This window comes from Streptomyces sp. NPDC001709, assembly GCF_053596375.1.
The window spans coordinates 57672-114686 of the sequence record NZ_JBSFGB010000012.1 but is presented as its reverse complement, the minus strand read 5'-3'; the positions used below and the strand labels follow the sequence as shown (position 1 = coordinate 114686).

Sequence of the window (57015 nt, the reverse complement as noted above, 5' to 3'; positions counted from 1 at the left end):
CCGCCCTGACGAGCGCTTCGTCATTGTGACGGGCGAGATTGCCGTTCCTGGTCGCCAAGTCCTGCACCTGCCCGATGTCCCGGTGGCCGATCTCATGGGTCCCGCCCAGCAGGTCACCGGTGCCGGTGGCTCTCAGGTGGTGGCGGCGTTGGCGTCATGGGTTCACCAGCAGGCGCGGTCGACTGCACTCGGGACGCTGGAAGGGGAGGACTCGATCGCCTGGATGCGGGCTGGCTGGGCATGGGGCCTCGTGTTCGGCGCACCGATGCCCGAAAAAGTGGCTGATGAGCTCAAGAGCTTTGGGCTTCCCGGCGATACGGTGCAAGTGGCTGCACGGACGGTCGCCACAGCTGTCGCGCAGCTGCAACTCGAGCCCTCGGCGGCGGATAGCCGCAGCAGCTGGCTTCTCCTGACGGCCGCAGCAGCGACGTGGGAAGAAGCGGTAGGCCCCTCCCGCGCCTACCTGGACAGGCTACTGCCGGCGGACCTGACGTCTTCGAAGGTCAGCGACTCAGACCAGCGCGACCCCTTCCTGACCACCGCACGGCGCATCGGATTCATCGCGCAGAATGCAGGGGCGCCGGCCCTTGGCGCCGCATATCGAGCAGCTGCCCGATTCGGGGAACGAGCCAATGCCCTGACGGAACTGCCCGCGATGCCATCCCGGACGTTGGCGCGGGCCATCGAAGTGCAGAGGCGAACGCCCCGCGCAGCCGACCGTGCTTTCCAGGCTGCCGAGGCTCTCTCCCAGGCCGCGGCACTGCTGACGGTGTACATCGATGGGGGGTACTCCGAGGAGGCCGTAGCTGATCTGCGGCAGTCTGTCCGTGAAGCCCGGGGGTATCTCTCGGCCCTGTGCCGACAGCAGGCAGCTGGCCTTGTTGACGGCCGTGATCCACTGGTGTCTGTGTCTACGAGGGCGTCCCCGGTCCCCGGGAAGGACGGGGACGACTCTACAGGAGCGTCGTCGGCTGCCGGGCCACGCGCGGGGTAGCAACAGCGCAGCAAGAAGGGCACCGGAGTCGGACGATGAGGTCGGGAAGCCGGTGAGCGCTGCCCGAGGCGGCGTCTTCGGCCACTTCGATGTGCAGTGACTCCTGGCACTCGGCGCACCGAACCCAGTTCGGGTCCTTCTGCAGCGCCTTCGCCACTCGTGCACCCAGCTCAGCTCCACTCCCCCCGCCCATGCTCCGACAGTACGTGCTGCCTATGACGGTGGCATTCTTCTTTTACCGGCCGCCGAGGCGGCCGACCTGCCAGTGCCCCCGGTCCGTGACGTCCACGAACATTGCGTGGGCGGTTAGCACGTCCAGGACAGCTGCCATCCGCCCAGCGTGTCCAGTACCGGGGACGGCCTCGCCCAGGCGCTCCACGATCGCCGTGCGAGTCAGGGGCTCCCGGGACCTGACCAGTGTCCGGGCGACCCGGTGCAGGAGCGTGTCGCCGGGTGTACCCAGCTCTGCCTGCCGCCATAGGTCCTCACCGCGGGTGTGCCGTTCGGTGAGTGCGGCCATTCGCGTCGAAACGTGCTCCAGCACCACAGGCAGCACCGGCTCGCACTGCAAGGGGACTCGCGGACGCTTCCGCTGCCGCCAGTACAGTGCCCCCGCCGCGGTGCCCAGCACTGCCACGGCCGCCAACTTCTTCGGTTCGCTGAGCTGCTCTACCGCCGCTCTAGCGAGGTGGCCAGTAAGGTTCGCCAAGACACTGGCCTGTCGCTCCAGGTCGGCCATCCGGCCTTCCGTCACTCCCACGTCACCCAAGGCTGCGCGCAAGGCGATCCAGTCGCTGACGGCGAGGCCGCTATCGACCAGGTCCGCGTCGGTCCCGACGATGACCACCGGGGCGATCACCCCGGCCAGCAGCAGCATCGGTACATCAGAGGCGTCCCGCCCGGCGAGAATCTCAGCCTGCGGGGTCATCGGCAGGCCGGTGGTGTCCACGACGTACAGGACGGGCGCGTACCGCGACTGCCACAGCTGCAGTGCCCGCCCCAGATCAAACCGGCCGCCCTCCTGGTGACGGTCGGCCAGGACTCTCGGCACCTCTTCCCACACGTGAACCGGGATCAGGCACCGCACCGTCCCCGCCCGCGCCCCGGCGACGAACGACGACGGGGCGGGCCGCCGGGTGGCCGCGATGATGTCCGTGGTCAGCACAGAGGTGTCCAGCAGTGCGCGGCGCAACGGCCCGCGCTGGTACAGGGTCCGCCGTCGGGCCGGCGCCAGCTCACTCATCCGCGCATCGTAGTGCGGGCGTTGACAGACCGGTGCGGAATTGCCGCACGTGTGCGGGCTGTACCAAAGGGCCTTGAAGCCTGCCGCTCCCAACCTTTCGGTGAGAAAAGTCAGCCTTCGCTGCGAAGGGACAGCGCGTCGTCACCTTCCCCTGCGTCAGCGACTTGAATGCCAGCCCAGACTCTGTAAGGATTTCTGTAAGGGAAAACGTAAGGTATTCTTACAGCTCTGGAGGTGCGCGTGGATGCGCAGCGCATGGGAGTGGATGCGGCGCGAGCCTCGTTCAAGGCCGTGGTGGACCGTGCGATCGAGGGAACTCCCACGGTCATCGGTGACGCCGCCGTCCTGTCTCCCCTCAATGGGCTCGGGCCCGACCTCGAGCACGCTCTGCCGGCACTCCCCCGAACACCCATCACCCAGGCACGGGCAGTGTTCGGCGATCTCGTCCGTCAAGCAAGCGCCGGTAGACCTCAGGTGCTCACACGGCACGGCACCCCCGTGGCCATCCTGATCGCACACGCGGCCGTCAACACGATCTCCCCCTCGGAGCTGGTCTCGATCAGCGATGCCTTGAATGCGAGCGGCCCTCTGCCGGTTTCGTTCGGCCTGCCCTCCTTGGACTCAGCCACCGAAGGCCTCCTGGGGGCCCATCTGATTGTGGTCGCTGCGGCTCCTCACATTGGCGGCACGCTGCTCCCCATGGCCGCGGCCCGAACCACCGCCAAGGCCCAGGGGCTCGCTGTTCTGTATGCCGCGTCGGGACTGACCCGAGCGGAGATCACCCCTCGCCTCATCGCGGGCGAGGCTGGCGTCCCTTACCAGCGTTTGCGGGCTGGGCAGCTGTCCTCCCCGCAACAGGCGCTCGTTCAGAACGCGAGGGAGACGCTCGCAGCGGCACGGCTGTCGATCTTGGACCGACCCGGCCTGTCCGCCGAGGACATCCGCCATGCGGCTGCCTCACTGGAGGGCATCAGTCTGGTGATCGTCGACCGGCTGCAGCACGCGGCGAAGGACGGCGTCCCCCTGTCCGGAGCCCGCTTGGAGAGAGAGGCGCACATCCTGGCACGTCTCGCAACTGACCTGCAGGTGCCGGTGATCGCGGCACTGGACACCGATGACAGTGCCGTCATCCGCACCCTTGATCCCGCGCTGACACTGATCGTCAGCCGCGGCGACCAGACGGCCCGAGTTGACGTGGTCGAGCGTGACCTTGGGCAGCTCGATACAGTCACTCTGACCCCGGATCTCGGCAACGCGCGCTTCCTCGACCCTGCCGCCGAGACGGGCGATGCCCCCAGTGACCCGCCCGCTGCACCCTCTGCGCCCCCAGCACCCGCGACTGCGGAGCCGGAGGTACAACGGCCAGCGCCGACGCCAAGCCCCCGTGTCTCCCGCACGCCCGCACCCGCCACCCAGTCCGCGGCATCCGGATACGCAGACGACTCAGCGCTCGTCGAACTTCTGACAAAGGCCCGGGAGCACTGCAAGCCGGAAGATGTCGACCTTCTCAAGGCCTTCGCCCGGCGAACCGAGGAGCGGTTCGCCGCGGCCGGCGGAGACCTGGAGGCGCTGCCCAAGGTATTGGCAGACCACGCCATTGAAGACGTCGTCGACCTGTTCAACCTCTCCCGTGTCAGCGCGCGCTATGAGCACACGGCGAAGCCGCCAACTCCGCCCTTCTTGAAGGCCAAAGGCCCGAAGGAGCCAGACGAGACCTGGGAGGGCCGTCACAAGTGGGTCAACGCGCAGGTCCTCGAAGGGGTTCGGTGCGGTGCGCTCGCTGGCCTGCCCGTCACGGTTCTGGACATGAACGCGGCCTATCTCAACGCGTTCAACACTTGGCTCCCCACTGGCAAGTTGGAGCATGACCGGGACGGCGGATTCCAGAAGCGCAGGGCTGGCATCTACCAACTGGTTGAGCAGCCGGAGTGGCATCACCCGGACCTCCCGAACCCCCTCGGGCATCGGGAAGAGCCGGGGCCACTGCTCCTGAACACCGCCACCGTGAAGCTGCTCATCAGCTGCCATGAGAAGAAGCTCTGCGACGCGCCGCGGATCTCCGAGTCGTGGACCTCTGGGGCAACGGAGTACTTGCTGGCCAAACTGCGCCGATCCCTCGACGCTTTGCGCCTCGCCGCCTACGAACTGGATCAGCCGCTCATCACTGGCTACCTCAAGGACATGTACGCCAAGTTCGCCTCGACCATGGGCAACTCGCGCTACAACCGTGAGCTGTACCGTCCGGACTGGATGCACACTGTTCGATCGCAGGCATTCGCTGCGCTCTGGCTGCGTGGATACAAGCTGCACGAGGGCGGTCTCACGCTGGTGCAGATGATGGGCACCGACGAGATCCACGTCGCCGGAGACCGCGACTGGCGCGAGATCATCCCCTATGGCCGCAGGCTCAGTGAGATGAAGGACAAGCCCGACGAGGGCTATGTCTTCGACGCCGAAAAGGCCCTGTACCTCAGCTAGGGAGCTGACCTATGGCAGACACTGGATGGCAGCGCTTCGGCCTTTACGGGGCTGACGGAATGCCGCAGAACGTACACGGAGGCCTCGCTCTCGCCCGCTCCTTGGAGGAGCTGGTCCAGCAGTTCCTGCGGGACGGAGGTATCAAATCCCCCGTCACATCGACGCGGGGGCTCAACGGCCGTCTCAAGTACCTGGCAACCCATGAGGGCGGCGTGACGGCGCTGCGTCAGGCAGGTGTGGCCGTCACAGACGGCACCATTCGCCGCTGGTTCAGTCGAACTCAGCGGCCCGGCCTGGGCAACCGAGAGCTCGTGGACACCGCTTACTGGACTTTGCGTGCCCACAACATGCTTCGGAACCTGGGCTGGTTGAAGAGGCACTTGGACAACAAGGGGCGTGGAATCACCCTCGAGATCTACCCCGTCGACCAGACCACCGTGCGGGGAAAGTACCGACGCGACCTCAACGTCCGTACCAAGAAGGCACGCCGAGAGTGGCCGGCCTTCATCGACGCCTTCCAGCACGGCAACGAGACTGAGCTGAAAGGACGCTGGGAGGACTTCATCCGCGATATCGACTCCGACTGGGCGGCATACACGTATGTATCCCACGTCGGTCTCATCGGTGCCTGATCTGCGGATTTCCGACGACGTACTGCCGCCGTACCGAACGTACGGAAACGCTTGCCCCGCCCAGCGTCTTTGCCGTCGCGGACCAGGCGACGGCAGGTTCTCGACTTCCACCCGCATGACGGCGCCGTACTCGCTACCGTTAGGGGCACTGGTGCGGCGCGCCCCCCCCGTCGCGCCGCACCAGCCTCTTCACTGGCTCAAGGCTGCCGCGACAGGTTTTGCCGCCGACTCCTGCGACTCACAACGCACCGGTGGACCGTGCGAGTGGTGCCGGGTTGCCCCTGCAGTACCAACGGCTGGGATCACGGCGTCCGTTATTCCTTCTCGCTGGCCGTGTCTTCGGCACCCGCGCTGGCCGACGTCACAGGGCCGTAGTAGACGCTTCGCCCCTGAGTCGTGCGCTCCAGCTTGCCCTTCGCGACGAGCGCTTCGAGCGCCTCGCGGGTGGCCGCAGGGCTTGACGTGAACTCGGGGTGGCGCTGGGTGAGTTCCCTCGTGACCTCCGCGCTCGAGCGCGGCTGGCCGACCTCTGCGAAGTAGTCCAAGATCAGCTGTCGTCGGGACGTCCCCGGCTCGGCCTGCTGCGCAGTGGACTCCTCGGCAGCCGTCTTCTTGGCCCTGGTCTTCTTCGCTGTGGCCTTCTTCGCGGTGGTCTTCTTCGCGGTGCTCTTCCCGGCCGGCGCCTTCTTGGCCGTGGTCTTCTTCGCTGTGGCCTTCCGAGGCGCCTGGACTGCGCCTCGCTCGCTCGCAGCCGCGGCGGACGCATCCCCGGGCTCACCGGCCGTCGCCGCCTGGGGCCCTCGATTTTCTGCGTCCTGCGCGCCTTCTTCCTGCGGAACCTTGACGCCAACCTGGGACGACGAGCCATCCTCGTCAATCACCGCCTTCATCTTCCTCAGCAGTTCGAGCTCGCGTTCCACCAGCGCCAGGCGCTTAACCAGCTCCGCGTGCTCCTTCTCCCGAGCCGCCAGGTCCTCTTCGACCTTGGACGTGTACTGGGTGTAGAGGCTGGCGCTCTCCGCAGGATCAGACACTTGCTGTCTCCGTTCGTCCGAGTGGTGTTGATCCGGGATGCTACTCACCGCAGTCACCCGCGCACCGCATACTGCGACAATCCAACACGCACGAGGACCAGGAAGTCTGCGCGCTGACATGGCGATTGGAGCTGAGGGCCGACGTTCTAGCCCGGACTCAAGTCACCGTGCTTCTGCGAAAGTTCCAAAGTAGACGGCCGGGTCCGCCTTCTTGAGCGCCATCTGTGCGGCACGGCGGGCATCAGCGGGCACATCCCCCAGCTCGCGGACGAGCCCCGCATAGATGGGTGCGTCGAGTGCGTCGGTATCGCCGTGGTTTGCGGCGGCGGCCGGCTCCATCTTGTCGTCTTTCCTTCCCCATGGGGTCTGGAGGAGGCGAGTTTACGGGTTCACCGTGGCCTCAGCTCGGCAAGGGCGGGTTGGATGACTGTTGCCTTCCTCCAGGCCCTTCACTTTAGGGACGGGGCTTGCGCGCAAGAGATCCGGTCAAAAGTCTGGACGCAGGGCGGTATGGGTCTTGGCGACCCACGCTGTGGAGCCGGCCGGGAGACCGGATGCTGAACGGCTACGCAGGCGGAGATGGACCCAGTCCGCGGTCTCGCTGAGTTGGGTTCCGCTGTCGAGATAGTGCAGGTGCCCGACGGCGGGGCAGATCGTTCCGGGGCCGGAGCGGACGGTGACGTAGTCACGGATGATGTACCAGGTCTCAGTCGTGCGTGGAGCCGAATCACGGCTCGATGCGGCGGATGCAGAGGCCGTAGTCGCTGTGCGTACGAGGTGAAGGTGGGACACAAGCAACCTCCAGGGTGCCGTTACCGATAGCCGAACCGGTGAAACGAAGGGGCCCCAGGCTCGCGTGCTGCGCGCGTCGTCGTCACCGGTGTGCCCGCGTGACGGGCCGCGCGCTCGTCGTATCCCGCCCGGAGACGTGTCGAGGGAAGCGGCGAGCCCGCAGCGTCGGAAGCCGTCGAGTGTCGAGTCGGCGACTTGAGCGGGAGGTCGCAGAGTTCGTATCGATGCCGGGAATGCGTGACGTCGGTGGCCAAAACATCGCGTGCATACCGACGTTGGCGACGGTGGGGGATGGGGGACGCCGGGGGCTGCTGTTAGTCTCCAGGGCGCTGGAGATCACAGAGACGTGCGGGTCGACAGGGGGCGCAGATGGTATGGCGTAGGCATAGCGCGGCGGGGACTGCCATCGGAGCGGTGCTGGCCGCATGCTTGCTGTCCGCATGCAGTGATGCCGGGGAGTCGGGCTCACAGCCAGGGCAGCCAGGGCGGTCCAAACAGCCCACTCTCGCCAAGCTGTCTCTACCGTCGGGCTACGACGCAAGCCGAGGATGGGACGCGGTGCTTGCCTGGCTTCCGCAAAAGGTGGACTCGATTCCGGTCACTCCCGTCGGCTCTGATGGCGTGGGCCTCTTGCAGGCTGCCTCTGGCGGGTACTCGGTCAGGGTTCACGAGGCCTCCACCGGCGCCATCCGCTGGGTGGGCAAGCCCTGGACTCCTCCCTCCGAGGTTTCGGGAGCGGAGGGAGATGGCACCGATGCAGCAGAGATCCCGGATGTGACCGCCGTTTCGGCTGGAGGCCGCGAGTATGTCGTGGCGTGGGCGCACGGCATGCGGGGCAAGGACCAGCTCCATAACGGCCGTGAGGTTGTCGATCTGGTGGTGTACCCGGCGGACAGCAAGGGCCAGGGGGTCGCGCCGGCACGCGTGATCTCCGTTCCGATCAGCGCCCGTCCCGGGCAGGTGCATGTGAGCGGAGCGGATGGGTCTCTCCTCGTCTCGTGGGGCGGCGACGGCCTCTACGGCACCTCGGCTGCCAAAGTAGACGTCTCAACGGGGACGATCACGTCCTTCGGGAGTGCCGACGCGCTGCTCCCGCAGTGCGCCGACACCACGGGTTGCTCAGGCAGCATGGTGATGTCGGCTACCTCGAAGGGACCGGTGGTCGCTATGGGTAGCGGCGGGTTTGGGGTTCCAGGTGGCTGGTTGAGCAGTAATGTGAAGCCAGCCGGAGTCGCCGCTAAGTCGGGCTTCCTGGGAGCGTTGAACGGACGGGCGTACGGTGTGTCCGGTACCAACCTCCTTGCCTCATGGCGCACCGGCAAGTACGGGGATGCGACCCCGGTATGGGCGGTGCACGACACAGCCAGCGGACGGATTCGGGCGCACATGGCATGTGCCGCGAAAGAGTCGTCAGGCTCCTCTGGGAGTTCCTACGCGGTGGTGTCCTCCCCCAACGGCCGCTATCTCGCGGCTGGCCCGGTTGCCTTCGACTTGGAAACGAAGAAGGGCGTGTGCCTGCAGAGCGACGGGGACCGCAAGACGATCAACGTGGCTTCGATCAGCGATGCTGGCGTCGCCTATGGGGCCGTCGAGGCGGCGGATGCCTCGAATGCGTCCGGGCCCGTTGTCGCCGAGGTCATGCTGAAGACCGGGGTTTCCTCGGTACTCAAGGCCGGTACCGAGGTTCCGATCGCCCACGTGGGAGACAACGGCCTGATGGTTCGCCGAGATGCGGCAGACCAGGTGCAGGTCTGCCTGCGCCGCATGCGCTAGTCCTCTTCGGACTTGACGACCGCGTGGAGTCGTCGGAGTGGATCAAGGGGCCCCGGGCGTCGCACGCGACGCCCGGGGCCCAGCGTGTTCACGGTGACTGTCAGGTCCTCTGCTCCCCCTCGCGGAGGGCTTTGCGCAGGTGGGATCCGTCGAGGTGGCCACGACGGTCCAGCAGACCTGCACAGTGAAGCAGCAACGTCCAGTGGCGGTCGAGGAGTTCCTGGGCCCAGGCGGCCGCCCGCTCGATCTGGTCTTCGCTGGCGGCCGTCGCCTGGACAGCTGCTCTGCTGTGGCGTGCCGCGACCTGGGTGGCGAGGTCCCGTCGCGGGGTCCACAGCCCCTGCTCTCGTAGCCACCGTTCCTGTGCCATCACCCCCGCCTGGAGCAGAGCGAGGTAAGCGTGGAGGGTTCGCCAACGCACCTCGGTGAATGCGTCGAAGCGGGTGCCGTCAGGAGCCGTTCCCGGCTCGAGGGCACACGCGACGACACGTGCCTGTCCAGTGGCCACCGCCGTGAGTCCGTGGCCGATTTCGCGAATGGCGATGTAGCGGCGGAAGAGCGGATCGGGGAGGTCGACGGCTTGGGCAAGGGTGGTCATCACTGGCCTCCCTTAACGGCAGGGAGCCAGCGGATCCAGGGGCGTCGTGTGGAGCGCCGCGCCCGTTCGGCACGGCGCTTGTGGCGGGCTGTGGTCGCCACGCGGACCGCCACTCGTTCGCGCTGGGCACGGCGCAGGCGTTCGGCGTGGTCTGCCCGGATGAGCTCCTCCGGGAGGACATGCATGGACAAGGTTTCCTCGGATTCTTGGTGCTGCCGGCGTCGGGGGTCCTGTGCGCAATGCCAGTCTGTGGAAGGCGTGTTGCGGATGTGGCCGGTGGCTCTTGTGGCGGGACGGTCGGGCCGCGCTGGCCCGCATGGCGGGCAAATCTGCTGTTGCCGCTCCCGCGGTGCGGGCCCCGCCGGCACCCCTCGGAGCCGTACCGGCGTGACAAGGAGGTGCGAGAAAGGAGGGGGTGTGCCCGGGGGGCGGGCGTCTGCTGGCTTTCGGTTGACCGTCAGGCCGGATCGGTGTCGGTGTCGGCCCGTGGTGCGGGAGGTGGGTATCGGCGGCGTCTGGTGATCAGCACCCTGGGCTGAAGCGACGCCCGATGCGAGGGCCGGGCGCGAAGCCGAGCTGGAGACGTGATGCATCACCGAGTCGCTCTGGAGCGTGTCCTACGTGTCCAGGCCGCCATGGACGCTGTAACCGTCCCCGGCACCTTCACCTTCGACCTGGTCCACATCGGTTGCCAAGGCGGACCTCGTAAGGTCGGCAGCAACCATGCTTGGACAACGGACACAGGCCGTTGATGCAGAAGGGACGTACTCACCATGGCAGAGCATGACGCCGACATCGAAATCGACTTCGACGGGGCCGCGGCCACCCGGAGCGAGATCCTCCAGACCCTGCAGCGCTGGCTCGACGACGATGTCTTCCAAGCTTTGCAGCAGCCGGGAACACCCGACTGGTTGCTCGCCCAGCCGTTTCAGGTCGTGGAACGCCTCGAGGAACTGCAGGGGCAGGCAGATGGTGCCGCCCGCGACCTGTCCATTCGTTGGAACACTTCCGCCCTCGGCCATGACGGTACGGAGGAGGGCCTGGTCGACCTGTACCGGCAGGTGCTGATGCACGGTTCCACGGACGACCAACGATCCGTGCTCGCGGCTGGCCAGCTCATCGCTCTGTGGGGAGCAGTGCGCTCTGGCGTACCAGCAGCGATCGCGCATGTCTGGGAACAGCGATTCCCTGAACTCGACCCGAGGCGGCGGTGAGGCAGTGTGATCTGGGACCTCGAGCGCGCGGCACGCGATGCCGACATCGCCTTGGCGGCGCTTGACCAAACCGGTGTCCCGTTTCAGGTCGGCGGTGACGTGGCTCTGGCCCGGCATCTGGCTCTCCAGCGCCAGGCCAGAGAGATCTCGCTGACTACCCCAGTGCCGCACGACACGGACCGGTCCCGGGATGTAGTGCAAGGTGCCCTCGCACATCTGGGGTACAGGGTCCATATCGAGCAACGCCTCGGGCAGCAAGGCCTTGCTCGAGCCATCACCTATCTCCCACCCGAAGGAATACCGGATACGGCCCATGCTGCTGATGCGCTGGCGGTTCGCCTCACCATCTCAGTGATGCCGCAGTACAACGCGCCTGCTGAAATCGGCGGCCTACGGGTCAGCTCGATGACCACCCTGTCCATCCAGACGCTGCAGGCAGTCCAGTCCCGGCTGGACCCCAGGGACTTCGTTGACCTCACCGCGCAGGAGCAGCACTGGGGGCAGGAGGCCTTCGCCAGGCTGACCGAACGGGTGCTTCAGCGAGCAGTGCAGGAGCAGCCGCCGGGCATGGACCCCGTTGAGCCCTATCTGCGACTTTACGGGTCCCTCCTGCAGATCAGGAACATCCCCAATATCCGGTTCTCCGCGCTGGGAGTGCCCTTGGGGCAAGCGGAACAGGTGCGGTCGGCGATCAGGACCATGGCAGAGCGAATCTATGCCAGTAGACCGCGCCCCAAGCCACGCGATGTCGATTCGGCCCTCCAGCGGCTCAGGAACCTGTCTCCCGAGCAGAAGGCCGTATTGCCGACTCGGATGGCCGAGCCGGAAGCACGAGCGGCACTTGCAGGCCGGCGCCCTTCGGCGGTTCCTCCGCCTCCTCCGCTCCCTCCGCCTGTGCAGCCGACACGGCCTGCCGCGGCCGACAGCCAGCGTGTGCATCAACAGGGCACACCGCTGCTGCCCCCGCGCCAGACCCGATAACCACGGGCGTCCGTTGCCATCCGCCAGCATCTCCGGACCAGCACATTCCTTGTCTGGGTAGGTCGCCAGATACAGGGAGGCGAGCCAGGGCGACCCGAACATATGATCTTGGTGCCCGATCGTCCTTCTTCCACTACGAGGTGCGGGAGCATCCGGGCTGCTGGCCGCAGGACACAAGAGTGTGAGGGGAATCCCCATGACCACCGTTCCGGTTCAGGAACTGCCGCAGCGGGCTGCTGTGCGGCCGACGGGAAGGGCTGCCCTCCCCAGTCCCCGCTATGAGGGCCTATTCGTGGAACCGCTCTACACCGTGGAGGTCGACTTCCCCGACGAGGCCGACAGCGTGGCAGACCAGGCGCCCGCCAGAGTGCAGTCACGATCCCGTCGATAGCCCCCGGCGCCAGCACGGTCAGCAGCCGTAGGCGGTTGCCCGGCCTGGCTATGCGGTGCCGTCCTCCGACGCCCCGGCACGGTTCCCCGCGTCCGAGAGTGAACCCCGCAGTGCCGCGGTCCATCCCCGGCAGAGCGGCGACCGTGCCTACCGGATCCCAGCCTGCCAGGTCAGCCAGGGCCAGCGCGCTGTCCGCGGCGCCTTGGTGATGGTCCACGGCCTCTTGGACGTACTCCACGGCCCACGACTCGTCCTGCGCCGAGGCGGCCCGTACGGCGTCGCCGAGGGCCCGCTCGATCACCTCGTCGTTGCTTGCCCCGTGATCGGCTTCCAGGTGCTGAAGAAGTCCCGCCACGTGCCGGGCAGTGCTCGGGGACAGGGTTGCGGCAGTTAGCCAGGGTCCGGGACTTCAGATCATCCGTCATACCTGGGGCAACGAAGCCGACGCCGGGCGAGGAAGGGTGAATCACTCGGCGCGCAGCTTACGGGGACGGCCCACGACCGTCGCGGGCCCGGCGGATGCTGGCCTCCAGCGCCTCCATCAGGTCCTCCGGCGGCGCCACCTCGGGAGGCTCCTCCCAGCCCACGCCCGCCAGTTTGGCTTCCACAACCGCTTCCAGGGCCGCGCCGTACTCGTCGTGCAGGGTGCTGATGTCCACGCCCGTAAGGTGGTCGATCAGCGTCTCGGCAAGCTGCAGCTCCCGCCCGGCGACAGGAACCTGCCCAGGAACGTCCTCGGGTGGCCGGACCTCTTCCGGCCACCGCAGGGCATGAACGACGAGAACTCCCCGCCGCGGCCGCAGCACCGCCAGCCGTTCGCGGGTGCGCGCCGCGAACTTTGCCACACCGAGAACGCCCTTGCGGGTCATCGCCTCCACCAGCAGCACGTACGGGCGCAGGGCGGCTTCCCCATTGGCCGGCCCGGCGTAGTAGAACCGCTCGTATAGCAGTGGGTCGACGTCCCGATCGTTGACGAAGCCGACGATCTCCACCGCCTTGCGAGTGGCCAGCGGGAGATGGTCCAGGTCCTCGCCCCGCAGTACGACCACCCGGCCGTCCGGTGCTTCCCAGCCCCTGCCGATCTCGGACTCGCTGACCTCGCGGGCCTCCGCCTCACACACCCGGCGATGCCGGATCCGAGCCCCATCGGCGGCGTGCACGCGGTGCAGACGCGGCCGCACCTCCTCGATGCCCGTGTAGAGCCTCACTGGCACGCTCACCAGCCCGCAGGTGATATGCCCAGACCACAGCACGCTCATGAGCCCACCCTCTACGCCGCGCACACGGGCCGCACGGCGACTACTCCGCTGGGCGGAACTCCGACCGAACGTCTTTGCGGCCTGAGCCCAAAAGGCCGCCTCCGTCCCGGCACCCTTCAACGGAACCTTCCAGTCTGGTGTCGACTCGATTGGGTGGTGTCGTCTCATTCGGCGATGACCCGACTCTCCGCGCCTCTACGCTCAGCGAGCGCGGCCCTCGTGCGGCCGGGCCGTGGGGGCAGAGAGGTTGCAGTCTGTGGGATCCGCTACGCCGACTATGACATCGCCACACATCGAGGCTGCGGACAGCGACCCGGCATCGCTGGTGCGGGCCCCCGCTGACTGCGCCGTAGTGTTGATACCGTCCGACCCGCCCAGGACCGGGCGTATGGCGTTCTGGCGCCCGGACGGAACAGCTCCGCCACAGGCGGTGAACCGGATAACCGTTGTACGCCCGCACGGGACGTCCGTGCGACGAGGCGAAGCCGAAGCCACCATCTTTCCCATGGCCCAGGCACTGCGGGTGCTCTCCGAGGCACGCCAGATGCCCGGCGGCGCCCCCGCGGCCGCGTTCTGGAGTGCGGCCATGCTCCAAGCCCTGCACCTGCTTGCCCGTGGTCGGCTGTTGCCCGGGGTCAGCCCTGGCGGGTTCGATGCGTGGCGGATCGGTCCCTACGATCCCGAGGACGTCGCGCGACTTCGGGAGCTGGCTGCTGCGATGCCGCCCGAGGCGCGCGCGGTACCGGTCGAGGGGCGGGGTGGGCTGGACCTTCCGCAGGCCGAGCCACTCCTCCGGGCCTTTCTCGACGCGGTCCCCGATGCCCTGGCCCGCACGCCGGCGGCCCCGCTGGCGGCTGGCGGCGATGCCTGGGCGGCTGCCTGATCAAGGTGGTGGTCTCGTGGTGCAAGGTACGGAACTCCGAAGAGTGCCTGTTCACCGGGCCTCAACGTGTTGTCGCGTGCGCTGTCGCCATCCGGCAGATCGCTGTCTGCTTCCGCGGCTGGACTACCTGCGCGCTCCCTGAACGCCGCCTTGGCGCGGGGCACTGCGCGTTGCCGCTGACCGCCGCCAGCGTGGCGCCCGGCGGTGGTCCCGGGATCAGATTTGGGCTGCCGAGCTACATCGGCTGTGGAAGCGCGAAGCCGGGCACATACCACTCCGCGTCGCCCTCCGAACCTTCCCGTTCAAGGATGAGCTCGCCATGTTCACTCGGGGTGAGCCGCTGGTCGGCGAGCTCCCACACGTGGACCTCAACGCCCTCCCTGGCCTGCCGCCGGAGGGCAAGTACTCCCTTCGCCGCGGCCAGGCATGAGGCAGCAAGAAGCGTCGCCAGGCGCATGCGATCGCGCTCACCCTCCGGACCCCGGCAAGGCAGCGACAGCGCGTACGTGCCCAGGGGCAAGCCGCCCCCGGCCTTCGCTACAAGGACGAGCTCGTCTCCCTCCATCGTCTGTCTCAGCACCGCCTCGAGGATCGAAGTCGCGAAGCCTTGGGCCCACGTCCGCGCTTCTACCCCGAACTGGTCCACGGCGGCAGCGAGTACCGCGCGGCATCGGGCCAGCATCGCAATAGCGTCCCGCTCGTGTGCCATGAGGTGCAGGAGCATCTCCGGCGGCTCGCCTTGGAAGACCACCAGCTCGTCCCCCGGTGCCTCTTGACGGGCGTACGCGGCAAACGTCTCTGGCGATCGTTCCGAAAGACCGGCCGCTCGGCAGTAGCGCATGAAGTCCTCAGGGACGAAGGGGCGTAGCAAGGGGCGCATGCCCCCGGTGAGGCACGAGTTCGCCTGGAGCCACACTTCGGACCAGTACGCGGCGAAGGAAGGCTGACGGCCGCCCTGTTCTGGGATGTAGCGGAGGTCTTGCTCGTTGATCGCGACCACCAAGGTGGGGCGTGCTAGGCCCTGCCCGCGAGCTGATCCTTCAGGGCGTCGGCGGCGCTGCTTCTTGGCCCTGTCACGTCCCATGAGACAACGGTACCGGGGCCGAGCCGCTCCCTATGCCTCGGAATCGCTCGTCGCCGGGAGCAGGTGGTGCCGCATGGTGCCGTTCGCAGGCGAGCGGCTGTTCGGACCCGGTGGGGGCGCTCGGACCTGCAATCGGGTCACACCGTGCGGTTGGGGCCCTGTATCGTCGTACGGGCGTACTTCGCTGGTGCGCGCCGCGGCCGGGCCCACCTCCGGCCGAGGGTGAATCGAGCTGCCGCTCGGATGCGAACGTGACCGGTCGTAACGCGTGTCCTGGACGACTCGTACGCTCCCTGGCGACTGCTGTGGTGGGATGGCATCGCCGGGATGTGCAGGAGTCCGTCATGGCACAGCCGAAGAAGAAGACCAACCTCAGCAACCAGCAGCGGATCGCCCGTGCGTTGAACCAGGCATCCGGGTGCGGCTACCAGGAGGCATTGCGGCGGGTCGCCGAGGCCGCGCGTAAGGGTTTGCTGCCAGCGGTTTTGGACAAGGTCGGCCGTGAGCGGGCCGTTGACATCCTGCTCGCCGCCGACACGTCCCTTCTGGAATCGTCCTCAATGCCTGTGCCTCTGTCGGAGCTTTCCCCGTGGGCGGAGCGCGCCCGGGCGGCGCTGGGCGGATTTACGCCGCTGTTCGTCGCGGACCTGGTCGAGGAGGACGAGGAGGGCGAGGCGCACGCCGCGTTCATGTCGTTCTGCGAGGAGACAGAGCCCGACGATCTCGCGGCGGCCTGGCTGTATCTGGGCGCCGGGTGTATCGCGTCCTTCAATCAGGGCCGCGGCCTTCAGACCGTTGGGGAGTGGCGGACCTCGTTGGACCAGCTTGAGCAGCAGATTCAGGAGCACTGGCGGGGCATGGTGGGAGCGGTCGACTTCGCCGACGGGTTCACCACCACTGAGGAGGTCTTCCATCGCGATGTGTGGGACCTGCCCACCATGACGATTCTGGCGGGATTGCCGGAGGCGACCCTGCCTGCGACCCTGCGGGCGTGGGCCCGGGCCTGTGGCAGCGTTGCGGCGGGGGACGCGGGACGTGCGTTGGCCGCTTTCGAGCGGGCCCGTGGACACCGGTTCGCCTTCGACCTGGCGCAGATCCAGGTCTCCATGATGCTGCGATCCCTTACGTCGAACTACACGCTGCCTGAGCTGGTCGAGTTCTCGAGCCAGTTCGCCGACGCGCTGGCCCGCCATCACATCACCGCCGCTGGCCGGGATTCTGGCGCTCCGGCCACGGGGTCTTCCGCCTCTGCTGGCGGACAGGAGGACTGATCCATGTCCCAGTCCCTTCCGGCGATCTCCGCACAGGGCTTCGCTGCGCTCGGCGTGGAGCTGCCCGCGCTCGCCGCGCTCCGGGTCGCGCTGACTGGTGGGGGCGGCGGGAAGTACCACGTCCCCCACTCCGATCTGCGCCGCTACTCCTACGGCGGCTGTCGCTACGCGAAGCCCGCGACGGAAGCAGCCACGTATCCCCTGTTCGACGTGTTCGACGACATCTGCAAGAAGTGTTCCGTCTCCCTGCCTGACGCTCCGGACGCCCTGTGGCGGGCGGCCGCGTTCGTCAGCGAGCGGGCGGTGGCGCTCCAGCGCGCCCGGGCGGATCAGTCGGTGCGCACCTGGCTCGGCTACGCCCGCTATGCGGCCCAGCAGCAGCCGGGTGACGAGGAGCAGTTCGACGCTTGGCTCAAGCGGGCCCGGACGGATCGCAAGCTCAGCAGGGATACGCGGGTACTGGCGACGGCTCGCAAGGAACTGGCCTTCGTATTCGGCGATTTCCTGGCCGACTATGCCGCCGACTGCCCGCAGGTTGACGTGTACAACGGGGCCCGTGATGCGGTGCGCCGCACGGCCGGCAGCCCGGAGCGGCGCGTGCTGGACGAAGTGACCGCCGCCGTGGCGGGAAAGTCGGCCCGGCGCTGGCGGCCGTACGAGTCGCAGCCGGAAGTTGAGGTTTGGCAGCTGGTGTGCGGGGTGTGGCTGGCGGCGCGCTCCCGCGGTCTGGGCGCGGCCCGCACGGTCGAGCTAGTGCGGGACGCCGTGTCCCGGGAGCTGACCGGGGCTCGCGTCGTGGACGTCACCCGCCTTCCGGCACCGCAGAGCCCGGGCGAGAGGTACGACAGCCCGTCGTCCTGGGCAGATCACGAGCTGGCGATGTGGTGGCCGCGCGCGGTCGCCGAGGTGTGTGCGCGGATGGAGGCCGAGTTCGAGGCCGAGTCGGCGCACACGGCGCCGCGGCTGCTACTCGTCCACGACTGGCCGCTCACGAATGCCCGGGATGCTCCCATCGCCTACCTCGCCGCCTCCCCGGTGATCGGCCCGCTGGTCCCTTTCGGCTATCGGCGCCGTGACTACTTCAGCGAGGCCGGGGATGCCGCCGGACCGTCCTACTCGGCGGTCATCGCCGCGCCCGGGCACATCGTCGCCAAGTTGGAGAAGGAGCAGGCTGCCCAAGGCGGCCACTACCCGCCCCGGTTCGTGGTCGGCGGGCCCGTCACCGGCCGCCGCCGAACCGATGAGACGGCCGCCCTCAAGCTGCTGCGCACCGCCTTCCCCGTACTGCCCGGGGACGCCGACAGCGGCCCGGACACGGTGCCGGAGGTCGTCGAGGGACAGCGGCACGCCCGCGCCGCGGCGAGCGGCCGGCTCGAGCGCGGCGGCGACGGCGAGCGGGCCTCCCATATCGCGGCTTCGCTCAGCGACGGCTATGGCTGCTGGATCCCCGGCGGGAGCGAGCAGACCGAGTTCCTCAAGGAGCTTGGCACCTGGCTGAGCTGGCAGGTGCTGCGACTGGACATGTGGTGCGGGCCCGAAGGCGACGACGGTGTCTGGGCCAGCCTGTACGGGACTCTTGACGAGGTCGGTGACGGGATGCTGGCGCTCAAGCCCGGCGGGCGGCACCGCCCGGTCCGGATCCCCCTCAGCCGGGTGGTCGCGCTGGCCGGCGCGCCCCGCTGGGACCAGGACCACCCCTACCGGAAGTCCCCGCTGTGGAAGCCGTACGAGCCTGTCCCCACCAGTGACGCCTCCTCTACCAAGGCACCTCAGCGTCACATGCGCGTACTGCCTCTTCCAGGGAAGGAGGGTGACAGTTGACGGCATTGCTGTGAGGTCCGGTCGCTGAATACGCCTGGTAATGCGGTCAGCGGCCATTGGCGCCAAGCCCATGCTGATCGCGGCGAACTACTGGACCTGCCAGCCGCGGTGGGTGAGCTGCCGTCGCTATGGCTCTGCGCGGGCCAGCGCGTGGACGTCGACGTCCGTCACGGGCGTCCACTGTGCCGCTCACCACCCGTCCTCGAACCGCTGTCCGAGCTGTACGCCGTTGAGTGACTAATGGGGCCTTATTCGCGTCACTGTTTCCTGCTGGCAGAGCCGGTCTCCCGCTGCGCCGTGCTTCGCCGAATCCTCGATGCGGGAGCTGTACCTTCTCGGACTTCGGTACAGAGGGTTCCCTCGGCAGCCCTAGACTCCGGGCATGAGCGCCGACACTGCCCACGTCATCAACCCGTCGGCCGAGGAGGCTTGGCGGCTGGTCGGCCACTACCTCCATGGCCTGGCACATGAGTTCCCCGAACAGTGGCGGTTCCGCGATCACGAGGCGTCGCAGTGCCGTGAGCGGGTGTGGTCGTTGCCCACCGAGAACGGGCAGGACGCACAGGTAGCTCTGTGGTTGCGGCTGTCCGACACCGAGGTGTCCTGTGACGATGCCGGGTGCGCGGCGCGGGAGATGTACCTGACGTGCGATGGCAGCGGCAGTCAGCCGGCGTCCGGCCCGTTGCCCGCGTTCGCCCGGCGCGACGGCTTCGGCTACTTCGAGTACCGGACCCATCCGCACCACGACGGGTGGGCGTGCGACGTCGATCCGGTGGCGGTGCAATGGATGTCTACGGCGCTGGCTCTGTACGGCGGGTACATGCGCATCAACTGGTTCGACATGGGTGGTGCGGACACGATGGGGGCGGGTCACTCGCTGTGGGAGGTCTCCTCGCACCAGGTCCGCGAGATCAGCCGCTGGTCGGCCGTGGTCGGCCCCGCTGGCGTTCAGGACGAGGGGCCGACCAACCCGGCCACCGTGCCGGTTCTCCCGCTTCCGCCCGAGGTCGAGGCCAGGCTCAAGGCAACTGCGGCAGCCCGGCGTTGACGGACCTGTCAGTGTCGTCGTCGGCATGACCGCACACACCACGAATGACCCCGGTGCACAGACGGACAGGTACTCGGGGTCATTCTGCTGCGGCAGCGTGCCGGTCCGGGCCCGAGTGTCAGTGCCGTAGGCCAGGATCCCCCCATGGCCAGCCTGGACGAACTGCCCCCTTACCGACGCGCACAGCTGCTGTGGCGCTGGGCCCCTCAGGGGGTCGCGTTCGTTGAGGACCTGGTCCGCGATGCCGAGAAGCGGCCCTGTCCCCTGCCCTCTCCCCCGCTGGGGCCGCCTGGCCGGAGCCTCGCGGTACCTGGCGATGACGGCCGGTTCCATCTCGAACGGGCGGGTCGGATGCTGTGTGGGGATGCGGGGGCCGCCGGCGCTTGGAGGCACCGTCAGCACTGTGGGTGGATCGAGCGGGAGCACGGGCCGCAGGAGTGGAGGGGCGGCCGTCTGGACGAGGAAGGTGCCGGCACGGTGGTCTGGGGCTCCCTCGTCGTCGAGTGGTCGGTGCAGGCGACCGGCCCGGGCGTGGATCCGGGCACTGTCGACCGGCCGGACCGCTGCCAGGGCGGCTCTTATGAGCTGAGGCACCTGTGGCCGCCGCGTCCGGCCCGTACGGCGTCCATCCGGCGCCTGCGTGCCGCGCTGATCGACGCGCTCGGCGCCGACTGCCACCTGTGCGGCCTATATCCCGGGGCGATGGTCGACCACGACCACCAGACCGGCCGGGTGGGGGGCTTCTCTGTGCGTTCTGCAACCGGGTGCTGGAGGAATGTCCGCACCTCACCGGCTGTCCGAGGGCCGACTATCTGCTCCTACCTCCGGCAGCTGGTCTGAACCTCATCTACCCGGTCAGCCAACAGTGGCGACCCAAGGAGGCTACCCGCCAGCGGGTCATTGGGCAGCTCGGGTTCGATCCCTTCGAGGGTTTGCAATCGCCCTCGTAGGCGCCGGGACAGCGGAGTCGGGGCAACGCGACCATTCGCTTGGGTGAGCGCGCGTGTCGGAAGGCACCAGGGGCCAAGCGCACGGCAGACAGGCCATACCTTGCCTTGTCAGGGCGAATGGGAGAAGTCACCCTCTCCCGCCGTCCGCTCGGTCAGCAGCGGCCACCGGGCGATGAACGAACGGTGGTGGCTAACCGTTTGCACCGCCCCATATGCAGGAACCAGGTGACACCGGCCGGTTCGTCGGCGTGCCGTTCTGCCGACACTCCAGTCGTGCAGGCCACCATTGGGGCAGCGGCCACATCCCGACGGCTACGCGAGGTCCGTGATCGAACGGAAGCGCGCGGAGGCGCAGAATCCTGGACTGCGGCACAGGCGCCCGGACGCGAGTCCCCAAGTGGGGCCTCGCGTCCGGGTTGCCGCTGCTCTCATCTGTCAGGCAGGGCGGCGCAGCGGCAGGGAGAACAGGGCTGCCGGAATGTCGTCTACGCCCTGGGTCTCGAGAGCTTGGCCAAGGGTGTAGTCGGCCACGTCTTCACCCGCCTCGATGAGAGCGGTGAGGGCAGTGAACCAGGAGGTGCCGAGCAGCCTGGATATGCCCCGGGTCTGATCGGGAGGCTGGGGCATCGGAGATAGCTTGATCGTTTTGCGGTGGCCCTCCCACAGGCTCGGCTCCCCGTATTCGGTCAGGAAGGCGCTGTAGGCCTTCTGCTCCTGGATCTCGTTCCAAGTGGACTCCGCCGCACGGTAGGCGGCTCGGGCGGCGTCCCGGATCTCCTCTCGGCGCCGCGCCACCGCCTGGTAGCGCGCGTGAGCGGCTTCGGCTCGCCGGACGAGGTCTGCGTCCAGCCTCAGGACGTCGACCACCTGACCCCATGAAGCCTTCCAGGGATGTCGGCCTCCCAACCGATCCCAGTTGCGCTGGCCGAACGAGGCGCACCGTCCAGCGACTGCCTTCTTGCGACGGTCCCGGTGCCAAAGGAAGCCGTACCCCTCAAGCGTGACTGTTTCTGCCTTGCCGGTAGCCGGATGATCCTCGTCCGTCTCGCCCCAGGAGCTGACCGTCCATGCGACCACGGCGTGCTTGTCCTGCAGCGTCACAGCAGCGACCTCCCGGGCGGGGAACTCCGTGCGGGCGAGCCGGATGGCCTCCTCAGCGAGGACTTCACGCTCCGGACCGGCCAGGTGCTCGGCAAGGGTGGCGCCATGGTCCCAGCTCTCCCACTCGGATGTGCTGCGAAGGGCTGTCCATCGGTTTGGCCGCGCCCCGGGCAGCACCCACTCCCGGCTGCTGCGCGGCTGTCCACGCCGGTTGAAGGTGTGCTCGGTGACGAACGGACCCTTCGGATGCGGCGTGAGCACGACCAGGTGACCGGCATGAGTCTGAGCGATCAGCAGTGCATCCGGGTGTTCGGCCGCCAGCGCGTCCACGACCTCTATGGCAGCGCGGTCGTGTTCGGTGCGCTGCCGGCGCCGGAACTCGGCCAGGATGTCCCGGGCGGCTTTGGCGTCAGCCTCTGCTCCGCGGCCGGTCAGCGGACGGTGAAACCGGTTGGCAAACTTCCACCAGTCAACCAGGCCGACGACGGCCTCTTCGGCTTCCGCCAAACTGACGTCGGATTGCTGCATCAGCATGCCGATCACCATCTGCCGGAAGGGCGCTTCGGCGGCCCTCTCCTGCTCCTTGGCCGTGACTGCGATGTTGATCACGGGCACCATGTCCAGATAGTGCTCCCGGTCGACCCGGTTACGCAGGAAGGTGCGCAGAAGGTCAGGATCGGCTGCGTCGTAGGCAAGGAGGAAGGGGTCCTCGGCGCGCACGGTGCAGGAAGCTCGAACCCTCGCGGGACGGAGTCCTCTGTCGGTCCATATCTCGTCTGTGCGCTCGTAGCGGATGACCAGCCCTCCGTCCGGACGGCGCTGCTCGATCGTGTAGATCGTGCCGGGGCTGGGGGCGTCGGCCGTCGCGGGGTGGAGGCGGGAGTGGCCGCGCTGGTAGTCGTCGCGGCCGTACGCCAGTTGGCGGAAGGCTTCGCTCCTACTGGCCACGATGACCCGCATGCCCGGCCGCAGTTGTGCATTGACGCGCTTCTGCCAGTCGACGAACCGCTCGCTTCCGTCGCCGAGCGCATAGGAGTCCTCCGCGTCCGGGATGAGGACCACCCTGCCAGCGTCGATGGCGTCCTGGTCGAGCAGGTTCAGCCCCTGCTCCGGGTGCGGGTGCAGGATCGTGGTGCGGTCGACGAGCCCCTGTAGTAGCAGTCCCACCTTCATGTACTGCCGCCGGGTTGCGTCGGCCATCTCCTCAGCCTTCTTCCACTGAAGGCTGCCCGGCTCCAGCGGGCGCCCCCAGTGGTCGCGGAAGAGGTTGGCGAACTCGTCCACAGCTGGGAACAGTCGTCGTTCGAGCTTGAGTTCGTTCAAGACCGCAAAGAGACGTTCGCCGTTGCGGACCAGGAAGAACGTCGCGGCGTTCGCTTCCTTCATCGCGGCGTTGAACCAAGGATCCCCCGCATAACGGCGCTCGGTGCGGCTCGGCACCAGCGCCACGATGCCCTTGGGCTCTGGCAGGACCTGGTCCAAGTTCGTGTCGTCGGCCAGAAGCCAGGCGAAGAAGTCATCCAGGCCTTCGACGTCCAGGCCGCCACTCTCGGCGGCAACCATGCACTCTTGATCCGCGCTGAGGACCATCTGCCGCAACACCACGGGCGTGTTCGCCGCAGCCGGCTCGCCTTCCCGAAGCGTCTCGATGGCCTCCTCGATGCCGAGGTAGAGGGTAATCGCCGCGATCCCTTCCTGCATACGCGCGGCCTGGGCCCGCAGCGGTTCCAGTGCCAGGTAGGCCGCCTGCATCTGGGCTTCCATCAACTCCCGGAGTCGTCCCTTTCGCCTGTCGATGTCTTCTTGCAGGCGCTGCAGGCGGGCGAGCTGCCGGACCATGCTGGCCTTGGCCTCGCCTGCCTGCTGGCCGGCAGCCGGAGCGAGCGCGGCACCCTGCTCGGCCTCGGGCTCCGTCGCCGCGGTCAATCGCTGCGCCTCGGCCGCTAACTCGCCCAGTTCCGCGGTGAGCTGTGCGATCTCAGCCGCTGGGTCCTGGGGGAGCCCGGTCTGGCGCGCAGCTGGAAGATGATCGGTCACAGCGGTACTCCCAAGGTCAGAATGCAGCTGGCGGTGAGGTTGGGACACTCTCAACGATATGTTGTTTATAAGCTACATGCTGTGTCGCTTATAGGCAACATGACTCGTTTCAGATACGGTTTGCTCATGCCGAAAGCGCCTGATGACACCGCCGATCCTGCTCTCCTGGCGCGTCGTCAGGCGTTCGGGCGGCGCCTGAAGGACCTACGCGTGCGAGCGCGGTTGTCTCAGGCCCAACTTGCGGAGGCGGCCGGCATGAACCGCGTCTTCTATGTGGGTGTCGAGGGTGGTCGGCGCAACGTGTCGCTGGACAAAGTGTTCGCCTTGGCCGACGCGCTGGGGGTCGAGGTGGGAGAGCTCTTCCACGACCTGAACAGTTCGATCACTGATCCACAGCCAGGAACCGGGTGACGAGACGTCCTACCGGGCAATTCGGCTGTTCGTTCCGGGTGGGCTACGGTCACATATCGCGTGGCCGCTGCTCCCAGATTCGAACAGCTTCTTGAGCGGATCGGAGTCTCGAACGCCTCGATCCTGTCCTCCCGGAAGCCCTCCAGTGTCACCCCCTTGGGAGGACGCCTTGGAGGAGCAGGCCGATACTGACGGCCGCCTGCAGGGCCAAGCGGCAGTCGTCTGACTGACCGGCAAGGGCCGGGTGATGGAAGCCGGCCAGAGGCGGTGGCGGTAGGCCAGCCACTCGGTACCGGGCCGGTGGCTGAAACTCCTTTGGATGGACTGTGCGATGCAGGAGCCCGCGGCGGGATTCGACAGTGCCTCGGGCGAGGCTCAAGTGAGTGATCCGGAGCATGCGGATGTCGTTGCCCGGCACTGCATAAGCAGACTGCGTCGCCATCTCTGCCTTGTTACTGGCCCCGTGGCTGATCAGTCTCTGCTCCGACTTTGCGCCTCTCCGCACGACCTGCCTGTCGCTCCAACGCCATGCGTCGCAGCGCACGCTGTCTGGTCTGCTCTGTCGTCTCATGCTGGGGCATCGGCACGATGTCGGCCTCCGGCCCCTGTACTCGTCCTCGCGTTCGGGAGTCACGGGACTGGCGTTCGGTAATGGCAGCAAGCTCCATCGGAGCCTGTTGCAGCGGCGCCCGATGAGCGCGGGCCGCATTGACGGCTTCGAGGTAGCCAGCTGGTGGTTCACGGCGAGACTCGCTTCGGGCCAACGGCGCTGAGGGCGCCCGGTACACCGGCACCCCATCGGCATCCGAGGATGGGCGAGTTGAGGTCCATCCGACTGACCCAGGGCGCAGAATTCGGATGGCCTTCACGGTACCTGCGCGCACGGTGTCATTGGCCTTATTGATGAGACTGGTGGCTTCGAAGGTCAGGTGGGTGGCGTAGGCCGGGGATTCAGGCTGGAGGTCCAGGCGACCAGTTTCGTCGTCGAAACCCACAGCAGCAACGTACCGTGCAAGGTCGCCCGCGATGGCGGGCCACTGGTCGAGTACGGAGCCGCCAGCCACAGGTGTGTCCCATGCGCGGTCGGCGATCAAGCCCATGATGGCTTGTCCGAGGCCTATGGGGTCGCGGCCGTCTCGCTGCACCGGACGGGCGCGGTGTTTCGGCTTCCGTGCACTCTGCTCTGTTCCCCGGCGTCGGGCGTTCTCCTGTGCTGCGCGCAGGGCGACTCTGGCAAGGTCGACTCCGGACAGCTCCGCTTCGGTGGGCCTCGGTGTGTTGCTGGTCATCGGGCACCTCCGTGAAGGACGAGATGGCCGGTTCCCCGAAGGCGGAGGACGTCGTCGACGAAGCTGCTAGTGAACACTCGGCGCGTGGTGAGTTCTCCAGCGAAGTCGAGCCAGCGAAGGACGAGTCCGTGGTCCTTGGCAGCCGCCGCCCTTAGGTCCAGGACCTCCTGTTTCGAAAGCGACGCAACGTCCGGCTCCTGACCTGCGCTGATCTCTGCCAGAGCGGGCGCGGCCAGACCTGCCCGAATCTGGTCGGCAGCAGCCCTGACCTGCTTGGAGAGGACATGGCTGGACGGGGCCCTCCACGGTCCCTCCCACTCCACATGCCGCTCCCGCGCAGCCCGGCGGGAGTCGCGCCACTGCTCCACCGCGGTCTTCCGCTTGGCCTCCGTGTCGAGTGCCTCCAAGGCCGTGGCCAGCAGGGTCGCGAGCAGCCCAGAAGGACGCCGAACGTGCTCGGCTGCGCCGCGGATGTGGAGCCAGGCCAGCACCTCGTCACACGACCACCCCGCGTCGGCGACATCGCGGATCACCCAAGCGATCCTCGGCACCGAGGCACGCTGCAACCACGGCACCTCGCGAACCAGTTCCGCTGCCAACCGGTATCTACGCCCGACGGGGTTCAGCGCATGACGAGCACTCCTGCCCTCAACCGTGGCCGTCCCGCGCCTCCCGTCTTCGAGCTTGCTCTCAGGGGGGAGAGAAGTACTACCCGCAGATGAACAGCCTGAGGAACTACCCCCCATTGGGGTGCAACGACCAGCTCGCGAACTCCTCCCGGCGGGAGCCGACTTTGACCCTGTGCGTCGCCTGGGCCGGACCTTCCGTGCAGCCGCAGCAGCAAGGCGCGCGATCGTCGGCCGTCCCTTCTCCTCCACGCCAACGAACCGACGCGCAGGCCCAGCGCCGAGTGTCCGAATGCCCAGCGCTTCGTCGAAAACCGGCGGGATAGCGCGGACAAACTCCGATGCTCGCTTCCCCTCCCCCGTGACGCGGCCGCCCTTTGACACGTACGCCAACAGCCCGGCCTCGCGCAGCATGGACAGCTGGTATTCGATCGTCCGCTCGGACAGCTCCAACTTCCGCGCGAGGTACGGAACGCCCGGGCGGCAGGGAGTGAGCTCGGCGAGCACCTGAGCGACCCGCACGGTCGTCGAACCGAACTCTCGCGGGCCATGCGAGCGCCGGGGCAAGTACACCCCCGCTCCAGCCACCCAGTGGACGGCCTGAAGCCAGCTGTACCCGTCCCGCGTGACTCTGGAGCACGTGGTGGAGAGCCACTGCCCTGACTCCGGGACGAACAGACCCGTAGCCACCGAAGCGGTGGAAATGGCAGCGTCCCGAGGTTCGCCCGTGCGCGATAGCGGGGGAGAACAGAGAGAGCTCATCTGGCCCCCTGTTCGGAGGCCAAGCCGCACCAACGCGAGGGGATGGCATGGCCAGAGGCCAGGTCCGCTGACCACTCCTGCCGAGACGGACCACATACGGCAAAATAGGGCAAACATGAACTATTGCAATGCGCGGCCTGGAACACCCAGTCGCATGTTGGCGAGAAAGCAATCACATTCTCGACCAACAGGGCATGCCTGGGCTGACAAGTGGCAGCACGATGCTGCACCATGGGCTGTGCCTCAGCTTCCTGTCTGCAGGCAACACGAAGCCCCACTCCGGGCTTCGGATCCTGTGGGGATCAACTCGCCTCCCGAGTCAGCACTCCTGCTGGCCTCGTGAGGCCTTCGCTCGGGTTGCAGCCGAGCGGTGACGTGATGGTCGGAGACGGTGCGCCAACACCGTCAATGACCGGGGGCGGCTCGAAGTCCGGTGAAGCCGGCGCCGCCCGGGTGATTACCGCATCTCACTCCTCTCCCCTGGGAGAGGCATCTCTCCCGAGGACACTGTGGTCTGGGCCTCAGCAGGACGAGGCCCAGGTCGGCCGTGGAAGGCCGCCGCGCCAGTCCGGCCAGAAGGCCGGCGCGCGGAGTCCGTAGGAACCAGCAACTTTCGACGCAACCCTACTGGGGTGAAAGGCGCACGGAATGCTGAATTCAGCAGCGTGTTGGGGACGTTGAAGCACGTTCCAACAGCCCCAAAGTCGACCTCCGGCACGCGGCTGGTGGCTGCACGATGAGTGGCGGACCGAACCTGCCCCCTACCCAATTCGGACAAGTTCAGGTCAGGGAAAGCGACCTTAGGTCCCCGGTGCCTTTGCCGCGGAGATGAGAGGTGGAGGCCCTCGCACGTGTCTGTGCTAGCCCGCATCGTTGAGACCGTCCGTCGCGTTCGGAGGACTGGACTGGAGCCTTGCCAGCAGGTTGATGAGGGGGTCCCGGAGTGAGGGAGCCACCGCGATGGTCGCGGTGGATGCCAGGTTGTGCTCGCTGCCGTCCAGGTCGATGACGACTGCACCCGCCTCTCGGGCGATGACGACGCCAGCCGCCATATCCCAAGGGTGGTTGCTGAGGGCGATGCACGCGTCGAGGCGGCCGGATGCGGCCCAGCAGAGGTCGATCGCGGCAGACCCCAGCATCCGAATCCGCAGGACTTCCTGGGCGAGCAGCTGAGTCAGGGCGAAGCGCTGCTGGTTCTTCTTCTCAGCGTTGAGGCCCACTGCGTAGTCGCCAATACCGACGATCGCTTCATCAAGGCGGCCCGACGTCCGGACCTGGAGCTGCTGGCCCTGAGATTCCGCACCGAGTCCACGGGCAGCGGAGTAGCGCTCGTCGAGGAAAGGCAGGTCGATGACGCCCGCGACGGCATCTTGTCCCTGAACGAGCCCCAGCGACACACCGCAAAGCCTGATGCCGTGCGTCAGGTTCGCGGTGCCGTCGACTGGATCAAGGACCCACGTCAGCGGACAGCCTTGAGTGGCGGTGTCACCGCCCTCCTCACCGTAGAACCCGATCTCGGGTGTTTCTCTGTCGAGGAACTGCCGAACGCTCTCTTCGACGGCTAGGTCGATGTTCGTGACCATGTCTCGGTCGCCTTTGGCGTCCACGGCCTCGAGGGCCATGTTCTTGACGAGGCGGGCTGCCTCGTCAACAGCCGCCGATGCGACGCGGAGCAGGTCACTGAATTCGGTCATGCGTTCTCCCCGTTCCTTTCCCAGAGTGCATTGAAGACCTGCTCGAATGTCCTGAAGAGGCCTCCGGTCGATGGACGCTTCCTGACGAGGAAGGTCGGGGAGTCGACCCCTCGGGTCTGGGACAAGTACGGCTGCGCAACGCACAGCTGCCCATCGATCAGGAAGATGTTGAAGTGCAGTGGCTCGTCGTAAACGGCGTACCTCAGCCGAGGCGCGGCCTCGGCCGAGAGCCTGTCGGCGACTCGCTTCATGATGCTGAGGTTCAGGGCCGTGAGGGCGGACAACTGTCCGTCTGGGTAGCCCTCTTCTTGCTCCCTCTGCTTGATGAACTGACCGTACGGCTCCAGAAAGAGGCAGTGGAGCGTTGCCCCACCTTCGATGATCTCGAGGAGGCGGGTGTCAGCGTAGGTCTGGCACAGCATGTTGAGAGACAGACCGCAGGCGCGGATCTCGCGTGCATCATCAAGGAGGGCCGCTACAGAAACCTTCGCCTGGAACTCCGAGCGGCTGGGGTAGACGCCCGTGACGTCTGCGAACTGGTTGCCGACGATCTCAGTGAGGGCGTCTCTAGGCTGCCCCTCCCCTACCCCCGTGCCGGCCTGGCGAACGATCAACTCGGCCGCGACCACGACATCGCCAGGCGGTGTCGCTTTCGTTTCCCATGCCTTGATCGACTCCTCGCTGACGGGCCACCCCGTCATGGTCGAAAGCAGACCGGCGAATTCGCCACGCGACATCCCCTTGAGGCTGCGGGCGGTGGCCAGCTGGCTGCGAGCTAGCTGCCCGAGGTCAGGTCGGTAGTTCGCCCTGCTCCCCAGCTGAACGACGGTTGCTTCCTGCGCCACTTGTCCCCTCCAGGTGATCCGTACTGCGGTCAAGCTCCGAAGGCCTGATTCGCCTCAGGCGCGTCCTGATCATCCTCGGCCTTCAGCGGGGCAGCATCACGCGGGTAGGGCTGACCAACCCTGGCGTAGAGATCCATGAGTTGGGCCTGGAGCACGGCGACGATGCCCCGCAGCTTCCGGAGTTCCTCGTTGACCCTGTTGAGGATTTCGACGTCAGCGCTCTGCAGCACACGAATCTGAGCCTGAACTGCTTCAAGCCCCTGAGCCAGCTCCAGCACCGACTGATGCTCCTCCCGGAGGTCTGTGGGACGTGCCCTCACATAGACGCCCTTGCCGGGGCGACCCTCCAGGAGCCCTTCAGCCTTGAGCTCATCTACCGCACGGCGAACCACTGTCTTCGAGACGCCGTGCTCTGCGATGAGCTTGTCGGTAGAGGGAATCGGCATCCCCACCTTCAGCTTCCCGTCGGCAATGCCCTTGCGCAGGGCGTTCATGACCCTGCGGTACTCCGGCTGTCCGACCTCATCAGCCACTGAGGGGCCTCCCGTATATGCATGGTTGTACATGGCCCCCCTAGTGGAGCACAACACCGTAAGGGGGACCAGCAGAACCACCACGTCAGCAGCCATTTCTTGTCTCACCTCCTTGACAGACTATACATACATGGCCGTACCTTGTATTCATAGTGAGGCAAGCGGAGCTGACCACTCAAGTCACTCGGCTCCTTGCTGCCACGCATAACCCCGGGCCCAGCAGGGCCCTGACCTCGACGGGGACGCCGTCGACAAGCGGCCGGCTAGGTCCGGTCCCGGATGGATCAAGGCCCCTCGTGAGGCCCGCTGCGGCGGGTGGATCGGGGAAGGCCGCGTCACTTCTCAACTCCAGAGTGATCGCGCGGGACTGACGCGAGGGCAGATCGGCATCGGTAGGCGAACCAAGGCCTCAGGGCGGCGGATCGAACCGCCGGAGCGGGTGCTCTCCCCCCTACGCAGTGGCATGTCGCTCGGCTTCGGCTGAGCGTGGGGGATGGACCGTTCACCTGGGCTGTGCGCCTTATGTTCGTTTTGGCAGCAGCTTGGATGGGTGGAGAAAGCCAGCGGGGTCCCAATGCGTGTGGCGGGATGAGATAGACCGCCCCCGGACGGCGACCGGGTGACCAACGTCTGGCGGCATGCCGTGCGTACCGGCTCTACGAGACCACCGGTGCGGCCGCCCGCTTCACCAGAGCGTGACGATGGTGCGCTGGCCAGGGCGAGAGCTGGCAGGCGGTACGGCTGCGGCTGTGCCGAGTTTCCCAACTTCGTTGCAGCCCTGTGGGTTGCCTGGGCGTCGCTGGCCTACCTCGTGGATTGTGCGCGGGGCGTGGCCGGCGGCGGCAGGGAGCGCGCGGTGCGTGTTTTCCAGAAGTTCTTCGGAAGCCGTGATGGCTTCTAGCTGTGCTGCGTGTGGGGTGGGCTCGAAGAGTCCGCCAGCTTCACATGCGTTCATGTCTTGTTCGTCCGTGCGTCTGAGGAGGTCCGTCATGAGCTGGCTTCACAAGGCGGTGTGCCGCGAGGAGGACCCGGAGCTGTTCTTCCCGATCGGGAACACAGGTCCGGCGCTGTTGCAGATCGAGGAAGCGAAGGCGGCCTGCCGCCGGTGCCCGGTGATCGAGCGGTGCCTGCAGTGGGCGCTGGAGTCCGGTCAGGACTCCGGAGTCTGGGGCGGGCTGAGCGAGGACGAGCGGCGTGCGATGAAGCGGCGCGCCGCCCGGAACCGCGCCCGGAACGCGTCGGCCTGAGAAGGGAGCGGGCGATGAAGCGGGATCTGAGGTGGCGGCTGATCGGTCGTCGGCGCATGGTCGCTGTCCCGGCCGCCTCCGTGGCGGGCGTGGATGAGGCGGGACCGGTGTATGAGCCGGATCTGCTGGGTCCGGTGAGAGCCATGGCCGTGGTTCTCGAGCATGAAGGGCTCGGGGATGACGAGTTGCGTCGGCTGGTGGCCGGGCGGCTGGAGATCAGTGAGGCTGCCGCAGTGGGAGTGCTGCGCAGTGCGCGGCGCCTGCTGGAGGGGCTGCGTGAGCCGTGGTCGACCGCGTGTATGGGCGATGTGGCCCTGGCGGCTCCGACGGATGCGGCCATGCAGTTGCGGGCGATGCTCGATCACGGCCGTGAGGCGGTGGCGCGGGTGGGTGCCGGGGATGACCCGGACTATTTGCTCGGCCTGGCCTTGATGATCGGCACCGAACTGCGGGCTGTGGTGGAGAAGGTCTGCCCTCCAGTGGCTGCGCCGTCCCCCTTCGCGTTCGGCGGAGGGATGGAGATCGCGTCGCCCTTGGAGCCCGTGGGTCGATGACGGAGTGATTCCGTTTCGTGTTCCGGTCCGTTCCGTTTCGCTGTCTGGCGAGAGGGGGTGGGCCGCTTTTCGTGTGCGGTGCCGGCCGGGCGCCGCCGCTGAGTAAGGAGGCTTTTGGTGGCGCGTCCTGGAAGGTCGGGGCCGCCTGGTTCTGGTGCAGGGCCTGGTGCCCTGGGGCCGGGTGACCGGGGTGCTGTGACGCCTCGGCTGAGCGATCTGCCGGAGTGGGTGCGGTGGGCGCTGGGGTTCTTGGTGACCGGCCTGGTCTTCGTGATCGCGATCACGTTGGTCAGCAACATGTACTCGGTGGTCGCGTACGCGCGGGAGAACGGGATCACGAACTGGTCCTGGGTGCCTGCGGTGGCCGCCGAGACGCTGCTGGCGATGGCGACTGCGGCCTACCTGGTGGCGTTGTTCGGGCGGATCTCGAAGATCCCGATGTGGCTGCGGCCGACGATCTGGGGCCTGTCGGGCCTGATCGTGGTGAACAACGTGGTGCCTCCGCTGCTTGTCGGTGACTGGCCGCAGGTGGTGCTGCATGCGGTCGGGCCGATCTGTTACGTCGTGGGTGTGGAGATCTTGTCCTGGCTGATCGCGTCGTTCGCGCGGAAGCTGACGGGCGAGGAGCTGGACCAGGTCCACTTCGTGCACTGGTTCGTGAATCCGGGCGAGGCCTGGTTCATCGTGACGCGGAAGCGGATGTACCCGTGGTCGAAGGCGATGTGCGTTGAGCAGTACCGGCGTCTCCGCGGGTCGACCGTGAAGCGGGTGCGGCGTGGGCTGGTGCCGCGCGTGTGGCGTTGGTTGTGGTCGGGCTCGGTTGTGGTCGAGGTCGACCGTTCGGCGGGATCGACCGCTGCTTTGGTTGATGGTCGGTCGAGGATGTTGGTCGACCGAAGTGGTTCGGTCGAGGTCGACCGTTCGGCGGGATCGACCGATGGCGATGTGGTCGAGGCGTCGACCGGTTCTGCGGTCGAGCCGTCGACCGCTGCCCCGGCGCCCTCGACCAAGCCCGCGTCGACCGAAACCGCGTCGACCGAAGCTGGTTCGACCGGTGGGACCTCGACCGAAAGTCCGGTCGAGCCGTCGACCGCTGGCCCGGCCGGCGCAGGTGAAACGGTCAACCGGTCGAGCAGCACGGTTGAGCAGCACGATCGTGTGGTCGAGCTGCCGGTCGAGCCGGTGCGCTCCGGCTCGACCGAAGTACCCGGTGAGGGCATCTCGGCTGCACGTTCTTCGGTCGGGCCGCGGGTGAGTGTGCGGCTGCCTGCTGCTGCGGAAACTCGGGGGCATCCCGAGGTGTCCGATGGGGTCGACCGAAGTGGTTCGGTCGAGGTCGACCGTTCGGCGGGATCGACCGATGGCGATCTGGTCGGCGGCTCGACCGGTTCTGCGGTCGAGCCGTCGACCGCTCCCCCGGCGCCCTCGACCAAGCCCGCGTCGACCGAAGCCGGGTCGACCGGTGGGATCTCGACCGAAATTCCGGTCGAGCCGCCGACCCCTGGTCCGGCCGCCCCGAAGAGGACGGTCGAGCAGTCGAGCGGCACGGCCGGCGACGAGCAGCGGCGGGGTTCGGTCGACAAGAGGGACCCGGCTCATGCGGTCGACACGGATGGGTCTCGCGGGACGGTCGTCCAGTTGGGGCGGCGGCCGCGCGTTCCGGACGAGGAAATGGTCGACCGCGCGGTGAAGTTCGCCCAGGGGCTCATTGACTCCGGGCGGACTGCCGGTGAGATCGGCCTCAACACGCTGCAGAAGGAGCTCGGCGGCAACAGCGACCGCTGGCGGAACCGGATCTACCCGGCGGTGCACGCTCGGGTCCCGGGGATCAAGCCTCCGCAGCAGCGCTCTGCAGGCTAGGAGAGCCCTCTGGCCTGCGATTTTGCTCGCGTTTGGCGGTTTTCACTGCGGTCCCGGGATGTTGAGACCACCCCGGGACCGCAGTGTGGGCGCCGTAGCGCCTCTGTCAGCTTGGCAGTCCTCGGAGCCGACTCCAACCAGGCGTCCGTTTACTCCCTTTTTTTCCAATTGCGCTGGAGCGTTCATGTCTTCTCTTCTGGCCCCCTGGAAGCGTCCGTCGAGGCGGTCGACGACCGCCCGGCAGCGGCGTAACCGAAGGGGCATTTCGTACCAACATGCACGCGCCGAGAAACTCCAGAACGCCCGCCCGCAGGGCCTCGAGCGCGTCGCAGGTGTCCACTGGGACCTCGTGCGCGCAGCACTCAAGGACCTGCCTCCCCGGGCGCAGCCGACGGCCTGGAAGGAGCTCGGCAGCCTGCTGGAGCAGCTGGAGTCCCGGCTCCGTTGGCCGGAATCGGTCCCCAGCGAAGCCGCCCGGGACGCCCGTGACTCCAAGCTCGCCAAGGCAGAGAAGCGGGGGTTGGACCGCCGCGCCGCCGCGCTGTGGGACGCGGTCCGTGCGGCGGTGAAGAGCTGGCCGGAAGAGAAGCGCGACGACGTGTGGAAGAGGGTCGGCGAGCTCCTCGAGGTCCACGAGTTCCAGTTGCGACGCCGCGGGCGTCATCGTGGCGCAGCGTGAGATTCACAAGGCGAATTTCACAAGCGCAGTGAACTTCAAGGGCCCCCACGCGGAGGCGCGACGCGCGCGACGCGCGCGAGATAGCAGCCACGTTCCGTAATCGCAAGCCACCGAACCCGCAGAGAGAGGAATGCCCCGATATGCAAACTTTGGCGAACGGTGGTGCCGCGGCCGCCTGCTTCGGCCTCATCGTCGCGCTGCAGATGCTCGGCCGAGGCCAGAGGACCCGGAAGCTCGCGCTACCCATCGGGCAGTGCGTGCTGATGTTCTTCGCCTCGCTGTTCACCGCAGGCACCGGCCTCGGAATGTTCGTGAACAGCATGATCACGTGGCTGAATGACAGCCTGATCGCGAGGTTCGTCAGCTGGCTCGGAGTCCCGGTGATGGTGATTGTCGCGCTGGGCCTGCTCGCGTTCTGCGTGGCTCAGGCAGCCGACGGCAATGCCAGCACGCAGGTCCTCGGCGCGATCAGCCTGCTTCCGTACACCGCGGTGTTCATCCCAGGCAAGGCCGGAGCCTTCATCGCCGAGGCCTACTACAACGGCGGCGCCGAGTTCGCCGGGCTGATCAAGAGCTGGTTCTGACCCGGCTTCACGGGGCGCCCGCCAGGACGCCTCATGAGGCCTTCAGGGCCTCCGCAGCGCCTCGGACGCCCAACTAGGCGTCCGAGGCGCTGCAGGCGCTCTGAGAGCCACTGAGCACCTCGCAACTCCTCTTGTGTTCCCGGGCCTTGGCACAGGCAGCGCGCCACTGCCCTTCTCTCCATGACCCCCTGGAAGGACCCCATGCTTGAGCTGCTCTTTTTGTGGTACTGCGCCTATGCCATCGTCGAGGGCACGCTGTCCATCGGCAGGAACATCGCAGGCAGCCACCAGACTCGGGTGAAGGCGGCCCGCAAACGCGCGGCCAAGCGCCGCAAGGCCAAGGGCAAGAAGGGTCCGGTGGGCGTGAGCGGCAAGCTCGGCGGCTACGCGGGAGCCCTTGGGACCACGACAGCCCTGGCGGTGTACGACGGGGCTGTCGGCTTCAGCCGCGGGGCTCGTGAGGGCTATCGCACTGCCCGGAGCAGGCGGGTACGGCGGCAGGCGCGGCAGCGCATCGAGGCCCGGCGCGCCGCGCGTGCCGCCGCTGCAGCCGGAGCGGCGGGGACCGCCCCGGCTCCCGGCACTGGTGCTGCTACGCCGCCCCCGCCGGCCGTGCCCTCCGTGCCCTCCGTGCCCCCCACTCCTCCGACAACCCCGACGAGTCCGGCCGGATCTGCGGGAGGAGCATCCGCTCCTGGGGCGCCGGGTCCGGTACCGCCGCCCCCTCCTTCTTCATCGCCTCCGGGCGCGCCGACGCCCCCCGCGGCTGCTCCTCCCGCAGCGCCGCCCCCGCCTCCGGCACCCCCTGTCACGCCGCCCGCGCCGGTGACTGCGGCACCCCCGGCCGCGTCGACCGGTCCGGTTCCGGTTACCGTTCCGCCGGCCGCGTCGGCGGCACCGCCGAAGGCGCCGGAGACCGCCCGGGGCATCGCGGTCCCGCCGCGGGGCGGAGGCGCCGTGATCGCTGCGGAGGGCTCCAGCCAGAGCGGGGCGGCGGGCGGGGCGCAAGAGAATGCCCCCGCGCCTGGCGCCGAGGTGGGCCGCACCATCGTGATCAACACCCCGGAAGGACCTGTTGTCGTGCCCGAGACGCCGGTGCTGACACACACCGTGAGTGATCTGCCTTCGCTGCTGATCTGGTTCGCCCTGACGTTCCAGGACGCACAGATGGAGGCCCAGAGCTCGGAGGCGGAGGCGAGCTGGATCCGGGAGCTCGAGGCTGCGCTGACCCGATTCGAGAAGTCGCTGGACGATGACAAGGTGCCGGCGTCGATCACGAGCACCATCGCGGACCTGCGCGCCAAGATGGAGCTCCTTGACCGCGCTCACACCCTGCAGGCCGACATGGCGACGAACGCCGCCACGGTGTCGCGCAACAGCGCGTACCACGCCCGGGACACGTACCTGGGGATGTGGGAGGCGGTCGTGGTCGCCAACGGCTTGGTCGCTGAGAACACTCACTTCAACTGATCGGAGAGGAACCGGTGAACCAGCCTGTCCTCGCCGCCTCGGGCGGCAACAACTACGAGCGCGCGCAGAAGATCCTCATGGAGTTCGCGTTGCTCGTGGAGCAGTCGGCCTTGGTCTACCAGCAGACCGCCGAGCGCCATTCTGCGAAGGCCGCGAAAGCAAACGATGTCGTCGGCGCGCTCCAGGCCTTCGAGGTCCACACCTCGGTACAGAACAACGTCGGCGCCATCGCCGAGTCCTACGGCCAGCGCGCGAAGGCCGCTGCCCATCGCTCCACCCAGGCCAAGGCCATCGTCGATGAGACGGCAGCTCTCAAGCGGTACCACCAGATGCTGATGGGGCAGCTCAACACCGCCCGCCACAACGCCGGGGTGCCCATGCCCAAGCGCGCCTTCCTTGGTGGCGCGCCGTAAGGGGGCCCCTGCCCGGAACGACCCGCGGGGTGTGGCGTGCTGACCCGGCACGCCACACCCCGCCCTTGTGCGCCGTCCGGTCACCCCGGTCGGCGTCCGGCGCTGCGCCGCAGGCCGCAGTGTGCTTCCTTCCGATTCCCAGACTCTGGAGCATGTAATGCCCGCTGATCAGAGCACCCCTGTGACCATTGACGGCTTCAATGGTCTCGACGAGGGCACGCCCGCCGGTGACGCCGCCTGGACGGCGGCGCTGGGCCGGTGGCGTGCGGAGCATCCCGGCGAAGACGAGCGCGACGAGATCCTGCGGTTGGTCGCGCTGACCGACGTGCTGAACCGCTACAACCGGCTGAGGCCGCGCCTGGCCGCGGAGCAGGAGGCCCGAGCCGCACGCGACGGGGCCTTGGCGGAGGTCGAAGCATGCTGGCAGGCCCTGAGTTCCGCACGAGCATGGCTCGCCGCACACCACAACTACGTGGTCGCCGTCGATGCGGCGAAGACGGCCATCTGCCTGTGGCGGGAGCGAGCGCTGGCCGCCAAGGAAATCCCATTCATCTGGGACGCCCCCAGTCGCAAGGCCGTCTACGACCGGCTGATCGCGGACGGGCACCCCGAGATCGAGCCGCTGGGCGGGGGCAATCCCGCGGCGGAGGCCGACCAGCTGTTGGCCGAGCTGGAGCAGGCGGAGTCCCGCCGCGGGGGTCTCGTGGCCAAGACGCTGGCGATAGCCGTGCGCATCGGCGCCGTGTGACCTCAGATCTGCTCGGCGCGCCGCACCGCGTGCCCTTTCACCCCAAGTCTGCCCGGCTCCGCGCTGGGAGAAGGAGTTGAGCGTGACCAGCAAGGACCTGAAGTCGGAAACGGCCCGGCAGGCCCGCGACCTCTTGAATGCGGTGGCCGCTGAGCTCGACGCGGCCAAGCTCAGCCGCAACCCCGGCGACAACGCCGCTCAGTACGAGTCGCGGGGGCTGCCGATGCGGATGACTCTTCACTTCGCCTGTGACGACGAGACCCGCTATAAGAAGCTGAGCGCAACCACGCTGGGCGGCGCCCGGGATATCGTAAGCGCCGCCCGGAACCTCATCCGAGCCGAGTCCCTGCAACTGCACCCCGGCGACGAGGTAGCCCAGTACGAGTCCCTCGACCGTCCCCTGGTTGTGTCGGTCCATTACGACTTGGACGACCTGGACCGCACCGATCTCCTCGGCGCCGACGTACTTCAGCAGGATGCCGACGCTCTCACCGGCACCGCACTCACCGAGAGCCCGACAAGCGACGGGCCGCCGGTCGAGGAGCCGGAGCAGACCGCCCGACAGTCCCTGGGGCGGCGCGTGCTGTCCAGCGTCCTGGGCCGCGATGGGCGGTCATCATGAACGCGCAAGGAACTGACACACAGGTGCGCTCGGCCTACGTCCCCGGGATGCTGGCCGCCGCCTACGACCTGGCCACCGCCGGGTCGGTGCGACTGGCACCGGCGCACCTGTCGCGCGCGGACGTGGCGATCGTGTCCGAGCACATCGGCGCCGCGGACCTCGAGCGGCTCCCCGATGGCGGCTTCCGCTTCCAGTGCCCGGCCTGCCACGAGTGGGATTTCGGTCCGACGATGCCGCTGGAACAAGCCGTGCGGGTGTGGCTGCACGGCGGTCGGCTGCCGCCCGCGGCGCTGCTCGCCGGGGCGTGCCTGACGTGTGAGCACGCCACACAGCCTCAGGGGCGAGACCTGCCACTGGAGGAATAGGCGCAGAAGGTCTGCGCGCGCCGCCCGCCCTCCGGCACGGGACTCCGTGTTTCCTGACTCCCTTCACCGGCACGCGGCGGCCGGGCAGCGTTCGTGAAAGGACACGTACTGCATGGCAAGGTCGGATTCGATCACCACTGCCCAGGGCATCGAGGCCCTGGGGGATGCGGAAGCCGCGATGGTGCTCGAATCCGAGCGCCCGCGTCGCCGCCGTTCCCGACCGGTGCGGCTGATGATGGCCACAGGCCGGACAGTGCGCTGGAGCTACCGCAACCGGCGCAGACTCAGTCCGCCGGCTGCCGCGACTGCCCTGTACATAGCTGGTGCGGCCTTCCAGGACGCGCCCGAGGGGTGGGGCGGGGCGCTGATGGCGAACGCCGCGATCGCTGCCGGTGTCTACGGACGCTGGCGTTGGCGGCGGCGCGCCAACTACCGCACCCGGTCCGCGCAGTGGCTCGCACGGCACGGTGCCCTGCCCCAGCGGCGTGCCAACCCGATGACCCGCTGGGAACTGGGGCGGCTACTGGCCTCCACAGGTTCGGCGGCCGCGCTCCTGCAGACCGCAGCGTCAGCCGATGTGCCCGTGGGCTTCTATCTGGCATGGCTGGCCGCGACCGGGGTGCCTTGGTGGTGGCTCCGGCGGATCCGCGAGATGCCCGAAATTGAGGCCGAACTCAGCAGAGAGGAAGTCTTCAACGAGCGACTCGGCGGCACCGGTGGCCGCCTCTATGGAGCGACCCTCACCGCGGCGGAGGACCTGCCGGGCCTGGACGGCAAGGCGTGGGGCGGCACGATCGTCCTCTCCCCAGGCCGCCAGCAGTACTCGGATGCCAAGACCGCCACCCCGATGATCGCCTCCGCCTACGGGCTGCCGATTTCATCGGTCGCGGTCACCCAGCACCCCTCCGGCAGCGCCAACCTGGCCTCACTGAAGGTATACGAGCGCAACCCACTGGAGGACATGCCGCACTGGCCGGGCATCGCTTCCACTTTCGACCCTGTCAGCGGGATCGCCCACATCGGCCTGCACATCGACAACGCCCCGGCTCTGTACCGGTATCACCGGCCTGGCTGGGGCACTGTCCACGACCTGATCACGGGGTCGACCGGTTCGGGTAAGAGCGAGTTGCTGCGTCAGTTGTTCGCGATCGACCGGCACACCGGTATCTACGTCAGTTGGGGCGGCGATCCGCAGTACGGGGCGTCCTTCGAGTACTGGCAGGACCATCTGGACTGCTTCGCCTCTGGTGTGGACGAGTGCATGGGCCTGCTGGTCGCCGTGCGGGAAGAGCTCCACCGGCGCGCGGAAAAGGCCAGCGTCGAGACCTGGGAGGACGAGGACGGGGACGTCTACTACGGCATCGGAGACTTCACCCCGACCGAGGACAATCCTGGCCTGGTGGTCGCCATGGACGAGTGGCAGGAGGTGTGGCAGGAATATCCGGAGGCCCTCGACATTGCCGTCGCCGCAGCGATCCTGGGCCGCAAGCTGGGGATCAAGATGCGCTTCGCCTCGCACCTGGTGGGTCTGGAGGCGATCGGGACAGAGCAGCTGCGCCAGCCACTGGTGTCCGGCAACGTGATCGCGCTGCGGAACACGTCGCGGATGACCCAGCACATGGTCAATCTCCCCGCCGACCCCTACGACCTCCCTGGCGCCTGGCCCGGCAGTCTGCTGCCGACCAGCGGTCTGGGATATCTGTCGGGCGTCGAGGACCGCGGAGCGGTCTTCCGCTCCTGGCGTCCCCTGAACCGCAGGCAGGCCACCCGGCACGCCAAGACGGGCAACCCGCCTCAGTTTTCCCGCGAGGGGGCCGAGCGGATCGGCCCGTTCTATTTGGAGTGGCGGCAGCGCCTGGCGTCCCGGCGCAAGGGCATCATCCTCCCGGTGCCCGGCGTCACCGACCTGCCGGAGGCCCCCGCCGCTGAGCTGGACGAGATCGCCAACAAGGTCCCGGCGGTCTCCACCACGAAGACGGCCAAGGGCTCCCAGCGAGGTGTGGCGAAGGCCGCGATCCTCGCGTTCGTGCGTACCCAGCCCACCACCACTACCGCGCTGGTCGCCGAGGCCACCGGCTGTGCCAAGTCGACGATCTCCACCACGCTGCGCAGGCTCGCGGACGAGGGACTCGTCATCGACTACGGCCACGGCGAGTGGGGCTCGGTCGAGTTGCGCGAGCGGATGCTGGCCGCTGTGGGCCAGTGAGCATCGCCCATCCGCCGGTGAGGCGGCCCAGCCGACTGGCCGGGCCGCCTCACTTGTGTTCTGGCACCCGCGTGGTGCTGCCCCCGAACAGGAGTTTTGGCACATGACCCTCAACCATGTTGGTCCTCAAGTATCGGCCGATGCCGCCGACTCCACGCTCGCCCAGCTGGCGCAGGCCCGGCCAGCCCTCATGCTCGACCATCAGAACCGGTTCATCCGGGTACTCACGCCCGACGAAGCAGTCGAGATGTACGACGCCCAACTGCTGGCCGCCGCACGACGTCTGGAATCCGGGCTCGACCCCGCCCCGCCCGCCTTCCAGATTCGCTACATCAACCCATCCCCAACCCATGAGCACACGGCGCCGCAGCCCACTGCCTCACAGCCCGTGCCGGCCTGGGTCAAGGGGACCTCGATGCTGCTGATCGCAACCGGAGTCTGCGGAGCAGGTGTCGGAGCTGGGATCGGCTGGGCCGCTCCTGGCTTGAAGTACCTGGACAACGTGTTCTACGCGCTCTCCGCCGCCCTCATATCCGGCGCCGCGCTGATATCCACCGTCCGGGCCAAGATCTTCTCCAGCGGCTCAAATTCTGTGGCGCCCCCGTCTACGGCTGGAGCCCACGGACCCGGCTGCGGCGGCCCCAAGAACCACCTCGTGGTCCGTGACCGCGCCCGCATGAGGATCAAGGCCCGCAACATCACCGTGCAGTGAACAGCCTCGGCTGGCTCGGCTTGCCCGTCCGGCCTGCGGACCGCGCCCGACAGGATGGCGCCGTAGGCGGGACAGGCCAACCGATCGACACCCGGGACATACCCGCGTGTGCGCCGAAACGCTCTGCAACTTCGGCAGGCGTGCCTATGGAGCAGATCACCCCCGCTGGCCGCTGCACGGCCGCGGGGCCGGACCGCACCGACGCCAACCTGGCAGCGGCCGTCGTCGTCGCGCAGCGTGAGATCGATCTACGTTAGTCCGTACATACCGAGGAGAACTGGATGAGCAGCGAGACCGTGCCCGTGCCTCAGGTCGAGGTGGCCACCTACGAGGCGCCTCGCGTCACCAGCACGCCCGTGGTGAGCGTGATCCCGTCGGAGCCGGTCCACGGCTCCCACAAGCCGGGGGCCTACCAGCACGTCCTGCTGAACACCGCCACGGGCGAGCTGTCCTTCCACGAGAGCACCGAGCACCGGGAGCGCTGGAACCCCGCCTGGAGGGCCATCAACGACGTCCCGCGTGAGACCTGGAAGCGCTGGCACCCGGGCAGGCTGTACCTCCCCGGGTCCGGAGCGGACCTGTGGGCCGAGCCGGTTCCCGAGCTGTTGTGCTGGACCGTCGACTCGGGCTTCACCGGACACCCGTACCTCGATGTCGAGGCCGCCAACGCCCTGCTGGAGCTGGTGACGCCGTACGCCCAGGAGCTGCTCGACGGCTTCTTCGATGCCGGGGGCGAGTTGGACTGGTCGGCCGCCTCCGCTCGCGCCGGCCGGCAGCTGTGCCGCCTGACCTCCCGTCACCGGGAGGCCGCCCAGCCCGAGGTCGACGCCGACTTGGTCGACTTCGCCGAGATCGTCCAGCGCTTCCCCCAGGTCTACCGGCCCGCACTGTTGGGCCTGTCCCTCGACAAGCTGGCCAAGGAGTGTGGGATCCACACCCGGAACCTCGGGTCGGATTGTTGGCACCCGGAGATCAAGAAGGTCTTCGGCCGCCCGTACCGCGACGGCAGCGGCGTGGGCCTGCATGTGCTGGGGGTGCGTTCCTGGTACCGGACCGTGCTGATGAACGGAGACCCTCGGCCGGCGCGCGACTTTGGCGACTGGGACGCCGAGCACGGCATTCTGGCCGCCAGCGAGATCACCTCCGAAACCACCGACGCGGCCCTGAACGCCTGGATCGAGCGCGAGGAGACTCGCGCCGGGCAGCAGGGAGTACGCCTGTTCGGCACGACGGACGCCGCCCACGGCCACCGGGCCCGGTTGCGCGAGCAGGACTGGGACCGCCTCGCTGTGGTCGGCGCCGAGGTGGCCCGGCTGGAGAAGTACCTCGCCGAGCGTCGGCAGTTGGTCAGCCGCGCGATCGACTGGGGCTACAGCGACTGCGACGTCGCCGGACGGGCCCGCGTGCCGCAGCAGGCCGTGCACGAGATGTGCAAGGAAACCGCCTTGCACGCCCCCGAGCAGTCGTGACGCTGGACGCACACCACGGCGGCCGAAGCCATTCGAGCTGGCTCCCGCCGCCGCCCCGGCTCTCCCCGAAAGGACCCGATGAGCACCACCGACCCCTTCCCCCTGCTGCGCGCGACGGCCGCCGTCCAGCGCCTGGACGACAAGCTGACCGTCTACCCCGGCGACCGGCAGCGCGAGCGCACGTACCTGGTACACCGCGCTGCCCTCGCCGACCGCGCCGTGCCCGCCCTCGCCGAGGTCGAGGACCCAGCGATCAGCGAGCAGGACGCTGAGGACACCGCCCGCCGTCTGCTGGAGCACGACCGCACCCACGGCACCGGCCGCGGTCCCGTGCCTGCCACCGACGCTCGATGGGACACCGACGCCCGCGGTTACGCCCGCCAGGAGCACGCCGCCGCCGTCCTCGACGAGCACGCCCAGGAGCAGGCTCGTGCCTGACCTGCAGTTGCACATGAGCCCCGAGGTCCGCGTCCTACTCGGACCCGAGGGCCTCGCCCGCGCGGCCGAGGTCTCCCTGGCCACCGGCCAGTGCATCGCCTGCCGTCAGCCGCTGGACGGCACCGTGAACATGGTGGTGCGCACGGGAGGCACCTACACCCACGTCGTCTACCTCCACGACCGGTGCGGCCCCTCCGAGGTCATCCAGATGGGCCCCGGCTTCGCCCCGGCCGCCGACGGCTACGACATGACGATGACCGCCGCCGTCCTCAACCACGGCGGCGCCGACCTGCCGGTCCTGATCGCCGAGACCGTCGGCAAGGCGTACGTCGTCAACGACAGCCCCACCGGAGAGCTGACCAACGTGGTCGCCAGCTACCTGCTGGGCTGCGGCTTCCAACTCGTCACCCGGCTGCGCCAAGCCCCGCCGCAGGTCGCCGAGTGGGTCGGCGTGCTGCTCCTCGGGCACGGCCCGGCCGGCGAGGACGGGCTACTGGTCCTCGACCCCCAAGGTGGGCAGTTCTACACCGGGGCCGTGGACCTGCCGGACGACTGGCTCACCCAGGCCGCCCGCTACGGCTGGGCCGTACTCTACGTTGGCAACGTCGGACTGCCCGACCCCCGGACCCGCGCCGACAAGGCCACCACCAGGGCACTGCGCACCGCCGCCCAGGCCGGACATCTGGTCGGCGCCCGCATCGCCATAGGTACGCCAGTCCCTGCCCAGGCGTAGCCCTCCCTCGCCCCATCGCCAGCGCGCCGAGACCAGGTCCCGGCGCGTTGTGCTGCTGGACACCGGGGTTTGGGACTCTGGAGATCCCTCCACGCGCGCGTAGAAGCCCCGCGCTGCCCGGTCGCCTCGCGGAAAGCTCCTTCTCACTGAAGGCTGGCCCCGCCCCGCCGTCCCGCCAGGCGGGCCTCTCTCGCATGTGCTGCCCGCCCCGTGGGACGCACCCGCTGACCTCTCTGCAAGCAGGGTGGCCACCACTCGAGAGGCCTCTAGCCTCGCCAGCACCGCGCTCCCGACCCCCCATGGAAACGGGGCCCCGTTCCACCCGAACCATGCAATAAGCCGACTTGGAGTGAATCTCGCATGTCCCGCAACACCCGCATACCGCACACGATCGCCCTGTTGACCACGACCGTGGCGCTGAGCGCACTGGTCGGCTGCGGAAGCTGGGGCTCGAAGACGGTCGTGGTCGACCACGGCACCGTGACCGAGAAGAGCGGTGCCGCACCCCAGTGGGTGGCCGCCACCCCCGACAGGTACGGCACGGTCTGCCGCCACATGCCGGTCCAGAAGGTGGCAATGAGTACCCAGTTGGGCGCCAGCGTGCCGCTGAAGCCGGTCCCCAAACCGGCCGCGCCGAAGAAGCCGGCCGCCCCTCAGGACACGGGCCCCGGCGGGGTCGCGTCCAAGCAGCCCAAGCGCCCCAGCCTGACCAAGCCGACCCCTCCGTCCAAGGCGCCCAACACCGGCACGCCCGGCAAACCACAAGGCTCCACCAAGGAAGTCTGCGGCCGCGGAGTGATCCGCAAGGGCACCGCAGGGCACTGGAGGGAGAGCCAGCGGGTCCTCAGGCTCAAGGACAAGAAGGGCCACACGACCCGGTGGCGGGTGTCCGAGACCCTGTGGCAGCAGGCCGAACTGAAAAAGTATTTCGACCTGCGCAAGGCCGGGGCCGGGTATCACCGGATCTGACCAGGCAGCCGACACCAGGGGCTGGACCGAGACGGCGGGTGATGCGCACCACCCTCGGTCCGGCCCCTGTGCGTTGCCCCATGGCCTGGCGGCAGCCGCTACCCCCGCAGCCTCAACGCGACCGGCTCCAGGAGCACAACCTCCGAGGCACCAGGCCTCCGCATCAAAGGCTCGTGGTCCTCGCCGGCCGCTTCACCGCGCCGTCGGGCGCATGACGCGCCCACCGGGGCGCGCTCCCAAGCTCGACTGGTGTCGAGCCACATGAGCGGCACCAGTCGCGCGATCGTCTCCCGTCCCTACAGACTGAACAGGACAGCTTCTGTGACCGTCACCGACTTCGGCCCCGAACTGGCCTCCGACAGCGCTGACGCCAAGTGCGCCCGCTGCGGTTGCACCGACAACTCGCCCTGTCCCGGCGGCTGCGTCTGGGTCGCCAACAGCTTCATGGACGACCTGTGCAGCGCCTGCGCCGCCAAGCCGGAGACCGCGGAACTGCGCCGCTTGGTCCTGGAGCTGGGAAGCTCCGCCTTGCACCGCAAGACCGAGGTGATCGCCGCCCGCAGCAGTGAGCCCAAGGCCGCCGAGGACCTGCTCGCCTACTCCTCCACGACATTCCTCAGCTGCGCTGTGCTGCGTCTGCTGGAACTGGCCCTGCGCCTCGACCCCGGTGGCGCCGAAACCGTCGCTGCCGAGCTCCACGAGCTACGTGACGACGCCCCCGACGAGCTCGACTCCTTCCTGAAGGGCCACGCCGACGCCATGGGCATCAAGCCGAGCGCTCACTAGACCGCCCCGCGCCAGACCAGCCTGCCCCTCCTCACAAGAAGGCTTGCTCCCATGAACACGACCGATCGCGCCCGCAGCAGCTTCAATGAGCTGCGCGCTCTGGGCGCCTCCACCGCCGGTGGCATCCTCGATGGAATCCCCGTCGTCAGTGCCGTACTCGGCGGGGCCGCCGCTTTCCGCGTCATCCACGACCGCTCAGGCCGCTCCGCCCTCGCGCTCGCGGCCGGTCTGGGCGTGGCCATCACCAGCTATGGGGTGGTCGAGAACCTTGTCGACGCCCGCAGGAACGAGCTCTACCGGGCCAGTCACACCAGGCCCGACCCGACTGCGGCACTTCCCAGCACCGACGCACAGATGCTGGGCCGCCTGCAGTCGGCCGCCGTGCATGCGGCCCGCCGGGACGCAGCTACCCACGCCACGAGCCTCGACTCCGGCAAGAAGTTGCTCACCAACGAGCAGCTGTGGCGGGGGCATCCCGACGGGACCGCCACCGCCGAACTGCCCGGCGGCACGACTCTCACCTACCGCCCGGTGCTGGTCTCCGAGCATAACTACGTACGCCACACCTACCTGTTGACCTGCCCGGGCGCGGACGAGCCGATGGAGGTGCACACCATGGCCGGACTCGTGTACCTGATCGAGCAGGCCCACGCAGGCGCAGCCGACGCGGACACCACCCCGGAGCCCGCCACCCTCGACGCGCAGGACAAGACCCGCGAAGGCGTCGGAGTCTATTCCCCGCCGGGCGAGACCGCAGTGCTGGCTGACACCGTCGCTGCACACGAGGAGGCCGCAGCGGCGAGTGAGCCGACCGAGGAACCGCTCCCCGCACCCCAGAGCACCGCCGCCTAAGCCCCCAAGGAGAGAAGCCATGTCCAGCCCCCGCGTCACCCCGGCCGCCGCCCTGGAACAGGAAGTCGCCCCAGCACGCCAACTGGCTGCGCGCCGCGGCGCAGGCCCGATCGGTGGCCAGCCGACCACCATCGTCTACGACGAGGCCGCTGCCGTCTTCGCCGATGCCTCGCAGCCCCTCGATGACCTCATCGCCGACCTCATCCGCCAGGGCCGCACCCCCGGCGTCCACGTTCCGACGTCGCCCCGACTTCAGCACCGCCAATACCCCACCCTCAGCGCACTCACCGCCGCCATTGACAGGGGCGAGGCGTAGCAGCGGCCCTCTGGCGCGGCTGAGGCCGGTCCCCGCCCGGGGCCGGCCTCAGCCATATCTGCCCCACTGCCGGGAAGTCCCAGCGCTCCCCCCACGTTTCGTCCATCCATCCCTGGCCCGGGAGGCTTCGTGATCGCCAAACTTCGCGCCCGTCTACGCTCCCGGAGGAACATCGCTGCCAAAGCGGGCGTCACCGACCAGAACGCACCGCGCACGCAACCAGCCCCGGCCTCATCCGAAGATGACCGGGGCGCTCCTCCCTCCCGGCACAAGGACGGCACCGCTGCAGAAGCCACCACCCGCGCCCCGATGTCCTCCGCCTCGACTGCCGAGGACATCGAGATCGCAACCTTCGGCGCCTTGCGCGCCGCGCACCTGATCGCGCTGCAGCAGACCGCAGAACGAATCAGCACAATCCTGGGCGAGGAACTAGCCATCGGCTGCCAGGACGCCCAGGACCTGATCGGCCGGGGACATCACGCCTACTCTCGCGCACTGTCCGCGAACCTCCCGGCCGTCAACGAGCCGGACCGGCATCTGCATGTGCTCCGCGCGGCCAGCCTCATAAGCCAGAACCTCGTGGACGCCGAGGTACTGCGACTCCTCGACCAGGAGTTCCAGCATCTACCCGGCTGGGACGCTGCCGCAGTTCTCACCGCCGGCCACGCCCTCCACCAATCCCTGATCCAGGCCGGCGACTGACCGCTGCAAAGAGAGAAAGACCGTTCCCGGCACTCATCCGAAACCCCCCTCCGCCCCCACACCAGCCGAACACAGCCCCGCTTCGGGCGCGTTCCGGCACGCACGTCTCCGCTCGATGCCCGCCGCACCGCCTGCAAAGCGAGTGACGACTCTGCTGCGCGTGCTTACCGCTCCGCCGCCCCGCTTACGCCCTGACGACCGCCTACCACCGCGACCGAGACCGAAAGGCAGCTCCTCGCCATGCTCACCGGCTCGTCCCTCCTACCGCTCCTGCCCCTGATTCTGGGCATAGCGGCCGCTTGGGCGCTGCACGCCCGGCACCTGCACCGCGAGATCGACAAGGCGCACCTCGACGACCTCACCGGCCTGCCCCAGCGGCACGGCTTTGACCGGACCGCCCCGGGATACCTGGCCCGGTACAGCAACGCGGTGTTCCTCTTCGTCGACCTCGACCGTCTCAAGAAGATCAACGACACCCTCGGCCACCCCGCAGGCGATCGCGCAATCCTCGAAGCTGCCCAGCGGCTGCGCAGCTGGGCAGGGCCGAGCGGATATGTCGCCCGGCTCGGCGGTGATGAGTTCGCCGTGGCCACCGTCCTCCCCGCCCCCGAGCGCACGGCCCGCCTTGAGGAACTGTCCGCTCTGCTGGCCCGTCCCTTCACCTTCCGTGGCGCGTCCATCGACCTGATGGGCGCCACCATCGGCGCCGCCATCCCCGATCTCGTCGCCGCCAAGGACTTCAGCACGCTCATGGTCGCCGCCGACGCGGCGATGTACCGAGGCAAGCGGGTATGCCCCATCGTGTTCGCCGAGCCTGCGGACACTGCCGGCCGATGCACGGCGGTTCTGCAGTGACTACCGCCCACAGTCACCGACCCCGGCGCGCACCGCACTTGATGCACTGCGCACCCTGCCGCCACGCCTGGCGAGGCGCCGAGGCCGATTGCCTCCGTTGCGGGCGTCTGCCGACCAGTGACAGTGGCACCGCACCGCGCCCCGCCAGCCCGTGCGCCTTCTGATCCTTCGCTGAGCACGAGACCGAGTCCTCCGAGTGGGGTCCGTCCGCCTTCACTTGCGGCTGGGCCCCCGGCCGAGTCTCCTCGCTCTGCCTGCTGCCGCCCTTTCACCGAGCCAACCGCCCGACGGAATACCACTGGAGCAGCCGCATGGACACCCACGACGCACCCGCTCTCGGTCGCGCTTCCGACAGCCGCCACCAGCTCGCTCGCCCGACGATGCCCGGGCTTTCCCGTGACGAGCACGAGCGGCTGCTCAAGGACTCCGTCCCGCGCGGCTTGAGCCATATAGGCACCCGGGACACCGCCGACCTCGCTCAGCGCATGCAGGACCTGCGCTGTGAACAGAATCGTCCAAGCCCCGAGTTCCGCAGCAGGCCCCGCACGGACTCACCCGGGGTCATCCAGGAGCGCATCACCGCGGCTCTCGATGAGATCTACCGGCGCCCGCAAGTCCGGTCCCGTAGTCAGCGGCCAGGCGTCAAAGACTGAGGCCGCCGTACTCAGAAGGAAGCCAGCGTGCCGATGTGGGTCGCCCTGTTCTACACCGACACCCCTCAGCCCCGGGCGCTCGCCTACCGCGTGCGCACCGCGAACAAGAGTGAAGCCACCCGCAAGGCCCTTACGCTCGCCCAGTCGCGCCACAGTCGCTGGCTGCGATGCGGCATCCCGGTCCAGCTCGCCCCGCAGGTTCAGCGGCTGCACCGCTTCCGCGTGGGCATCCCGCTCTTCCCGCGGTGACGTGCGTGGCCAGCTCCGCTCTGGAGCCGCACCTCACCTGTCGGCTCTCCGACCCCTCCGCCGCAAGTCACCCCGAGTTTCAGCGGGTCAGTGAGGGATTCACCGCCATCCGCAAGGTCGACGCCGGACGGCGTAGGCCTGACTCTGTCCTGAACGGGGACCCAGTGCTGTTATCGAAGACTAGGAAGGCGATCGCCTCCGTGGCGGGCGCCGCAGTGTTCTACGCCGACGTGGGGGCCGCAGGTCCGCTGGGGCTGCTGTACGGCATCGTCAGTGCGAGGCCGCTGGGGCTGCAGTGGGCCTTGGCAGTGATGTCGGCAGCCGTGGTCGGGGGCGGAGTATGGTGCGTCTTGCGAGCCGTGCCGCGTTCCCGGCCGCTGAAAATACGCCTGGAACGGTGGGCGATCCGGGTCGATGACTGGATCACGCGGCCTATCGCGGGCCGCCCGGTGGTGCCCGCGCCCGTCACTCGCCCTGTGCTCCTGCCGAAGCCGCCGACTGCGACTGTCGCATCACGTCCGGTAGTGGCGTCACGGTCGACGCCGCCTCGGGCGCTCGAGCCGTGTGAACTGGCTCGGTGGGAGTGCTGGCGCTGCGGCGGGGATGCTGTAAAGGGCACCCACGCGTGGGACGACCGCGGCCCGGGACAGCTGTTGAGCAATCACGCGCTCGAGTGCGCCGCTGGGCATCGCTGGACGAATAGCACGGACGGTGGGTGAGCCATGATGCGGCTGTTGCCAACCTGGATCACTGACGTGGTCGTGGACTTCATAGGGCATTGGCGGATCAGCCGGGCCATCGATCGTGCGTTCGCGGCCGAGGACCCGCAGGCGCTCACGGTCTTCAGGACCGGTGCATTCGCCGCAACCTTCACGCGCCAAGGCCGCAAGGCCCGCGGTGAGGAACTTGCGAAGTACGCCCGGTTGGTGATGGCCACCGACCTGTCCTGCTATCGGTATCACCGCACGTTCGCCGGCATCGAATCGCAGGACTGAATCCGAGACCACCATTCACCGGCAGCACCCGGTGAAAACGACTGTGCCTGGGGGCCCGAATGGGAGCCCCAGCCGGAAGAGGAACCACATGCTCACGAACCCGGGAACTCGCTGTCCGGAGTGCGGATCCTCCGGCTGTCACACCCTGTTGGCACCGCCACGACAGGTCACTCTGGCAGGGATGATGGCCAACGATCCAGTACTCGACGGGATGGTCACGGCATTCCTGCTTGCCCTCGGCCCTTTCACCGCCGACCAGAAGAGGCTGCCCGAAATCAGGCTGCGTTGCCACAGCACGCGAGCAGGCATCGACCGAGGCCTGCTCACCCCGCACAAGCCGCTGTACGTCACGGGCACCTTGGCCCCGGACGCCGGCGAACTCCTGGTGGACAGCATCGCCACCCGTCCCACACCGCCCCACACCTACCAGGCGGGCGCGATCGAGACCACCGGCCCGCTCGTGATCGTGCACGGCCGCGCGACCAGCCAGACAGGACACGCGTACGTTCATCACACGATCCTTGCCACCTCAGGGATCCTTCTCGCTACCGCCACCAGCACGCTCCTGCCGACCGTGCTCGACCTCCTCACCCCTCACGGCCCAGAGCACTGACCACAGCAGACCGCCGTCTCCCTTGTTTCCGGAAGGAGTTCAGCCGTGCTGCCCCGCGCCCAGATCACCGTTCTCCCCGCCCACCCTCATGCCCGGCGCGATCCCTCCATGCCCGCCCACGCTGCCTTCTACGGCCCCTTCGCCGCTGGCGTCCCCTCCCGCCCGGCAGCCGGCCACCGCAGCCCGTCCCAGACCGTCAACGCGCGCATCACCCTTCATGAGGTGCAGTGCATGGCCGGGGCCGCCCGCGGACTCACTGACGAGCAGATCGCCGCCAACCTCCTGTGTGATCTCCCCACCGTCGAGACTGCCATGGTTCGGCTGGGTAACCTGGTCGACGCTGAGGGCCGGGCCGCCCGCGCGGCAATCGTCGACTACGGCTACCGCACCGGGCTCCTTTCCGGCCTGGCCCCCGAGCCCAGGGAGAGACAGGGCGCCTGGCTCACCCCGCGCAGGCTCGCAATCCTGGACCTCATCGCCCAAGGCCAGCCCGACCGGAAGATCGCCACGGCCGTCGGCTGTGCGCCCAAAGCCGTCACCACCGCAGTGCACCACATCCTGCGCAACCTACGAGCCGAGGACCGCGCACACGCTGTGGCCCTGGCCCACCAGCAAGGCCTGCTCACCCAGCCTCTGATGCCGCTCCCAAACCACCGGCCGATGCGGGCCTTCTCCACCCTGGAAGCTCAACTCGTCGAAGCGCTAGCAGCAGGACAGACCAAACTGCAGATCCGCACCAGCCGGGGGCTTTCCGCGAAGACCGTCACCCGCCTCCTGACCGGCGCCGCCGACGCGGCGGGCGTCCGGCCCCGCCGCGGCTACGCCGCCCTCGTCGACTCCGCATATCGCGGCCGGTTGCTCGCCGCGCGGCCCGCCGACCACGCCAGCGCCCCATGCCTGCCGGAGCGGCACCACCAGGTCCTCATCGGCATCGCCCATGGGTGGAGCGACGAGGAGATTGCCCACAGGCTGGGCTTGTCGACCGCCACCGTGAAGACCGCAGCCCGGCTCCTGTACGGCACGCTCGACGTCGCCACCCGCGCCCAAGCTGTCGCCCGTGGCTGGGACCTCCGCCTGCTGGGGGCCCCACTTCCGGCCGCCCGCGCAACTGCCCGGCCGGGAGCACTGTCCCGCGCGGCTGCGTGAAACCACGCCCTTCCACCCTTGTCGCCCCCGAACACTGGCTGCCAGTCGCCCAGCGGCTCGTCCGTCGCACGAAAGGAGCGGGCCACGCGGCCCCGCACAGCCCATGAACCGCGAAGTCTTGTCCCTGCAACTCGAGGACCACCTTTTCTCTGGGCGCGCCGCAGCGCCGACCAGCTTCTACCTCACCCAGGTGGCGCCGCCCGGCGGCCAAGGCCCCGCCGTGGATGCCGTCTACTTCACTGCCTCGCCCCGCAGCGACGCAGCCGCCACGATCGACATCTACCTACTTGTTGCGGACCGGGCTGACTGGCTGGCTCTTCAGCGCACACCCACCCCCGAGGACTGGGCGTCGTACGCCACCCGCTGCTGGATCGTCACCGCCAGCCCGGACATCGTCGCGGTGGATGATCTCCCCAGCGGATGGGGTCTCCTGGTGGCCGAACCCCCAGGCACCAAGGACCTCTTCACCGTGACGAAGCGTCCCCACACCCGGCGCGCGGTCATCGACGCTCCATTGCTGCTGACGCTACTCACCAACCAGCGCGACAGCTACGTCCAGCGGATCGCGGGTATCCGCAGCCAGTACAAACGCCACGCCGGGGGGTCTACGCCCGGCCCCTGCAACAGGCCGGCCACCAGCTCCACGGGATCAGCCCCGCAGGACACCAAGGGCGAGCCATTGAATGCGGTCTCGGGCCGCAATAGTTTGCCCACCCAGCCAGAAGGCGGACACCTGCCGACCGGACTCCAGCCCCCCGGGCACGGGCAACCGCCTCCGCAGATTCCCCAAGACATGACCAGCGGGCCGCAAACCGCCCAGGTCCTTCCTGCCTGACCACACCTCGACGAACAGGAGAGCCGATGCAGGCCGCTGCCGCCCCCTGGGGAGCTTCTCTCTTGACTAGGCTTCAGGTGCTGAGCGCCCCTCCTCCCCGACCACGAAACGGATCTGGCCCGTCCCCCGCCGCCCAAGCGCACGCATACATCCAGGTGCACCACCCGGCCACGCTCGGGCGGCTCGTGACTGCGCAGGACTGGTTCGTGGTGATGCCGTCCGCGCCCGCGAGCGAGCCGCCGTTCGGCGAAGCCCTGCATGAGCCGCCCGGGGCCGGAAGCAAAGCTGTCCTCACTCTCGGCGTTCATACCTGGCTCCACTTCAGCGGTGGGGCTCAAGCGCCACAGGCGGTCGAGCTCCACCTCATCAGCCTGTGCGAGTGCGGACGGTTCCAGCAGCACCTGATCCCCAACGACTCGGTCCTCACCCACCTCCTGAACACGGTCGATCACGAGCAGGGCCTTCCCTGCCTGCCCACGGCGTGTCCGCGCGCTGCAACCGAGTACCTGCTGAATCCGTGAGCTCTACACGCTCGCCTGACCCGCCAAAGGCCATGACCTACTACTTTGACGACCCCCTGGTCGATGTAACCGCCCACCAGCTGCAGATCACGCCCGCTGGGCAGTCCAGCAGCCTGCTTGGCTTCCCTACACAGTTAGTGACGGCCACGTGCTCCTGCGGGCGCTGGCACAACAACAAACGCTGGCAGCGCAGCGCCCACCTCGAGCTGTTTGACCAGCACATGCACGAGGTCCAAGAGCACGCCCACGCCACTGCTCGGCGCGCCGAGCGGCTGACCCCCACCCAACTCCGCCTCCTGCTCCTGGTCCAGGAGGGGGGTGTCACAGCGACAACAAGCGGTCATAGCGTCAGCAGCTTCGCTGAGCCGGCATCGGGAACGGGCTGTGCGATGGCAGCACTGGAGCGCTTGGCCACCGACGGATGGATTGTCCTGCCCAGAGGCAAAGACGCTGCACTGTCCCTGGAGGGACATACTGCCCTCCTCAGCCGAAGGCGCCGATCGTAGAGACCACCCCTCGGGCAAGCCGGCCCCGCTTGGACACATCGGGAGGCTTCTCCCTGCCCCGGGGCAGCCACTGCAGCACGAAGGACCCTCTACGTCTCACCGAGTCGGCACCTTCTCCGCAACGGCTTTGCTCTCGCCGCCGGAGCCCGGCTGACGAAGCCACCACTCCAAACCAACCGCGACGCTCGAGGAGGGACCTGATGTACCAGAAGCTCACTGCGGACACCGTCGGTGCCGCACGCGGGATCATCCGCCAGGCGGTCAGCGAGATCGACGGCGCACTCCACGAACGGCACCTCGTCAACGCCCGCGACGACGAGGCTCTCCGCCGCCCGCTGCGCATGTTGATCTATTTCGTCTTTAGCGACTTGGAGAGGGAAGGGCCCGTCTCGGCCCGCGAGGCCACGGAAGGCTACACCAGATTCCAGGCAAACACCGTCCTGGAGGCCCAGGACATCCTGACCAAGGCCCGAGACAAGATCGAGGTGGAAGCCGTCCTGCGGCCCGTCCACCGTCGGCACCGCAAGAATGAGGACGGCCGGCCGCTGCGCATGACCGCCTTCTACAACCTGCCCGACTTGGACCGTACCGACCCACTCGACGTCGACGAGTGTTTGTGGCTGCCCTACGACGGCATCCCGCCCGGGCTGCAGCTGCGCAACCTCCACCCTGAGTGCAGAGTGCGCGACTGGCGCCCGCCCCCAGGGGCAGCGGCCCCGTCTCTGCGCAGAGCCATGCAGCGGCTGCTCCGCCTGCGCTGAGCCTCACCGCCTTACCGGCCCCGCCACCACTTCTTGGTGAGCGGGGCCTCGGTCGTTGAGCAACTCTTCAGACCACACCCGCTCGAGGGGCCCCACCGTCCCGCCGCAAATCCGAAACTACCTGATCCCTCCATGGCCCCTGCCCAACGAAGGCCTTCTTCGGCAGTAAGGACAGCCTGTGCCCAGGTTCTCGCACCAGATCAGCAGCCCGGTTACGCAAGCGGGACACCCCAACCCCCAGCACCGATGGACGCGGCGAAGCTCAGTCTCCCGGCCTGCCGAAACCGCCCAGATCAGCGCGCTGCGCTCCGCAGGGGCGGATCTGCTCCAGGCCTGCCTCCCGGACCCCCACGCCTACGACGCAGTGGAGAGCGACGCCAAATTACTTATCACCGAAATCGCGACCAATGCCCTCGTGCATGGCGAGGCACCGGTTCTGACGCTCACCCTGGCCGCCAGCGGACGCGCCATCCGATTCTCCATCACCGGCCAGACCGGCGATCTGCCCCCCGGACAACGCCGGCCGTGCCCGCAGCCCACCGCTGAATCCGGGCGGGGACTGGTCCTCGTCGACGCGCTGGCGACGGCGTGGGGAACCGACCCCCAGCTTGGCGTTTGGTTCGTCCTTACCATCCCCGAGGCCGTCGCTGCACCGCCGACTCTGACGTCCTGACCTCAGAGAACAGCCAAAACTCAATGATCGAATACCAGTGCGAGATGGTCTCCAGGCGGGTTACCGTTGCCCCAAGCACCTGAACGGAGGGGGCCGCATGGGGGCCATCACCAACCAGAAGAGCATCGGGCGGCCGCCAGGAATCCGCACAGGAACAGACGGCCTCACCCAACGACAGCGGGACGTCATCGCCTGCATCACCGATTCAGTCCAGCAGCGCGGCTACCCCCCGTCGATGAGGGAGATCGGCCAGGCCACCGGCCTCGCAAGCACCTCATCAGTGGCCCACCAACTCATGACCCTGGAGAAGAAGGGCCTGCTGCGCCGCGACCCGCACCGGCCGCGCTGCTACGTCCCAGTTCACGCACCCGAGCCCGACCCCAGCGACGCCCAACTGACCGCCCGGGCAGCAGAGGCCGAACGCGCTGCGGCCACGACTGAGGTCCCTCTCATAGGCCGCATCGCCGCCGGCACGCCGATCACCGCAGAGCAGCACGTGGACGCCCGACTGCCGCTACCCCGCCAACTCGTCGGACACGGCGACCTCTTCGCCCTCACGGTCACCGGCGACTCGATGATTGGTGCGCACATCACCAGTGGGGACCAGGTCGTCATCCGGGTTCAGCCGACGGCAGAGAACGGCGAAATCGTCGCCGCGATGCTCGACAGCGAGGCCACCGTGAAGCGCCTCAAGGTGGACGGTGAGAGCGCGTGGCTGATACCGGAGAACGACGCCTTCACTCCTATCCGAGCGGACCAGGCAACGATCCTGGGAAAGGTCGTCGCTGTGGTGCGCACCTTGTGAAACCGGCCCCGGGTGATGCTGCAGCCTCGGGCCCGCAGCTGAGCAACCTCCGTAAGCACCACTTCGGGGCCGTCATTGCCGGTGGGCAGGGACACTGTCCCTGCCCACCCGCTTCTCAAAAAGCGCAGGTCAGATACCTGGTGCCTCTAGTCTTCTGCCGTCTTCAGGGGCAGACAGGGACAGAGTTTCCAGCAACCGGCACAGGAAAAGCCTGGAGCGTGGGCACTCCAGCTCAGAAGAGCATGCCGTTCTCCTCCGCCGACTGGGCTGGTGCCCTCTCCGCCGGCGGAGACGTATTTTCCGGCGACACGGACCTGCCTCGGGCGCGGTCCGTCAGGGTCCCCACCACCCTCGGCTTCACCGTCCGTGGGTCGACAGCTTCCGTCGGCGTCGACCCCTGGTACCTCACCCGCTCACCATCAGCCTCCCCCTCACTGCGGTCCTGCGGCTTCACGTAGAACACCCGCCGTTCCCAGCGGCCAGAACCCAGAACAGCCGGGGGCTCCGCATCCGTCTTGAGGTTGGCGTAACCGACGATCCGAGCATCCCAGGTGATCCGCGGCACCCCACGCCTCGTCGGTGTCTTGACCAGGTCCTGACGCACGTAGTCGTAGCGCGCCATGACAGCCTCCTCCCCCTCAACCCAAACGATCTCCACCTCGTCGGCGATCTTTTGTGCCAAGGTTTCGGACATCGACGAGACCCCTTCCTCGGTCACGGCGTGATCACGGGGCTTGGGAACAGGCAGAGTGGAGGCACTCGGTGTGCCCCTGGACGTAAGACTCTGTCCCTGCTCAGAAAACACCAGGTCAGACGGCATATCAGCAGGCATTGAGGGACTCACAGGGACTCTTAGGGACAGATTCTCTAGCTTGTCGGGTGAACAGGAAGACACTCCAGAACGGAGACATATAGCGGAAGTGTGTCCCTGTGT

Annotated in this window: 56 protein-coding genes (1 of these 56 cut by a window edge); 43 read left to right on the top strand and 13 right to left on the bottom strand. The window is 68.1% G+C overall.

All coding sequences use genetic code 11. The features are described from left to right. Nucleotides 1-994 carry the 3' portion of a hypothetical protein gene (locus ACWC0C_RS19485; RefSeq protein WP_450865008.1) on the top strand. 2366 nt of this gene lie to the left of the window's left edge, so only the last 994 of its 3360 coding nucleotides appear in the window; its start codon lies beyond the left edge, outside the window; its stop codon occupies nt 992-994. A 235-nt stretch (nt 995-1229) separates the two neighbouring features. On the opposite strand, the gene ACWC0C_RS19480 is transcribed toward ACWC0C_RS19485, so the two are convergent. Next, on the bottom strand, nt 1230-2237 hold the full coding sequence (locus tag ACWC0C_RS19480; protein ID WP_450865007.1) for a PIN domain-containing protein: 1008 nt from the start codon (nt 2235-2237) through the stop codon (nt 1230-1232). A 240-nt stretch (nt 2238-2477) separates the two neighbouring features. Between ACWC0C_RS19480 and ACWC0C_RS19475 the strand changes: the two genes are divergently transcribed. Both ACWC0C_RS19475 and ACWC0C_RS19470 read left to right on the top strand, forming a co-directional pair. After that, complete coding sequence (locus tag ACWC0C_RS19475; RefSeq protein ID WP_450865006.1) at nt 2478-4715, top strand: type II toxin-antitoxin system prevent-host-death family antitoxin; 2238 nt, start codon at nt 2478-2480, stop codon at nt 4713-4715. Nucleotides 4716-4726: 11 nt separating this feature from the next. Next, nucleotides 4727-5347, top strand: coding sequence for a hypothetical protein (locus tag ACWC0C_RS19470; protein ID WP_450865005.1), 621 nt, complete (start codon nt 4727-4729; stop codon nt 5345-5347). A 314-nt stretch (nt 5348-5661) separates the two neighbouring features. Here the strand turns inward: ACWC0C_RS19470 and ACWC0C_RS19465 are convergent, their stop codons facing one another. Further along, the gene (locus ACWC0C_RS19465; protein WP_450865004.1) at nt 5662-6381 is read right to left on the bottom strand and encodes a hypothetical protein; all 720 of its coding nucleotides are present in this window, start codon (nt 6379-6381) and stop codon (nt 5662-5664) included. 162 nt (nt 6382-6543) lie between these two features. Next, nucleotides 6544-6720, bottom strand: a complete 177-nt coding sequence (locus tag ACWC0C_RS19460) for a hypothetical protein (RefSeq protein WP_450865003.1) — start codon at nt 6718-6720, stop codon at nt 6544-6546. A gap of 1011 nt (nt 6721-7731) precedes the next feature. On the opposite strand from ACWC0C_RS19460, the gene ACWC0C_RS19455 reads away from it, so the two are divergent. Further along, nucleotides 7732-8946, top strand: a complete 1215-nt coding sequence (locus ACWC0C_RS19455) for a hypothetical protein (protein ID WP_450865002.1) — start codon at nt 7732-7734, stop codon at nt 8944-8946. Nucleotides 8947-9046: 100 nt separating this feature from the next. Here ACWC0C_RS19455 and ACWC0C_RS19450 read toward each other — a convergent pair whose 3' ends face one another. Next, nucleotides 9047-9544: a hypothetical protein gene (locus ACWC0C_RS19450; protein ID WP_450865001.1), complete on the bottom strand. Its 498-nt coding sequence runs from the start codon at nt 9542-9544 to the stop codon at nt 9047-9049. 773 nt (nt 9545-10317) lie between these two features. On the opposite strand from ACWC0C_RS19450, the gene ACWC0C_RS19445 reads away from it, so the two are divergent. Both ACWC0C_RS19445 and ACWC0C_RS19440 read left to right on the top strand, forming a co-directional pair. Continuing rightward, the gene (locus tag ACWC0C_RS19445; protein ID WP_450865000.1) at nt 10318-10758 is read left to right on the top strand and encodes a hypothetical protein; all 441 of its coding nucleotides are present in this window, start codon (nt 10318-10320) and stop codon (nt 10756-10758) included. Between the two features lie 6 nt (nt 10759-10764). Then, nucleotides 10765-11739: a hypothetical protein gene (locus tag ACWC0C_RS19440; protein ID WP_450864999.1), complete on the top strand. Its 975-nt coding sequence runs from the start codon at nt 10765-10767 to the stop codon at nt 11737-11739. Nucleotides 11740-12612: 873 nt separating this feature from the next. Here the strand turns inward: ACWC0C_RS19440 and ku are convergent. Further along, nucleotides 12613-13389, bottom strand: a complete 777-nt coding sequence (gene ku / locus ACWC0C_RS19435; RefSeq protein ID WP_450864998.1) for a non-homologous end joining protein Ku — start codon at nt 13387-13389, stop codon at nt 12613-12615. A gap of 505 nt (nt 13390-13894) precedes the next feature. Between ku and ACWC0C_RS19430 the strand changes: the two genes are divergently transcribed. Further along, entirely contained in the window at nt 13895-14272 is a 378-nt protein-coding gene (locus tag ACWC0C_RS19430; RefSeq protein ID WP_450864997.1) for a hypothetical protein, read from the top strand. A 235-nt stretch (nt 14273-14507) separates the two neighbouring features. On the opposite strand, the gene ACWC0C_RS19425 is transcribed toward ACWC0C_RS19430, so the two are convergent. Then, nucleotides 14508-15275, bottom strand: a complete 768-nt coding sequence (locus tag ACWC0C_RS19425; RefSeq protein ID WP_450864996.1) for a hypothetical protein — start codon at nt 15273-15275, stop codon at nt 14508-14510. A gap of 425 nt (nt 15276-15700) precedes the next feature. Between ACWC0C_RS19425 and ACWC0C_RS19420 the strand changes: the two genes are divergently transcribed. From ACWC0C_RS19420 to ACWC0C_RS19405, 4 genes are all read left to right on the top strand, one after another. Then, on the top strand, nt 15701-16627 hold the full coding sequence (locus ACWC0C_RS19420) for a hypothetical protein (RefSeq protein ID WP_450864995.1): 927 nt from the start codon (nt 15701-15703) through the stop codon (nt 16625-16627). 3 nt (nt 16628-16630) lie between these two features. Then, on the top strand, nt 16631-18448 hold the full coding sequence (locus tag ACWC0C_RS19415) for a hypothetical protein (RefSeq protein ID WP_450864994.1): 1818 nt from the start codon (nt 16631-16633) through the stop codon (nt 18446-18448). A 382-nt stretch (nt 18449-18830) separates the two neighbouring features. Next, nucleotides 18831-19496 carry a hypothetical protein gene (locus ACWC0C_RS19410; protein WP_450864993.1) on the top strand — a complete coding sequence of 222 codons (666 nt, stop codon included), beginning with the start codon at nt 18831-18833 and terminating at the stop codon, nt 19494-19496. A 477-nt stretch (nt 19497-19973) separates the two neighbouring features. After that, nucleotides 19974-20336: an endonuclease domain-containing protein gene (locus tag ACWC0C_RS19405; protein WP_450864992.1), complete on the top strand. Its 363-nt coding sequence runs from the start codon at nt 19974-19976 to the stop codon at nt 20334-20336. A 545-nt stretch (nt 20337-20881) separates the two neighbouring features. On the opposite strand, the gene ACWC0C_RS19400 is transcribed toward ACWC0C_RS19405, so the two are convergent. Then, on the bottom strand, nt 20882-23584 hold the full coding sequence (locus tag ACWC0C_RS19400; protein ID WP_450864991.1) for a hypothetical protein: 2703 nt from the start codon (nt 23582-23584) through the stop codon (nt 20882-20884). A gap of 126 nt (nt 23585-23710) precedes the next feature. Here ACWC0C_RS19400 and ACWC0C_RS19395 point away from each other — a divergent pair, with 126 nt between their 5' ends. Next, nucleotides 23711-23995 carry a helix-turn-helix domain-containing protein gene (locus ACWC0C_RS19395; RefSeq protein ID WP_450864990.1) on the top strand — a complete coding sequence of 95 codons (285 nt, stop codon included), beginning with the start codon at nt 23711-23713 and terminating at the stop codon, nt 23993-23995. 452 nt (nt 23996-24447) lie between these two features. Here ACWC0C_RS19395 and ACWC0C_RS19390 read toward each other — a convergent pair whose 3' ends face one another. From ACWC0C_RS19390 to ACWC0C_RS19370, 5 genes are all read right to left on the bottom strand, one after another. Continuing rightward, entirely contained in the window at nt 24448-25284 is an 837-nt protein-coding gene (locus tag ACWC0C_RS19390; RefSeq protein ID WP_450864989.1) for a DciA family protein, read from the bottom strand. Continuing rightward, nucleotides 25281-25835, bottom strand: coding sequence for a hypothetical protein (locus ACWC0C_RS19385; protein WP_450864988.1), 555 nt, complete (start codon nt 25833-25835; stop codon nt 25281-25283). The genes ACWC0C_RS19390 and ACWC0C_RS19385 overlap by 4 nt, the downstream gene beginning before the upstream one ends. Nucleotides 25836-27532: 1697 nt before the next feature. Next, nucleotides 27533-28366, bottom strand: a complete 834-nt coding sequence (locus tag ACWC0C_RS19380) for an inositol monophosphatase family protein (protein WP_450864987.1) — start codon at nt 28364-28366, stop codon at nt 27533-27535. Beyond that, a complete protein-coding gene (locus ACWC0C_RS19375; RefSeq protein ID WP_450864986.1) occupies nt 28363-29211 on the bottom strand; it encodes a DUF5919 domain-containing protein in 849 nt (282 codons plus the stop codon). The genes ACWC0C_RS19380 and ACWC0C_RS19375 overlap by 4 nt, the downstream gene beginning before the upstream one ends. A gap of 29 nt (nt 29212-29240) precedes the next feature. Continuing rightward, the gene (locus ACWC0C_RS19370) at nt 29241-29840 is read right to left on the bottom strand and encodes a GntR family transcriptional regulator (RefSeq protein ID WP_450864985.1); all 600 of its coding nucleotides are present in this window, start codon (nt 29838-29840) and stop codon (nt 29241-29243) included. Between the two features lie 893 nt (nt 29841-30733). On the opposite strand from ACWC0C_RS19370, the gene ACWC0C_RS19365 reads away from it, so the two are divergent. The 31 genes from ACWC0C_RS19365 to lexA all read left to right on the top strand — a co-directional run bounded on the left by ACWC0C_RS19365 (nt 30734) and on the right by lexA (nt 56081). Next, a complete protein-coding gene (locus ACWC0C_RS19365; protein WP_450864984.1) occupies nt 30734-30991 on the top strand; it encodes a WhiB family transcriptional regulator in 258 nt (85 codons plus the stop codon). 14 nt (nt 30992-31005) lie between these two features. Further along, nucleotides 31006-31545: a hypothetical protein gene (locus ACWC0C_RS19360; RefSeq protein WP_450864983.1), complete on the top strand. Its 540-nt coding sequence runs from the start codon at nt 31006-31008 to the stop codon at nt 31543-31545. A 252-nt stretch (nt 31546-31797) separates the two neighbouring features. Further along, complete coding sequence (locus tag ACWC0C_RS19355; protein WP_450864982.1) at nt 31798-33405, top strand: hypothetical protein; 1608 nt, start codon at nt 31798-31800, stop codon at nt 33403-33405. Between the two features lie 349 nt (nt 33406-33754). After that, nucleotides 33755-34084, top strand: coding sequence for a hypothetical protein (locus tag ACWC0C_RS19350; RefSeq protein WP_450864981.1), 330 nt, complete (start codon nt 33755-33757; stop codon nt 34082-34084). 140 nt (nt 34085-34224) lie between these two features. Further along, entirely contained in the window at nt 34225-34668 is a 444-nt protein-coding gene (locus ACWC0C_RS19345; RefSeq protein WP_450864980.1) for a hypothetical protein, read from the top strand. A 957-nt stretch (nt 34669-35625) separates the two neighbouring features. After that, nucleotides 35626-36138, top strand: coding sequence for a hypothetical protein (locus ACWC0C_RS19340; RefSeq protein ID WP_450864979.1), 513 nt, complete (start codon nt 35626-35628; stop codon nt 36136-36138). A gap of 14 nt (nt 36139-36152) precedes the next feature. Beyond that, nucleotides 36153-36551 carry a hypothetical protein gene (locus ACWC0C_RS19335; RefSeq protein ID WP_450864978.1) on the top strand — a complete coding sequence of 133 codons (399 nt, stop codon included), beginning with the start codon at nt 36153-36155 and terminating at the stop codon, nt 36549-36551. A 181-nt stretch (nt 36552-36732) separates the two neighbouring features. Then, a complete protein-coding gene (locus ACWC0C_RS19330; RefSeq protein ID WP_450864977.1) occupies nt 36733-37299 on the top strand; it encodes a hypothetical protein in 567 nt (188 codons plus the stop codon). An 82-nt stretch (nt 37300-37381) separates the two neighbouring features. Next, on the top strand, nt 37382-37921 hold the full coding sequence (locus tag ACWC0C_RS19325) for a hypothetical protein (protein ID WP_450864976.1): 540 nt from the start codon (nt 37382-37384) through the stop codon (nt 37919-37921). 23 nt (nt 37922-37944) lie between these two features. Further along, on the top strand, nt 37945-38286 hold the full coding sequence (locus tag ACWC0C_RS19320) for a hypothetical protein (RefSeq protein WP_450864975.1): 342 nt from the start codon (nt 37945-37947) through the stop codon (nt 38284-38286). Between the two features lie 112 nt (nt 38287-38398). After that, the gene (locus ACWC0C_RS19315) at nt 38399-40492 is read left to right on the top strand and encodes a winged helix-turn-helix domain-containing protein (protein ID WP_450864974.1); all 2094 of its coding nucleotides are present in this window, start codon (nt 38399-38401) and stop codon (nt 40490-40492) included. A 103-nt stretch (nt 40493-40595) separates the two neighbouring features. Continuing rightward, nucleotides 40596-41204, top strand: a complete 609-nt coding sequence (locus ACWC0C_RS19310) for a hypothetical protein (RefSeq protein WP_450864973.1) — start codon at nt 40596-40598, stop codon at nt 41202-41204. Between the two features lie 281 nt (nt 41205-41485). Continuing rightward, a complete protein-coding gene (locus ACWC0C_RS19305; RefSeq protein WP_450864972.1) occupies nt 41486-42673 on the top strand; it encodes a hypothetical protein in 1188 nt (395 codons plus the stop codon). A gap of 78 nt (nt 42674-42751) precedes the next feature. Then, nucleotides 42752-43111 (top strand): hypothetical protein, encoded by a 360-nt coding sequence (locus tag ACWC0C_RS19300; protein ID WP_450864971.1) that lies wholly within the window; start codon nt 42752-42754, stop codon nt 43109-43111. Then, complete coding sequence (locus tag ACWC0C_RS19295) at nt 43104-43844, top strand: hypothetical protein (RefSeq protein WP_450864970.1); 741 nt, start codon at nt 43104-43106, stop codon at nt 43842-43844. The genes ACWC0C_RS19300 and ACWC0C_RS19295 overlap by 8 nt, the downstream gene beginning before the upstream one ends. Before the next feature lie 360 nt (nt 43845-44204). After that, complete coding sequence (locus ACWC0C_RS19290) at nt 44205-44813, top strand: hypothetical protein (protein ID WP_450864969.1); 609 nt, start codon at nt 44205-44207, stop codon at nt 44811-44813. Between the two features lie 321 nt (nt 44814-45134). After that, on the top strand, nt 45135-45599 hold the full coding sequence (locus ACWC0C_RS19285; RefSeq protein WP_450864968.1) for a hypothetical protein: 465 nt from the start codon (nt 45135-45137) through the stop codon (nt 45597-45599). A 51-nt stretch (nt 45600-45650) separates the two neighbouring features. Beyond that, nucleotides 45651-46451 carry a hypothetical protein gene (locus tag ACWC0C_RS19280; protein ID WP_450864967.1) on the top strand — a complete coding sequence of 267 codons (801 nt, stop codon included), beginning with the start codon at nt 45651-45653 and terminating at the stop codon, nt 46449-46451. 19 nt (nt 46452-46470) lie between these two features. Beyond that, nucleotides 46471-46767, top strand: coding sequence for a hypothetical protein (locus ACWC0C_RS19275; protein ID WP_450864966.1), 297 nt, complete (start codon nt 46471-46473; stop codon nt 46765-46767). A gap of 309 nt (nt 46768-47076) precedes the next feature. Further along, a complete protein-coding gene (locus ACWC0C_RS19270; RefSeq protein WP_450864965.1) occupies nt 47077-47469 on the top strand; it encodes a hypothetical protein in 393 nt (130 codons plus the stop codon). 240 nt (nt 47470-47709) lie between these two features. Continuing rightward, the gene (locus ACWC0C_RS19265) at nt 47710-48324 is read left to right on the top strand and encodes a GGDEF domain-containing protein (protein WP_450864964.1); all 615 of its coding nucleotides are present in this window, start codon (nt 47710-47712) and stop codon (nt 48322-48324) included. Nucleotides 48325-48635: 311 nt separating this feature from the next. Next, the gene (locus ACWC0C_RS19260) at nt 48636-48977 is read left to right on the top strand and encodes a hypothetical protein (protein WP_450864963.1); all 342 of its coding nucleotides are present in this window, start codon (nt 48636-48638) and stop codon (nt 48975-48977) included. A gap of 27 nt (nt 48978-49004) precedes the next feature. Beyond that, a complete protein-coding gene (locus ACWC0C_RS19255; protein WP_450864962.1) occupies nt 49005-49226 on the top strand; it encodes a hypothetical protein in 222 nt (73 codons plus the stop codon). Between the two features lie 722 nt (nt 49227-49948). Beyond that, nucleotides 49949-50221, top strand: coding sequence for a hypothetical protein (locus ACWC0C_RS19250; RefSeq protein WP_450864961.1), 273 nt, complete (start codon nt 49949-49951; stop codon nt 50219-50221). 181 nt (nt 50222-50402) lie between these two features. Then, nucleotides 50403-50834, top strand: coding sequence for a hypothetical protein (locus ACWC0C_RS19245; protein ID WP_450864960.1), 432 nt, complete (start codon nt 50403-50405; stop codon nt 50832-50834). Nucleotides 50835-50879: 45 nt separating this feature from the next. Beyond that, nucleotides 50880-51980 (top strand): response regulator transcription factor, encoded by a 1101-nt coding sequence (locus ACWC0C_RS19240; protein ID WP_450864959.1) that lies wholly within the window; start codon nt 50880-50882, stop codon nt 51978-51980. A 103-nt stretch (nt 51981-52083) separates the two neighbouring features. After that, nucleotides 52084-52815: a hypothetical protein gene (locus tag ACWC0C_RS19235; protein ID WP_450864958.1), complete on the top strand. Its 732-nt coding sequence runs from the start codon at nt 52084-52086 to the stop codon at nt 52813-52815. A 155-nt stretch (nt 52816-52970) separates the two neighbouring features. Next, nucleotides 52971-53336, top strand: a complete 366-nt coding sequence (locus tag ACWC0C_RS19230; RefSeq protein WP_450864957.1) for a hypothetical protein — start codon at nt 52971-52973, stop codon at nt 53334-53336. A gap of 706 nt (nt 53337-54042) precedes the next feature. Beyond that, nucleotides 54043-54603: a hypothetical protein gene (locus ACWC0C_RS19225; protein WP_450864956.1), complete on the top strand. Its 561-nt coding sequence runs from the start codon at nt 54043-54045 to the stop codon at nt 54601-54603. Between the two features lie 364 nt (nt 54604-54967). After that, nucleotides 54968-55276 (top strand): ATP-binding protein, encoded by a 309-nt coding sequence (locus ACWC0C_RS19220; protein WP_450864955.1) that lies wholly within the window; start codon nt 54968-54970, stop codon nt 55274-55276. Nucleotides 55277-55373: 97 nt separating this feature from the next. After that, nucleotides 55374-56081: a transcriptional repressor LexA gene (lexA, locus tag ACWC0C_RS19215; protein WP_450864954.1), complete on the top strand. Its 708-nt coding sequence runs from the start codon at nt 55374-55376 to the stop codon at nt 56079-56081. A gap of 232 nt (nt 56082-56313) precedes the next feature. Here the strand turns inward: lexA and ACWC0C_RS19210 are convergent, their stop codons facing one another. After that, complete coding sequence (locus ACWC0C_RS19210) at nt 56314-56799, bottom strand: DUF6009 family protein (RefSeq protein WP_450864953.1); 486 nt, start codon at nt 56797-56799, stop codon at nt 56314-56316. Nucleotides 56800-57015 lie beyond the last annotated feature (216 nt).

Bases quoted from the DNA above. Each gene is read 5' to 3' on its own strand.
- ACWC0C_RS19480 (WP_450865007.1), bottom strand. From the start codon at position 2,237: ATGAGTGAGCTGGCGCCGGCCCGACGGCGGACCCTGTACCAGCGCGGG.
- ACWC0C_RS19470 (WP_450865005.1), top strand. From the start codon at position 4,727: ATGGCAGACACTGGATGGCAGCGCTTCGGCCTTTACGGGGCTGACGGA.
- ACWC0C_RS19460 (WP_450865003.1), bottom strand. From the start codon at position 6,720: ATGGAGCCGGCCGCCGCCGCAAACCACGGCGATACCGACGCACTCGAC.
- ACWC0C_RS19450 (WP_450865001.1), bottom strand. From the start codon at position 9,544: ATGACCACCCTTGCCCAAGCCGTCGACCTCCCCGATCCGCTCTTCCGC.
- ACWC0C_RS19445 (WP_450865000.1), top strand. From the start codon at position 10,318: ATGGCAGAGCATGACGCCGACATCGAAATCGACTTCGACGGGGCCGCG.
- ku (WP_450864998.1), bottom strand. From the start codon at position 13,389: ATGAGCGTGCTGTGGTCTGGGCATATCACCTGCGGGCTGGTGAGCGTG.
- ACWC0C_RS19430 (WP_450864997.1), top strand. From the start codon at position 13,895: ATGGCCCAGGCACTGCGGGTGCTCTCCGAGGCACGCCAGATGCCCGGC.
- ACWC0C_RS19420 (WP_450864995.1), top strand. From the start codon at position 15,701: ATGGCACAGCCGAAGAAGAAGACCAACCTCAGCAACCAGCAGCGGATC.
- ACWC0C_RS19415 (WP_450864994.1), top strand. From the start codon at position 16,631: ATGTCCCAGTCCCTTCCGGCGATCTCCGCACAGGGCTTCGCTGCGCTC.
- ACWC0C_RS19410 (WP_450864993.1), top strand. From the start codon at position 18,831: ATGAGCGCCGACACTGCCCACGTCATCAACCCGTCGGCCGAGGAGGCT.
- ACWC0C_RS19395 (WP_450864990.1), top strand. From the start codon at position 23,711: ATGCCGAAAGCGCCTGATGACACCGCCGATCCTGCTCTCCTGGCGCGT.
- ACWC0C_RS19390 (WP_450864989.1), bottom strand. From the start codon at position 25,284: ATGACCAGCAACACACCGAGGCCCACCGAAGCGGAGCTGTCCGGAGTC.
- ACWC0C_RS19380 (WP_450864987.1), bottom strand. From the start codon at position 28,366: ATGACCGAATTCAGTGACCTGCTCCGCGTCGCATCGGCGGCTGTTGAC.
- ACWC0C_RS19370 (WP_450864985.1), bottom strand. From the start codon at position 29,840: ATGGCTGCTGACGTGGTGGTTCTGCTGGTCCCCCTTACGGTGTTGTGC.
- ACWC0C_RS19365 (WP_450864984.1), top strand. From the start codon at position 30,734: ATGAGCTGGCTTCACAAGGCGGTGTGCCGCGAGGAGGACCCGGAGCTG.
- ACWC0C_RS19360 (WP_450864983.1), top strand. From the start codon at position 31,006: ATGAAGCGGGATCTGAGGTGGCGGCTGATCGGTCGTCGGCGCATGGTC.
- ACWC0C_RS19345 (WP_450864980.1), top strand. From the start codon at position 34,225: ATGCAAACTTTGGCGAACGGTGGTGCCGCGGCCGCCTGCTTCGGCCTC.
- ACWC0C_RS19315 (WP_450864974.1), top strand. From the start codon at position 38,399: ATGGCAAGGTCGGATTCGATCACCACTGCCCAGGGCATCGAGGCCCTG.
- ACWC0C_RS19310 (WP_450864973.1), top strand. From the start codon at position 40,596: ATGACCCTCAACCATGTTGGTCCTCAAGTATCGGCCGATGCCGCCGAC.
- ACWC0C_RS19305 (WP_450864972.1), top strand. From the start codon at position 41,486: ATGAGCAGCGAGACCGTGCCCGTGCCTCAGGTCGAGGTGGCCACCTAC.
- ACWC0C_RS19300 (WP_450864971.1), top strand. From the start codon at position 42,752: ATGAGCACCACCGACCCCTTCCCCCTGCTGCGCGCGACGGCCGCCGTC.
- ACWC0C_RS19290 (WP_450864969.1), top strand. From the start codon at position 44,205: ATGTCCCGCAACACCCGCATACCGCACACGATCGCCCTGTTGACCACG.
- ACWC0C_RS19280 (WP_450864967.1), top strand. From the start codon at position 45,651: ATGAACACGACCGATCGCGCCCGCAGCAGCTTCAATGAGCTGCGCGCT.
- ACWC0C_RS19275 (WP_450864966.1), top strand. From the start codon at position 46,471: ATGTCCAGCCCCCGCGTCACCCCGGCCGCCGCCCTGGAACAGGAAGTC.
- ACWC0C_RS19270 (WP_450864965.1), top strand. From the start codon at position 47,077: ATGTCCTCCGCCTCGACTGCCGAGGACATCGAGATCGCAACCTTCGGC.
- ACWC0C_RS19265 (WP_450864964.1), top strand. From the start codon at position 47,710: ATGCTCACCGGCTCGTCCCTCCTACCGCTCCTGCCCCTGATTCTGGGC.
- ACWC0C_RS19260 (WP_450864963.1), top strand. From the start codon at position 48,636: ATGGACACCCACGACGCACCCGCTCTCGGTCGCGCTTCCGACAGCCGC.
- ACWC0C_RS19250 (WP_450864961.1), top strand. From the start codon at position 49,949: ATGATGCGGCTGTTGCCAACCTGGATCACTGACGTGGTCGTGGACTTC.
- ACWC0C_RS19245 (WP_450864960.1), top strand. From the start codon at position 50,403: ATGATGGCCAACGATCCAGTACTCGACGGGATGGTCACGGCATTCCTG.
- ACWC0C_RS19235 (WP_450864958.1), top strand. From the start codon at position 52,084: ATGAACCGCGAAGTCTTGTCCCTGCAACTCGAGGACCACCTTTTCTCT.
- ACWC0C_RS19225 (WP_450864956.1), top strand. From the start codon at position 54,043: ATGTACCAGAAGCTCACTGCGGACACCGTCGGTGCCGCACGCGGGATC.
- lexA (WP_450864954.1), top strand. From the start codon at position 55,374: ATGGGGGCCATCACCAACCAGAAGAGCATCGGGCGGCCGCCAGGAATC.